General features: G+C 63.0%; 46 protein-coding genes, 2 tRNA genes and 2 rRNA genes (2 of these 50 running past the window's edge). 30 read left to right on the forward strand and 20 right to left on the reverse strand.

Annotation, left to right across the window (positions count from 1 at the left end; all coding sequences use genetic code 11):
• From EY713_RS06890 to EY713_RS06935, 10 genes are all read left to right on the forward strand, one after another.
• Nucleotides 1–1,122: the 3' portion of an HlyC/CorC family transporter gene (locus EY713_RS06890; RefSeq protein ID WP_131114162.1), read on the forward strand. The gene continues 186 nt to the left of window position 1, outside the view; the window shows 1,122 of its 1,308 coding nt (coding positions 187–1,308); its start codon lies off the left edge, out of view; its stop codon occupies nt 1,120–1,122.
• Nucleotides 1,123–1,162: 40 nt separating this feature from the next.
• Nucleotides 1,163–1,933 carry a hydroxyacylglutathione hydrolase gene (gloB, locus tag EY713_RS06895; RefSeq protein ID WP_131114163.1) on the forward strand — a complete coding sequence of 257 codons (771 nt, stop codon included), beginning with the start codon at nt 1,163–1,165 and terminating at the stop codon, nt 1,931–1,933.
• Nucleotides 1,934–1,977: 44 nt separating this feature from the next.
• Nucleotides 1,978–2,421 (forward strand): cupin domain-containing protein, encoded by a 444-nt coding sequence (locus EY713_RS06900; RefSeq protein WP_131119378.1) that lies wholly within the window; start codon nt 1,978–1,980, stop codon nt 2,419–2,421.
• A gap of 176 nt (nt 2,422–2,597) precedes the next feature.
• Nucleotides 2,598–3,185, forward strand: a complete 588-nt coding sequence (locus EY713_RS06905; RefSeq protein WP_131114164.1) for a hypothetical protein — start codon at nt 2,598–2,600, stop codon at nt 3,183–3,185.
• A 99-nt stretch (nt 3,186–3,284) separates the two neighbouring features.
• Complete coding sequence (locus EY713_RS06910) at nt 3,285–3,791, forward strand: hypothetical protein (protein WP_131114165.1); 507 nt, start codon at nt 3,285–3,287, stop codon at nt 3,789–3,791.
• A gap of 217 nt (nt 3,792–4,008) precedes the next feature.
• Nucleotides 4,009–5,055 carry a phosphate ABC transporter substrate-binding protein PstS gene (gene pstS / locus EY713_RS06915; RefSeq protein ID WP_131114166.1) on the forward strand — a complete coding sequence of 349 codons (1,047 nt, stop codon included), beginning with the start codon at nt 4,009–4,011 and terminating at the stop codon, nt 5,053–5,055.
• A 216-nt stretch (nt 5,056–5,271) separates the two neighbouring features.
• The gene (gene pstC, locus EY713_RS06920) at nt 5,272–6,162 is read left to right on the forward strand and encodes a phosphate ABC transporter permease subunit PstC (protein WP_245572982.1); all 891 of its coding nucleotides are present in this window, start codon (nt 5,272–5,274) and stop codon (nt 6,160–6,162) included.
• 2 nt (nt 6,163–6,164) lie between these two features.
• The gene (pstA, locus tag EY713_RS06925) at nt 6,165–7,001 is read left to right on the forward strand and encodes a phosphate ABC transporter permease PstA (RefSeq protein WP_131114167.1); all 837 of its coding nucleotides are present in this window, start codon (nt 6,165–6,167) and stop codon (nt 6,999–7,001) included.
• Nucleotides 7,002–7,205: 204 nt separating this feature from the next.
• Nucleotides 7,206–8,477 carry a flavodoxin-dependent (E)-4-hydroxy-3-methylbut-2-enyl-diphosphate synthase gene (gene ispG / locus EY713_RS06930; protein ID WP_131114168.1) on the forward strand — a complete coding sequence of 424 codons (1,272 nt, stop codon included), beginning with the start codon at nt 7,206–7,208 and terminating at the stop codon, nt 8,475–8,477.
• A gap of 201 nt (nt 8,478–8,678) precedes the next feature.
• Nucleotides 8,679–10,211 carry an acyl-CoA carboxylase subunit beta gene (locus tag EY713_RS06935; RefSeq protein ID WP_131114169.1) on the forward strand — a complete coding sequence of 511 codons (1,533 nt, stop codon included), beginning with the start codon at nt 8,679–8,681 and terminating at the stop codon, nt 10,209–10,211.
• 260 nt (nt 10,212–10,471) lie between these two features.
• Here EY713_RS06935 and EY713_RS06940 read toward each other — a convergent pair whose 3' ends face one another.
• From EY713_RS06940 to EY713_RS06950, 3 genes are all read right to left on the reverse strand, one after another.
• Nucleotides 10,472–11,014, reverse strand: a complete 543-nt coding sequence (locus EY713_RS06940; RefSeq protein WP_131114170.1) for a hypothetical protein — start codon at nt 11,012–11,014, stop codon at nt 10,472–10,474.
• A gap of 149 nt (nt 11,015–11,163) precedes the next feature.
• Nucleotides 11,164–12,774 (reverse strand): RNA-directed DNA polymerase, encoded by a 1,611-nt coding sequence (locus tag EY713_RS06945; RefSeq protein ID WP_165491051.1) that lies wholly within the window; start codon nt 12,772–12,774, stop codon nt 11,164–11,166.
• Nucleotides 12,775–13,222: 448 nt separating this feature from the next.
• Nucleotides 13,223–13,915 (reverse strand): NnrU family protein, encoded by a 693-nt coding sequence (locus EY713_RS06950; RefSeq protein WP_131114172.1) that lies wholly within the window; start codon nt 13,913–13,915, stop codon nt 13,223–13,225.
• Between the two features lie 94 nt (nt 13,916–14,009).
• Between EY713_RS06950 and EY713_RS06955 the strand changes: the two genes are divergently transcribed.
• The 4 genes from EY713_RS06955 (at nt 14,010) to EY713_RS06970 (ending at nt 19,186) form a co-directional block, all read left to right on the forward strand.
• Nucleotides 14,010–16,013 carry an acetyl-CoA carboxylase biotin carboxylase subunit gene (locus tag EY713_RS06955; protein WP_131119382.1) on the forward strand — a complete coding sequence of 668 codons (2,004 nt, stop codon included), beginning with the start codon at nt 14,010–14,012 and terminating at the stop codon, nt 16,011–16,013.
• Nucleotides 16,014–16,311: 298 nt separating this feature from the next.
• The gene (sciP, locus tag EY713_RS06960; RefSeq protein ID WP_131114173.1) at nt 16,312–16,587 is read left to right on the forward strand and encodes a CtrA inhibitor SciP; all 276 of its coding nucleotides are present in this window, start codon (nt 16,312–16,314) and stop codon (nt 16,585–16,587) included.
• Nucleotides 16,588–16,688: 101 nt separating this feature from the next.
• On the forward strand, nt 16,689–17,801 hold the full coding sequence (locus EY713_RS06965) for a hypothetical protein (RefSeq protein ID WP_131119384.1): 1,113 nt from the start codon (nt 16,689–16,691) through the stop codon (nt 17,799–17,801).
• Nucleotides 17,802–17,926: 125 nt separating this feature from the next.
• The gene (locus EY713_RS06970) at nt 17,927–19,186 is read left to right on the forward strand and encodes a GGDEF domain-containing protein (protein ID WP_131114174.1); all 1,260 of its coding nucleotides are present in this window, start codon (nt 17,927–17,929) and stop codon (nt 19,184–19,186) included.
• On the opposite strand, the gene hisN is transcribed toward EY713_RS06970, so the two are convergent.
• The 4 genes from hisN to EY713_RS06990 all read right to left on the reverse strand — a co-directional run bounded on the left by hisN (nt 19,125) and on the right by EY713_RS06990 (nt 23,302).
• Nucleotides 19,125–19,925 carry a histidinol-phosphatase gene (gene hisN / locus EY713_RS06975; protein ID WP_131114175.1) on the reverse strand — a complete coding sequence of 267 codons (801 nt, stop codon included), beginning with the start codon at nt 19,923–19,925 and terminating at the stop codon, nt 19,125–19,127. The genes EY713_RS06970 and hisN overlap by 62 nt on opposite strands.
• A gap of 248 nt (nt 19,926–20,173) precedes the next feature.
• Complete coding sequence (locus tag EY713_RS06980) at nt 20,174–21,133, reverse strand: N-formylglutamate amidohydrolase (protein WP_131114176.1); 960 nt, start codon at nt 21,131–21,133, stop codon at nt 20,174–20,176.
• Between the two features lie 133 nt (nt 21,134–21,266).
• Nucleotides 21,267–21,755: a GNAT family N-acetyltransferase gene (locus EY713_RS06985; RefSeq protein WP_245572921.1), complete on the reverse strand. Its 489-nt coding sequence runs from the start codon at nt 21,753–21,755 to the stop codon at nt 21,267–21,269.
• Complete coding sequence (locus EY713_RS06990; RefSeq protein ID WP_131114178.1) at nt 21,740–23,302, reverse strand: OpgD/OpgG family glucan biosynthesis protein; 1,563 nt, start codon at nt 23,300–23,302, stop codon at nt 21,740–21,742. Before EY713_RS06990 ends, EY713_RS06985 begins: the two co-directional genes overlap by 16 nt.
• 208 nt (nt 23,303–23,510) lie before the next feature.
• On the opposite strand from EY713_RS06990, the gene uvrC reads away from it, so the two are divergent.
• Entirely contained in the window at nt 23,511–25,721 is a 2,211-nt protein-coding gene (gene uvrC, locus EY713_RS06995; RefSeq protein WP_131114179.1) for an excinuclease ABC subunit UvrC, read from the forward strand.
• 119 nt (nt 25,722–25,840) lie between these two features.
• On the opposite strand, the gene EY713_RS07000 is transcribed toward uvrC, so the two are convergent.
• A complete protein-coding gene (locus tag EY713_RS07000; RefSeq protein WP_245504326.1) occupies nt 25,841–26,659 on the reverse strand; it encodes an outer membrane protein in 819 nt (272 codons plus the stop codon).
• A gap of 390 nt (nt 26,660–27,049) precedes the next feature.
• On the opposite strand from EY713_RS07000, the gene EY713_RS22690 reads away from it, so the two are divergent.
• Complete coding sequence (locus tag EY713_RS22690; RefSeq protein WP_131196019.1) at nt 27,050–27,391, forward strand: hypothetical protein; 342 nt, start codon at nt 27,050–27,052, stop codon at nt 27,389–27,391.
• 6 nt (nt 27,392–27,397) lie between these two features.
• Here the strand turns inward: EY713_RS22690 and EY713_RS07005 are convergent, their stop codons facing one another.
• A complete protein-coding gene (locus EY713_RS07005; protein ID WP_131114180.1) occupies nt 27,398–27,625 on the reverse strand; it encodes a hypothetical protein in 228 nt (75 codons plus the stop codon).
• Between the two features lie 111 nt (nt 27,626–27,736).
• On the opposite strand from EY713_RS07005, the gene EY713_RS07010 reads away from it, so the two are divergent.
• Nucleotides 27,737–27,970, forward strand: a complete 234-nt coding sequence (locus EY713_RS07010) for a hypothetical protein (protein ID WP_131114181.1) — start codon at nt 27,737–27,739, stop codon at nt 27,968–27,970.
• Between the two features lie 44 nt (nt 27,971–28,014).
• Here EY713_RS07010 and EY713_RS07015 read toward each other — a convergent pair whose 3' ends face one another.
• Complete coding sequence (locus EY713_RS07015; protein WP_131114182.1) at nt 28,015–28,392, reverse strand: response regulator transcription factor; 378 nt, start codon at nt 28,390–28,392, stop codon at nt 28,015–28,017.
• A 96-nt stretch (nt 28,393–28,488) separates the two neighbouring features.
• On the opposite strand from EY713_RS07015, the gene EY713_RS07020 reads away from it, so the two are divergent.
• The 3 genes from EY713_RS07020 (at nt 28,489) to EY713_RS07030 (ending at nt 33,240) form a co-directional block, all read left to right on the forward strand.
• Nucleotides 28,489–30,351: an AI-2E family transporter gene (locus tag EY713_RS07020; RefSeq protein ID WP_165491052.1), complete on the forward strand. Its 1,863-nt coding sequence runs from the start codon at nt 28,489–28,491 to the stop codon at nt 30,349–30,351.
• Nucleotides 30,352–30,443: 92 nt separating this feature from the next.
• Nucleotides 30,444–32,927, forward strand: coding sequence for a hybrid sensor histidine kinase/response regulator (locus tag EY713_RS07025; RefSeq protein WP_131114184.1), 2,484 nt, complete (start codon nt 30,444–30,446; stop codon nt 32,925–32,927).
• Between the two features lie 88 nt (nt 32,928–33,015).
• Nucleotides 33,016–33,240: a BrnA antitoxin family protein gene (locus tag EY713_RS07030; protein WP_131114185.1), complete on the forward strand. Its 225-nt coding sequence runs from the start codon at nt 33,016–33,018 to the stop codon at nt 33,238–33,240.
• A gap of 3 nt (nt 33,241–33,243) precedes the next feature.
• Here EY713_RS07030 and EY713_RS07035 read toward each other — a convergent pair whose 3' ends face one another.
• Both EY713_RS07035 and rsmI read right to left on the reverse strand, forming a co-directional pair.
• On the reverse strand, nt 33,244–33,612 hold the full coding sequence (locus EY713_RS07035) for a YraN family protein (RefSeq protein ID WP_245572922.1): 369 nt from the start codon (nt 33,610–33,612) through the stop codon (nt 33,244–33,246).
• Nucleotides 33,613–33,622: 10 nt separating this feature from the next.
• Nucleotides 33,623–34,513 (reverse strand): 16S rRNA (cytidine(1402)-2'-O)-methyltransferase, encoded by an 891-nt coding sequence (gene rsmI, locus EY713_RS07040; protein ID WP_177525409.1) that lies wholly within the window; start codon nt 34,511–34,513, stop codon nt 33,623–33,625.
• 271 nt (nt 34,514–34,784) lie between these two features.
• On the opposite strand from rsmI, the gene EY713_RS07045 reads away from it, so the two are divergent.
• Nucleotides 34,785–35,990, forward strand: a complete 1,206-nt coding sequence (locus EY713_RS07045) for a penicillin-binding protein activator (RefSeq protein ID WP_227398876.1) — start codon at nt 34,785–34,787, stop codon at nt 35,988–35,990.
• Between the two features lie 76 nt (nt 35,991–36,066).
• Here EY713_RS07045 and hemW read toward each other — a convergent pair whose 3' ends face one another.
• Complete coding sequence (gene hemW, locus EY713_RS07050) at nt 36,067–37,233, reverse strand: radical SAM family heme chaperone HemW (RefSeq protein ID WP_131114188.1); 1,167 nt, start codon at nt 37,231–37,233, stop codon at nt 36,067–36,069.
• A 75-nt stretch (nt 37,234–37,308) separates the two neighbouring features.
• Nucleotides 37,309–37,938 carry a non-canonical purine NTP pyrophosphatase gene (locus EY713_RS07055; RefSeq protein WP_131114189.1) on the reverse strand — a complete coding sequence of 210 codons (630 nt, stop codon included), beginning with the start codon at nt 37,936–37,938 and terminating at the stop codon, nt 37,309–37,311.
• Between the two features lie 162 nt (nt 37,939–38,100).
• On the opposite strand from EY713_RS07055, the gene EY713_RS07060 reads away from it, so the two are divergent.
• Nucleotides 38,101–39,771, forward strand: coding sequence for a thiamine pyrophosphate-binding protein (locus EY713_RS07060; protein ID WP_425374342.1), 1,671 nt, complete (start codon nt 38,101–38,103; stop codon nt 39,769–39,771).
• 22 nt (nt 39,772–39,793) lie between these two features.
• Here EY713_RS07060 and EY713_RS07065 read toward each other — a convergent pair whose 3' ends face one another.
• Entirely contained in the window at nt 39,794–40,432 is a 639-nt protein-coding gene (locus tag EY713_RS07065; RefSeq protein ID WP_342635980.1) for a L,D-transpeptidase, read from the reverse strand.
• A 151-nt stretch (nt 40,433–40,583) separates the two neighbouring features.
• Between EY713_RS07065 and EY713_RS07070 the strand changes: the two genes are divergently transcribed.
• The 3 genes from EY713_RS07070 to EY713_RS07080 all read left to right on the forward strand — a co-directional run bounded on the left by EY713_RS07070 (nt 40,584) and on the right by EY713_RS07080 (nt 42,506).
• Complete coding sequence (locus EY713_RS07070; protein ID WP_131114190.1) at nt 40,584–41,393, forward strand: class I SAM-dependent methyltransferase; 810 nt, start codon at nt 40,584–40,586, stop codon at nt 41,391–41,393.
• 15 nt (nt 41,394–41,408) lie between these two features.
• The gene (locus tag EY713_RS07075) at nt 41,409–42,185 is read left to right on the forward strand and encodes an HpcH/HpaI aldolase family protein (RefSeq protein ID WP_131114191.1); all 777 of its coding nucleotides are present in this window, start codon (nt 41,409–41,411) and stop codon (nt 42,183–42,185) included.
• A 99-nt stretch (nt 42,186–42,284) separates the two neighbouring features.
• Nucleotides 42,285–42,506, forward strand: coding sequence for a DUF3072 domain-containing protein (locus EY713_RS07080; RefSeq protein WP_131114192.1), 222 nt, complete (start codon nt 42,285–42,287; stop codon nt 42,504–42,506).
• Nucleotides 42,507–42,515: 9 nt separating this feature from the next.
• Here the strand turns inward: EY713_RS07080 and EY713_RS07085 are convergent, their stop codons facing one another.
• Nucleotides 42,516–43,202: an alpha/beta hydrolase gene (locus EY713_RS07085; protein WP_131114193.1), complete on the reverse strand. Its 687-nt coding sequence runs from the start codon at nt 43,200–43,202 to the stop codon at nt 42,516–42,518.
• A gap of 25 nt (nt 43,203–43,227) precedes the next feature.
• Nucleotides 43,228–44,004 carry a DNA-3-methyladenine glycosylase family protein gene (locus EY713_RS07090; RefSeq protein ID WP_131114194.1) on the reverse strand — a complete coding sequence of 259 codons (777 nt, stop codon included), beginning with the start codon at nt 44,002–44,004 and terminating at the stop codon, nt 43,228–43,230.
• A 69-nt stretch (nt 44,005–44,073) separates the two neighbouring features.
• Here EY713_RS07090 and gluQRS point away from each other — a divergent pair, with 69 nt between their 5' ends.
• Complete coding sequence (gene gluQRS / locus EY713_RS07095; RefSeq protein WP_342635981.1) at nt 44,074–44,964, forward strand: tRNA glutamyl-Q(34) synthetase GluQRS; 891 nt, start codon at nt 44,074–44,076, stop codon at nt 44,962–44,964.
• A 12-nt stretch (nt 44,965–44,976) separates the two neighbouring features.
• Here the strand turns inward: gluQRS and EY713_RS07100 are convergent, their stop codons facing one another.
• The 3 genes from EY713_RS07100 to EY713_RS07110 all read right to left on the reverse strand — a co-directional run bounded on the left by EY713_RS07100 (nt 44,977) and on the right by EY713_RS07110 (nt 50,041).
• The gene (locus EY713_RS07100; RefSeq protein WP_245572923.1) at nt 44,977–47,154 is read right to left on the reverse strand and encodes a protein-disulfide reductase DsbD family protein; all 2,178 of its coding nucleotides are present in this window, start codon (nt 47,152–47,154) and stop codon (nt 44,977–44,979) included.
• Nucleotides 47,155–47,168: 14 nt separating this feature from the next.
• Nucleotides 47,169–47,861, reverse strand: coding sequence for a DUF1223 domain-containing protein (locus EY713_RS07105; RefSeq protein WP_131114195.1), 693 nt, complete (start codon nt 47,859–47,861; stop codon nt 47,169–47,171).
• A gap of 164 nt (nt 47,862–48,025) precedes the next feature.
• Nucleotides 48,026–50,041 (reverse strand): M23 family metallopeptidase, encoded by a 2,016-nt coding sequence (locus EY713_RS07110; RefSeq protein ID WP_131114196.1) that lies wholly within the window; start codon nt 50,039–50,041, stop codon nt 48,026–48,028.
• Between the two features lie 709 nt (nt 50,042–50,750).
• Between EY713_RS07110 and EY713_RS07115 the strand changes: the two genes are divergently transcribed.
• The 4 genes from EY713_RS07115 to EY713_RS07130 form a co-directional block, all read left to right on the forward strand.
• Nucleotides 50,751–52,235: ribosomal RNA gene (locus EY713_RS07115) — 16S ribosomal RNA — on the forward strand.
• A gap of 209 nt (nt 52,236–52,444) precedes the next feature.
• A tRNA-Ile gene (locus tag EY713_RS07120) sits at nt 52,445–52,521 on the forward strand.
• A 52-nt stretch (nt 52,522–52,573) separates the two neighbouring features.
• A tRNA-Ala gene (locus tag EY713_RS07125) sits at nt 52,574–52,649 on the forward strand.
• Between the two features lie 473 nt (nt 52,650–53,122).
• Nucleotides 53,123–53,224: ribosomal RNA gene (locus EY713_RS07130) — 23S ribosomal RNA — on the forward strand (it continues 2,716 nt past the right edge of the window).
• Together the 16S and 23S rRNA genes with 2 tRNA genes alongside form the textbook arrangement of a ribosomal RNA operon.

A 53,224-nucleotide genomic window follows, 5' to 3' on the forward strand; every position in this document is an offset into this window, starting at 1 on the left:
TTGGAAAGCCGCGCCCGTCTGATCGGCGCCATGCTGCTGGGCAACAATATCGCCAACATCGGCTCATCCGCGCTGATGACCAGTGTTCTGGTGGGCGTGTTCGGCGATCGGGGCGTGCTCTACGCGACCGGCATCATGACGTTCCTGCTGTTGGTCTTCGCCGAAGTCATGCCGAAGACGATCGCGATCAATCATCCCGAGCGCGTCTCCTTTTTCTTCGGGCCGGCCGCATCGGTGATCGTGGCGGTCTTCGGGCCGTTGCTGAAGGGCGTCGAGGTAATCGTCCAAGGCATCCTCATGGTATTCGGCGTCTCGCTTAGCGAGGGGCGCTCTATTCTGTCGGGCCATGACGAATTGAAGAGCACCGTCGATCTCCTGCACCGGGAGGGCGGTGTCGAGCGCGGCGACCGCGACATGTTCGGCGGTTTGCTCGATCTCGGCAATCTGACGGTCGAAGACGTGATGATCCACCGGACCAAGATGCGGACCATCAACGCGGATCTGCCGCCGCAGGAGATCGTGCGTGAGGCGCTGGCGTCTCCCCATACGCGCCTGCCGCTGTGGCGCGGCCAACCCGACGATATCGTTGGGGTGTTGCACGCCAAGGAGTTGTTGCGGGCCCTGAACGAGGCGCATGGCGATGCCGCCAGCTTGACCATCGAGGACCTCGCTTTCGAGACTTGGTTCGTGCCGGCGACGACAACCTTGCGCGACCAATTGCAGGCGTTCCTGAAGCGCAAGCTGCATTTTGCGCTGGTGGTCGACGAATACGGAGAAGTCATGGGTCTCGTGACGCTCGAAGATATTCTCGAGGAGATTGTCGGCGATATCATCGACGAGCACGACGTTGCGGCCCAGGGCGTGCGTCTGCAGCCTGACGGCGGCGTGATCGTGGAAGGGTCCGTGCCAATCCGCGACCTGAACCGCGTCATGAATTGGAGCCTGCCCGACGACGAGGCCACCACCATCGCGGGCCTTGTGATCCACGAGGCTCAAGCCATTCCCGAAACCGGGCAGATCTTTAAATTCCACGGTTTTCGGTTTGAAGTGCTGCGGAAGACCCGCAATCTTCTCGCGCAGTTGCGCGTTTCGCCCATGATTCCCGAGGACGATGCCGGCTGAACGGCACGTCTCGCCATAGACGCCACTCTTGAGGCCGCCCATGACCGCTCATTTTGTCCAATTCCCCTGCCTCGTCGACAATTATGGGGTGCTGGTTCATGACTCCGCGACCGGCGCGACGGCGAGTATCGATGCCCCCGACGCCGAGGCGGTCCTTGCGGCCCTCGATGCCCAGGGCTGGACCCTCACCGATATCTTGGTGACCCATCACCACGCCGACCACGTGCAAGGCATTCGGGGCCTTAAGGCACGGTTTCCCGACGTCCGCGTCGTCGCGCCCGCCAAGGAAGCAGCCAAGATCGGCGGCGTCGACCTGACCGTGAACGAACTCGATACCGTCAGAGTCGGCGAACTAGCCGCGAAGGTGATCGAAACGCCCGGCCACACGGCGGGCCACATCGTTTATTGGTTCGAGGCGCAGGACACATTATTTGCCGGCGACACACTGTTCGCGCTCGGTTGCGGCCGGGTGCTCGAGACCCCGCTCGACACGATGTATGATTCGCTGATGAAGCTGACGCATCTGCCGCTCGAAACCAACATTTATGCCGGCCACGAATATACGGTCTCGAATGCGCGGTTCGCTCTCACGGTCGATCCGACCAACGTCGTTCTGAAAGAGCGTGCCGCCCAAGTCGAGGCTCTTCGGGCGGAGGGCAAGCCGACGTTGCCGACCACCCTCGCGATCGAACTCGCCACCAACCCGTTCCTGCGCGCCGACAATCCCGACGTGCAGACAGCGGTTGGCATGGCCGGTGCCGACCCGGCCGCCGTCTTCGCGGACTTGCGGGAACGCAAGAACAAGGCCTGATCGCGATGAGCGCCTTCTCGTCCGGCGGCGGCCCAACCGGGGCCATGAAGGCCCGCGAGGTCATCCGTCTGCTCGGCTTGCTGCCCCATCCCGAAGGTGGCCATTATCGCGAGACCTTTCGCGATCCGCGTGTCGATCAGAACAGGCGGTCGATCTCGACCGCTATTCTGTTTCTCCTCGACATTGGGGAGGTTTCGGCCTGGCACCGCATCGACTCCACTGAAATCTGGCATTATCACGCCGGAGCACCGCTGGTTCTGACCCTGTCGCACAATGGTCACGACGCGGCGGCCCAGCATCTTGGCCCCGCTCTCGATCTCGGGCACACGCCCCAGATCGTGGTGCCAGCCGGAACCTGGCAGACCGCCGTCAGCCTCGGATCGTGGACGCTGGTCGGCTGCACGGTCGCGCCCGGCTTTCGCTTCGAGGCCTTCGAACTCGCCCCCGACGATTGGCGCCCGACACCGCGCCCCTACTCCCGGCCCTAGTCTGTCTGACGGCGCAAGACGCGCGTTAACCAAGACTTTCAATCTTAACGTTTTATTTACCTTAACGCTCGTCTCTCGAGCGCCTTCGTGTTTGGATGCTTCGTCTACCAAGCGTTCTTCTGCACTTACGTTCGAGATAATTAACGGGCGCAGTGCTGTCGAGATGGAGTTAATCCGTGCGTATCACTGTACAACTACTTGATCGTCGATGCCTCTTTCCCGTTTTGGCTGCCGTTTCGCTCGCCATCATGCCCAGCCTCGCATGGGCCGAGGTGGCCGGCACACCTGCGGCGACACCGCCAGCGTCGGTCGCGACCCCCGCGCCTGCCTCGCCTGCCCTTGCCTCGCCTGCCCCTGCCGCAACCGCAAATGCGTTCGATCAAGCACGCATCATCGTGGTGGAATGGAAAATCAAGAAAGGCCACGAGCAGGAGTTTCTAGACTATTGGGCGAAAAAATCCGTCGTGTCCGATCGGACGGGCCTCGTCGCCGAATTCATGACCACGCCTGAAAGCAAAGACAAATATCCGTGGATCAGCTGGGCCTCGATCGACGCTAACTCGCCCGATTACTCGGCGTTTTACAATATCGGCATTTGGAAGCAGGCCGGAGATTACGTGGGGCAGATCGGAAAATATATCGATCTCAACCGTCCCTCTTTGCCGTTCGAGGCCGACAAGCGCCATCGCGTGCTTTTGGCGCCGGCGGAATGGCGGATCGGCATGAGCAGCCTGCCGACGAAGGATGCCGAAGGCGTCAAATAGGACGATTCTTCCGAACACGCATGGGACGGTTAATATCTTATTGATTAATTCTCGCTAACGTGTCCGATGGTGCTCAGCGCCTTTGGAGACTTGGCCCCCATGCAGTTCATTCCGGTTTTCGCCGCATCGCTCATCCTGTCTGGGTGGAGCGGAGCCTCCTCCGTCGTGCCGGTCGCAGAACCGTCGGATGGAACCGAGGTCTATGTCGCCCAGATGGATCAAGACTGGAATGTGACGCGCGAGACGCGCGTCCCTTGCCCGATCGATAGCGGATGCGTCGTCACGTTCGGGCTCAGCCGACCGGATGGCGCTCGGGTCAAGCTGCTCCTCACCGGCATCGCGTCGGGACGGATTGCCGTCAAAACCCTCGTCGAGGATCGTGACGGCCGTTCCGTGCCGCAGGCCGATCGCTCGATCACGCTCGATCGTACGGGGTTCGGAGCCGACCATTTCCAGCCTGGCTTGACCGGATTGGCCGACGCACCCGCCGCACCCGCCGCAGTCGCACCCGTCGCGGACCAGCCGTTGATCCTCCTAGCCGTGAAGGTTCCGGGCTGGACCGCACCTCTCACCGCAGCCATGTCTGGCCTCGGCGATCGGACCTGAACCGCGCGTCAAGCCGAGTTGCACAAACCGCCTGATCGTTCGGAATCAAACATTTCGCATGGGGTCGTTGCCGTCATTGTCGCCCAACTGTCATATCTCCGTCGTAAACCCATCTCAGAGACCGACTAGAAGCCGTCGTGACCGCGTGTCCGGCGTGTGTGCCTGCCTTTTGGCATCGCCGTGGCGCTTAGCGGTCTGACGACATGAGAGGCGACGAATGAAACTCGATAAATTGCTCTGTGCGGCCGTGATTACCGCAGCAGTCTCGATGGGCAGCGCGAACGCGGCCAGCATCACGGGCGCGGGCTCCACGTTCGCTTACCCGATCCTTGCCAAGTGGGCCGACGCCTACCGCAAGGAAACCGGCAACAGCCTGAACTATCAGTCGATCGGTTCCGGCGGCGGCATCAAGCAGATCGAGGCCAACACGGTCACGTTCGGCGCCACCGACGCTCCGCTGACCGTCAAGGATCTCGATGCTAACGGTCTGGCTCAGTGGCCGCAGATCATGGGCGGCATCGTTCCCGTCGTGAATCTCGACGGCGTCAAGCCGGGCGAACTGGTTCTCGATGGCCCGGTGCTCGCACAGATCTACCTCGGCAAAATCACCAAGTGGGACGATGCCGCCATCGTCAAGCTGAACCCCAAGGTCAAGCTGCCCAGCCAAGCGATCGCCGTCGTGCATCGTTCGGACGGGTCGGGCACGACCTTCAACTACACCAACTATCTTTCCAAGGTTTCGCCTGACTGGAAGTCGACCGTCGGCGAGAACGCTTCGGTTCAGTGGCCGGTCGGTCTCGGTTCGAAGGGTAACGAGGGCGTCGCAGCTGGCGTCGGCCAGACCAAGGGCGCAATCGGCTACGTCGAATACGCCTATTCCAAGCAGAACAAGATGACCTACGCGAACATGATCAATGCCGATGGCAAGACCGTGTCGCCGACCTCGGAAAGCTTCCAGGCCGCTGCTGCCAATGCCGACTGGGCTCATGCTCCCGGTTTCTACCAGATCCTGACGAACGAGCCCGGCGCGACGTCTTGGCCGATCACGGCGTCGACCTTCATGCTGATCCACAAGAAGCCCTCCGACACGGCTGCTGTCGGCGAAGCTCTGAAGTTCTTCGATTGGTCCTTCGAGAAGGGCACCAAGATGGCCGAAGAGCTGGACTACATCCCGATGCCGGCTTCGGTCGTCACGCTCATCAAGAAGACCTGGACTGCCGACATCGTCGACGCTCAAGGCAAGCCGATCTACGCCGCCAAGTAAGGCGCCGTTCGGACGGAGGGAGGCTGAACGCCTCCCTCTTTTTTAAGACGTGGCATCGACGCCGGGCCAAAGAGCCGTGTGCTCGGGCCGAGGCTGTCGCGGAGAAGATCAGTGGCCGATGTGACAATGGATCGGGCAAGTCCCGCTCAATCGAGCGTAGGACGACGGGCCCAGGCTCTGGCCTCGCTCAAGACCGGCGACGTCGTTTTCAAATATATGACTCAAATCGCCGCGATCGCGGTGCTGATCATCCTCGGTGGCGTCATCGCCTCGCTGGTCAGCGGCTCGATCCCCGCCTTCAAGGCGTTCGGCTTCGACTTCATCACGACCGAGACCTGGAACCCGGTCACTGACAAATTCGGCGCCCTCGCCTCGATCTCCGGCACCATCACGACCTCGATCATCGCCATGGTGATCGCCGTGCCGATCGGCATCGGCGTCGCGATCTTCCTGACTGAGCTTTGCCCGCCCGTGCTGCGTCGCCCTCTCGGCATCGCGATCGAGCTTCTGGCCGGCATTCCGTCGATCATCTACGGCATCTGGGGCCTGTTTGTTCTGGCGCCCTTCCTGCAGCAATATATCGAGCCGGCTTTGATCGGCACCTTTGCAAATATCCCGGGCCTGTCATCGGTCTTCGCCGGCCCGCCCTACGGCATCGGCACGTTTACGGCCGGCTTCGTGCTCGCCATCATGGTGCTGCCCTTCATCACCTCGATCTCGCGCGACGTGTTCGAAACCGTTCCGCCCGTCTTGAAAGAGGCGGCCTACGGCGTCGGCAGTACGACCTGGGAGGTCGTCTGGAACGTTGTGATCCCCTATACACGGGTCGGCGTCATCGGCGGCGTTATGCTGGGGCTCGGCCGCGCCTTGGGCGAAACCATGGCGGTCACCTTCGTGATCGGCAACGCGCACCGCATCTCCGCATCGATCCTGGCGCCCGGCACCACCATCTCGGCCACGATCGCCAATGAATTCACGGAAGCGGTCGGCGACCTCTACACCTCGTCGCTCATCGCCCTCGGTCTCATCCTGTTCGTCATCACCTTCGTGGTGCTCGCCTTCGCGCGCCTGATGCTGATGCGGATCGAAAGCAAGAAGGGGGTCTGACCATGAGCCTTTACGCAGGACGTCGTCGCTCCAACTCCATCGCTATGACGCTGTGTTTCGCGGCCGCGATCTTCGGTCTGGGCTTCCTGGCCCTGATCCTCGGCACGCTCGTTTGGCGCGGTGTCGCAGGCCTCAACCTGGCGGTCTTCACCGAAATGACGCCGCCGCCCGGCAACGAGGGTGGCTTGCTCAACGCCATCGCAGGTTCGCTGGTCATGACCATCATCGGCGTCGCCATCGGAACACCGCTCGGCATGCTGGCCGGCACCTATATGGCCGAATATGGCCGCTTCTCGAAGCTCGCCATGGTGATCCGCTTCATCAACGACATCCTGCTGAGCGCGCCCTCGATCGTCATCGGCCTGTTCATCTACGAATTGTTGGTCGTCCGCATGGGACATTTCTCGGCCATCGCCGGCATCGTGGCGCTCGCCGTCATCGTGGTGCCGGTCGTGGTCCGCACCACCGAGGACATGCTGAATCTGGTGCCGACGCCGCTGCGGGAGGCGGCCTCCGCGCTCGGCATGCCGCGCTCGCACGTCATTCGGCGGGTGTGCTACAAAGCCGCTCGCGCCGGCTTGATCACCGGCGTGCTGCTCGCCATCGCCCGCGTCAGCGGCGAAACGGCCCCGCTGCTGTTCACCTCGCTCAACAATCAGTTCTGGAGCAGCGACCTCAACGCCCCGATGGCCAGCCTTCCGGTCGTCATCTTCCAGTTCGCGCTCAGCCCCTATCAGGATTGGCAGCAACTGGCCTGGACCGGCGCTTTGCTGATCACCTTTGCGGTGCTGACCCTGTCGATCGGCGCGCGCTGGCTGGCCGGCAAGACCGTCCGATAAGCATTATCCCGCCTCTATCCCGCGTCAGGCCCGATGTCCCACACGGACGTCCGGCATGGCGCGGTTTTGCGTTTTGGGCGCGCCTCGCGCCCGTCGGCCGAGGCCGTGGCAGCCTCATTTCCTTGACCCCGCCGCTTTTCTCCAACAAGACATGGGTCAAAGTCTAGGACATGGGTCAACGTTGAAACCGGAGCAGGCAAAGCCATGATCGACGCAGGCGTAATCGCCGACGATAGGGTGGGGCCCTTGGCCCGCAAGCAAACCGTTGCGGTGCGGGTCGGCAATGTGACGGTCGGCGGCGGTGCGCCTGTCGTGGTCCAATCGATGACCAATACGGATACGGCCGACATCGAGGGCACGGTGCGGCAGGTCGCGGCACTGGCGCGCGCCGGGTCGGAACTCGTTCGCATCACGGTCGATCGGGACGAGGCCGCCGCCGCTGTGCCGCATATCCGCGACAAGCTCGCGGCCATGAATGTCAGCGTCCCGCTGGTGGGGGACTTCCACTATATCGGCCATAAGCTGCTGGCCGATCATCCGGCCTGCGCCGAGGCGCTCGACAAATATCGCATCAATCCGGGCAATGTCGGCTTCAAGGACAAGAAGGACCGGCAGTTCTCGGCCATTGTCGAAATGGCGATCAAATACGGCAAGGCGGTCCGCATCGGCGCCAACTGGGGTTCGCTCGATCAGGATCTGCTGACCACGCTGATGGACGAGAATGCCCGCTCGTCGGCGCCCGTCGATGCCCGCGCGGTCACGCGTGAGGCGCTGGTCCGCTCGGCCCTCTATTCGGCCGAACGCGCCGAGGAGATCGGCCTCCCGCGCGACAAGATCATCCTGTCGGCCAAAGTGTCGGCCGTGCAGGATCTCATCGCGGTCTATCGCACCCTGGCGTCGCGCTGCAACTACGCCATCCATCTCGGCCTGACCGAGGCCGGCATGGGCTCGAAAGGCATCGTCTGCTCCTCGGCCGCCCTCGGCGTGCTGCTGCAGGACGGCATCGGCGACACCATCCGCGTGTCGCTGACGCCGGAGCCGAACGGCGACCGCACCATCGAGGTCAAGGTCGCGCAGGAAATCCTGCAGACCATGGGGTTCCGCACCTTCGTGCCGCTCGTCGCCGCTTGCCCCGGCTGCGGCCGCACCACCTCCACGGTGTTCCAGGAGCTGGCGCGCGACATCCAGAATTACATCCATACCGAGATGCCGAACTGGAAAACCAAGTTCCCCGGCGTCGAAACCCTCAACGTCGCGGTCATGGGCTGCATCGTCAACGGACCCGGCGAGTCGAAACATGCCGATATCGGCATTTCGCTCCCCGGCACCGGCGAAACCCCGACCGCGCCTGTCTTCATCGACGGCCAAAAGGCCATGACGTTGCGCGGCCCGAATATCGCGGGCGAGTTCAAGCAGCTCGTCGACGACTATATCGTGCGCCGCTTCGGCGTGCAGACGCAGAACGCCGCCGAATAAGGCCCTGCCGCGCCGGGACGACGCCGGGAACGTCTTCGCGCCCCAGTGATTTGCGTCTAGGGTAGCGGCGTGAGGTCCGTCGGCCGCGCGTTGCCGCGCGCCTGCGGGCTCTCCGACGGCAGGGAGATGGCGCGCGATGGTGGATTTCGGCAAGGTGGCGCGACCCCGTCGCTCAAGCCTCGTGTGTGATCGGCCGCAGCGTTGAGAACCGTCGTCGAACAACTCGAAAGCCGCCGCGCCTCCGCTCATGCGGGGGGCGGGGAGAAGCGCGTCGCGGCCCAGCATGCGCGCGGCAAGTTGACGGCGCGCGAGCGGATCGACCTGCTGCTCGATCGCGGCTCGTTCGAGGAATTCGGCATGTTTGTCGAACATCGCTCGACCGATTTCGGCATGGCCGACACGAAGTTTCCCGGCGATGGCGTCGTGACCGGCTGGGGTACGATCAACGGCCGCACCGTCTTCGTCTTCTCGAAGGATTTCACCGTCTTCGGCGGCTCGCTTAGCGAGACCCATGCGGCGAAAATCAACAAGGTGCAGGATATGGCGCTGCGGATGCGCGCCCCCATCATCGGCCTGTTCGATGCGGGCGGCGCGCGCATCCAGGAGGGCGTCGCGGCGCTCGGCGGCTATGGCGAGGTGTTCCGCCGCAACGTCGTCGCGTCCGGCGTCATCCCACAAATCTCGGTCATCATGGGCCCTTGCGCGGGTGGCGACGTCTATTCTCCGGCCATGACCGACTTTATCTTCATGGTGCGCGACACGAGCTACATGTTCGTGACCGGGCCGGACGTGGTCAAAACCGTCACCAACGAAACCGTCACGGCCGAACAGCTCGGCGGCGCCTCGATCCACACGACCCGCTCGTCGGTGTCGGACGGCGCGTGGGACAATGATGTCGAGGCGCTGCTGCAGGTGCGCCGGTTTCTCGATTTCCTGCCCGCCAACAACCGCGACGGCGTGCCCGAGGTGGCGACCTTCGACGATCCCGAGCGGGAGGATGCCTCGCTCGAAACCCTGGTGCCGGAAAACCCCAACAAGCCCTATGACGTCCACGAACTCATCGCCAAGACGGTGGACGAGGGCGACTTCTTCGAGATCCAGGCCAAATTCGCCGCCAATGTGGTGATCGGCTTCGCCCGCGTCGAAGGCCGCACGGTCGGCATCGTGGCGAACCAGCCGCTGGTGCTGGCCGGGGTGCTGGATAGCGACGCCTCGCGCAAGGCGGCCCGCTTCGTGCGCTTCTGCGACGCCTTCGAGATCCCGATCGTCACGTTCGTGGACGTGCCCGGCTTCCTGCCCGGCACCGCGCAGGAATATGGCGGCCTCATCAAACATGGGGCCAAGCTGCTGTTCGCCTATGCGCAGGCGACCGTGCCGCTCGTCACCATCATCACGCGCAAAGCCTTCGGCGGCGCCTATGATGTGATGGCGTCCAAACACATCGGCGGCGATGTGAACTATGCCTGGCCGACGGCGCAGATCGCCGTGATGGGCGCCAAGGGCGCGGTCGAGATCATCTTCCGGGCCGATCTCGGCGATGCCGACAAGATCGCGGCCCGCACGGCCGAATATGAGGAGCGGTTTCTGTCACCCTTCGTGGCGGCCGAGCGCGGCTATATCGACGAGGTCATCAGCCCCCGTTCGACCCGCCCCCGTATCGCCCGCGCGCTGGCCATGCTGCGGCACAAGAAGGCCGAGATCCCGGCCAAGAAGCACGACAATATCCCGTTGTGAGGGTAGGTGATAGACTGCGCTTCAGGCGCAGACAGGAACGCCGCCTGGTTGACCGCGAACTTCGAGCCTTTAGCCGCTTCGTGCAGTATTGTTAGACCACGCGCAAACTGCCGCCGGATGTCATTTTTACTAGTTTAAAATTTACTAGCGATCTAATTAACGATTTAAGTAAAATAATAAAACTTATTTATACTGCGTAGCACTGAAGGCGAATTTGGAAATCACAATAAACGCCAATTTGATTTACTAACTAAGGTCAATCACTGCGAAATTGTGTCATCAGATATCACTCGTATGACCTCTCGCAGATAATCATAGCTTGATTGACCTGCTACTTCTCCAGCAAATTCGCCAATCGGCATATCTATGCTTACGCCTCTTCGGGAATTGATAACAGATATAGAGGGAGGCATACGTCCGGTTTTATTCAAGTGAAGCGCACTATAAATCGTAATTTGACGAAATTCATGAGACCGGAATGGTCGATCCCCGTCCTTCAATTCAATTACGTGCTCAAGATCACTTATCGCATCGCCGAAGCAGGTGTTAATAATTCCACAGCCGTCGTATCGAGGTGCGAGGATGACGCGATCCTGCCTCTTATAGAACAGGTGTGAGCACATACGTGTCGCAAGCGCAGATGCCTCGTCCAAGTCTGCGATAGATAAAAAACGTAACCCCGTCAAATTGGCCTCTGCTGCTGCAACGTTGTCCCTATCTGCGACAAACGAGGCTCTTGAAGCGTAGGATTGGAAGACTTCGACTGCGTCGACAAGCGAGCGATAGGCAACACGATTGATCAATGACCTTGCCCCTGGCTCGGAATCTGATCTGAGATGAGTCCAATTCCTAGTATAAAGATCTAGATTTACCTTCTTGACAAAAAGTTCCATTGTAGGGGCAAGGCTACGCCACATTGAATTATACGATTTCACGAATCTAAGTTCTGAAATCATAGAGGAATGTTCCATGTTTTTGATTGATGCTTATCGTTAGCCCAATGGCGCGTAAGTTCTTCCATCGGTGAGAGCTCTCGGCGTACGTGCTTTCGCCAGTGGTCTCCTTCATCACCAAGTTCAAAACTGGCGATCATAAACCCTCGCCTTTCGACGGCACTTAACTGCCTAAAGCGAGTCTTTAAGTCAGAGAGCCAGTGCCAATCGCTCCATCTTGCAAGGGCCAGAATTATGTCTCGTTTGATGCCTACGTTACGGTCTAAGCGAAACAATTTTCCTAGAAGTAGTCGGCTATCCTCTTCATTTCTCAAAGCGAGAACGCGAACTGCATATTGCAGATTTAGTTCGACGACCATGACGCGTGATTGATCATCGATTAGTTTTCTGATGTATGCGGTAATTTCGACTTGGACTTGATCGCTCAGTCTGTCGAAAACCTCTTTCGCCGTGATAAGTACGTTATGGTAAACCGGATATAAAATATCGTGGTTCATCACTAAAGTTAGAATCGCATCTTCTAGTATCGCTCCCTCTAAATGTTTTGATAAAGACACCAGCCTGCGGGACAGTGCGACATCAACTCGTGATTTCTTTATCTCAGCCCGAATTAGCTCGATAACAGGATAGCGATGAATTTCCTGGCGGAGCTCCTCGTAGTCTTCAGAGGCATTTGGTGAATATGGATCATAATGCAGATTAATTGCCATAATCGCTTGGCGAGAGATGCCGAGGGGGGTGCCAACACCCCCCACTGCTTCTTCATCATGCACGAGTGGATTACTCGCGATAAATTCGGTCGATGACATGATTCTGGTTTTAGATTTTTGCAGCTGAAGACCTTGATTGTCAAACAATAGCCTTGTTAAAGTCACTAGCGACTTAAAGCACTCATCAGGGCTATTTGCGAAAATATAATAGTCATCCGCGTATCGTAGAAAATCTACGTTATTTGTAAGGAGTAAACTATCGATCTGAGATAAAACAAGTTCAGCTATTAAGCGAGACGCAGGTCCACCGACGGGTATACCAAACGAATATGTCCCTGAAAGGTTGGATAGGAATGCCTTTATTCGTTTGCCGGCGTAAGCGGCGTCCGGAAGGTGTTGAATTGCATTCTCGATCCTATGGTGATTTATTCTAGGATAGAACTCGGAAATATCGCAGCTTACGACAAAGTTGCTAGAAGCTGCTTTTTGGACGGCGCAATCAATAAAAGATCGCCATGTGATGTCCCTATTGAAACACGTTGCTTGCTCTTCATTCCAGCTATATCGATATGAAAATATCTTTTGGCGATCCAGTGCGAGCCGAGCGGCTTCAATCTGATCAGCGATCGACAAAACCCAACTCAGATAAGCGATGTTCCAAATCGGGTCGATTTGGAGCGCCCATCTAAAGCCGGTGTAACCCACAGGCGCTAGCGCGCTTACGTTTGTTGGCGGAAATTCGCCGAGGCTCACGACAACATCTGCATCGAGTTTTGTGAGTATTTCGACCGTTTTTTCAGGGAGGTCGTGGAACACGTGATTTTCAATTGGAAATGGGAAGATATCCGTATCACCGTGTCGCACGATGTTTTTGATTGCCCTACGGTAAAATTGCTCCACCAGCCTTCCTCCCAGGCCGGTATCGCTAGCAGGAGCAGGTTTCCATTTCTAGTGGATGTACTCGGCAGACTGTGGTCCTCGTGTCGATCAATGGACGAGTTGCGCTCTCCGTAATTAATCTGCGCTGAGATGCGGCGCCCCTTGCGGCACCCCATCCCGCGCCATACAGCCCGAATGACGTTCGGCACCCCGAGACCGCCCTGTTCGCCGAAATCCTGATTGCTGATCGCGGAGCAATCGCCCGCCGCATCATCAAAGGCCCTTCGCTTGGGGATCGCCACCGTAGCGGTCTAGTCGGAGGCCAACCGGGAAAACGGCGGATCGAGCTGGATAGGACGTGTCCGTCGAGCTTTGCGGCTTTCTCACATCAACTGAGTCGTGGCTCTGATCCTGCGGACATCCGCCAAGCGAAACGCGCTCGCGTTATCCTCTCAGGATCACAACCCCCTCACCCCACCCAGCGCCAGATCCCGGCCGCCCATCCGGCCAGCGGGATATGGGCCCAGGTGGCGGCGAGCCACACGACGACCCCGCCGGCCAGTGCATGCAGGCCGAAACCGCTGATCCGGGCGCGGCCGCGCGCGAGGGCCGCGAAGGGGAGATAGCTCGTCTTGGCTTCCCAGGCCCGCCAGGTGTCGGGCTGCAGGCGTTGCTTCTTGCGGTCCTGCAAGGCGGCGCCGACCAGCGCCAACACCAGAACGGCGAGCGACAGCACGATATTGGCGGCGAGCGGATAAACCAAAATGTGGCAGGCGGCCCAGAGCGCGAAGGCCCACATCATCGGATGCCGCGTGACGGCATAGACGCCGCGCGCCTCGCCCACCACGGGTGCGCCGCCCGGATTAGGCAGGGCCGGGTTCTTGACCAGCGAGCCCATGAGCAGGATCGCGGCCACCAGCATCACCAGCGTGGCGACGGCCCAAAGGCCATTGCCGACATCCCAGAGTGGCGCGCTCGCGGGCGCGGCGCGGTAGGCGAAGGCCAGCCAGCCGAGCGTGAGGGCGGCAATGACCGAATAGAGGCCGATGAAGCCGGCTTCACCGAGCCGCGCGACGAGGGGCTGGCGTAGCGGATGCGACAGCAGAAAATGCGTGCCCACGAAGGCGATCGCCGCGACCGCAACCCATTCGGCGCCGTCCATGTCCGTCTCCCGCTGGTTCGCACACGCCGACTTTGTCGATCTCATCCTCTGCTATAGAAAGTGGAGCAGGTCCACCGGTCCGACGAGGCTCCCCCTGTTCGCCAAGATCCTGATTGCCAATCGCGGCGAGATCGCCTGCCGCATCATCAAAACGGCTCGCCGCCTGGGGATCGCCACCGTGGCGGTCTATTCGGAGGCGGACCGGGATGCGCTGCATGTCGAGATGGCCGACGAGGCTGTGGCGATCGGCCCTGCGGCGGCGGCGCAATCCTATCTGCTGATCGACAACATCGTGGAGGCCTGCCGGCAGACCGGGGCCGAGGCGGTGCATCCGGGCTATGGGTTCCTGTCGGAACGCGCGGCCTTTCCCGAGGCTTTGGCGGCGGCCGGCCTTACCTTCATCGGGCCGAACCCCGGCGCCATCCGGGCCATGGGCGACAAGATCGAGTCGAAAAAATTCGCCAATGCGGCGAATGTCACGACCGTGCCGGGCCATCTCGGCATCATCGAGGATGCCGAAAGCGCCGTGATGATCGCGGCCGATATCGGCTATCCGGTGATGATCAAGGCCTCGGCGGGCGGCGGCGGCAAGGGCATGCGGATCGCCTTCGATGCGGCGCAGGTGCGCGAGGGTTTTGCGCGCGCTCGCTCGGAAGCCGCGACTGCGTTCGGCGACGACCGGGTGTTCGTCGAAAAATTCATCACCGATCCGCGCCACATCGAAATCCAGGTGCTGGGCGATAAACACGGCAACGTGGTCTATCTCGGCGAGCGGGAATGCTCGATCCAGCGCCGCAACCAAAAGGTGCTGGAGGAAGCGCCCTCGCCGTTGCTCGACGAGGCGACGCGGCGCCTGATGGGCGAGCAGGCGGTGGCGCTGGCCAAGGCCGTGCATTACGATTCGGCCGGTACGGTCGAATTCGTGGCCGGGCAGGACAAATCCTTCTTCTTCCTCGAGATGAACACGCGGCTGCAGGTCGAGCATCCGGTGACCGAACTCGTGACCGGGCTCGATCTCGTCGAGGAGATGATCCGCATCGCGGCCGGGGAGCCGCTTCGCATCCGGCAGGAGGATGTGGTGATGCGCGGCTGGGCGGTCGAAAGCCGCATCTATGCCGAGGATCCGACGCGCGGCTTCATGCCCTCGACCGGGCGGGTCCGCACCTATCGGCCGCCGCAGGAGGGCACCGACGCCGGCATTACGGTGCGGGTGGATTCGGGCCTCGTCGAAGGCGGCGAGGTGTCGATCTATTATGATCCGATGATCGCCAAGCTGATCACGCATGCGCCGACCCGATCCTTGGCCGTGGCGGCGCAGGCACGGGCGCTGGATGCCTTTGCGATCGACGGCATCCGCCACAACATCCCGTTTCTGTCGACACTGATGACCCATCCGCGCTGGAAAGAGGCGCGGCTGTCGACGGCCTTCATCGCGGACGAGTTTCCGGACGGCTTCGCCAACCATGTGCCGACGGGCGTTGCGGCGCGGCGGTTCGCGGCGGTGGCGGGCGCGATCGACCATCTGCTTAACCAGCGCAAGCGCGGCATTTCGGGGCAGCTGCATGCGGCCCGGCCGGTGGCGTTCGATACGGCGCGCGTCGCTCGCGTGGGGGAGCAGCATTTCCGCTTCACCATCGTGACGACGGGCGGCGGGGCGCTGCTGCGCTTCGAGGATGGCGGCCTCAGCGAGGTGCGCTCGACCTGGCGGCCGGGCGCGCCGGTGTGGACCGGCACGATCGATGGGGCTTCGGTGGCGTTCCAGGTGCGGCCGCATCTCAACGGCGTGCTGCTGATGCATGGTGGCGCGGTGGCCGAGGTGCAGGTGTTGACGACGCGCGAGGCGGAGTTGGCGGCGCTGATGCCCGTGAAGGTGCTGGGCGACAGCGGCAAGGTCGTGCTCTGCCCGATGCCGGGTCTGGTGACCGCGATCCGGGTCACGATCGGGCAGGATGTAAAGGCCGGTGAGCCGCTGGCGGTGGTCGAGGCCATGAAGATGGAGAATGTGCTGCTGGCCGAGCGGGACGGCACCATCGCGTCGATCGCGGCCAAGCCGGGCGACAGCATCGCGGTGGATGCGGTGCTGATGGAATTCGCCTGACGCTCGCGGTTTCGGGCCGGATCGAGCGTCGGCAAGCCTGTCATCGGCCATCCGTCGATAAAGCTTTGGAATGTGTCTTTTTTGCAGAGTCGTTGTTTTCGGCAAGATGCTGGTTAATCAAGCCTAAAACTGTGTATCGAAGAGAAGCAACTTTGCTGCTGAAACCATGTCGGCGTGGGTAATCTTAACGAAATGGTAACAACTTGGCTCCATCGCGTGATTTGGGCTTATCCAAACTTTAAGTCGCTGGTCCTACATTGTGATCGAGCGCGTAGAGTTTGTGTTTGCGAGTTGACCAATGGTGGAAATGCTTCGGCCCCGAGTCAAATATGTCATCGGGCCAGATGGAAGTCCTTTGACGATCGCGGATTTGCCACCGCCCTCCACCAAGCGCTGGGTCATCCGGCGCAAGGCCGAGGTTGTGGCGGCGGTTCGCGGCGGCCTTCTGTCGCTCGAGGAAGCCTGCAGTCGCTATACGCTGACCGTCGACGAATTCCTGAGCTGGCAAATGTCGATCGACCAGCATGGCCTCGCCGGCCTGCGGACCACACGGATTCAGCACTACCGTCAGTGACGGCGTCGTCATGGGCGTCGCGCCAGGGCGTCCTGCCGCTCGGGGCGGCGCGTCGCGCAGTGTTGGCGGTCGTGGTGCTGCTGCTGCCGGTTCTGGCCAATATGGCTCTGGCGCAGCCCGGCAACCCTCCTGCTCCCCCCGTCGTTCATCTCACCGGTTCTCCCGAGATCGTTTTTGCGGCTCCGCGTGATGCCTGCGATGGCGATGACGTTCCCGATGCCCCGGCCCGCGCATTTCGCGAGGCCCATGGCGGTGTAAGGCTGTTCGGGCTGCATACGAAGAACCGCAACCTCACCGGCCCCGATCTTGGCACCCTCACGATCGATTGCCGGCCCACACTCGTCTCGCATGGCAATGCGGACCCGGCGGCTTACGACGACCAGAGTTGGATCACCGCGACCTGGACGCGCGACGGCACGATCGTCGATGCCCTGATCCACCACGAATATCAGGCCAACCAACACCCCGGCCGATGCCGCTTCGCGGATTATATGCAATGTTGGTTCAATACCGTGCTGGCCGCACGCTCGACCGATGGTGGCGCGACCTTCGTCAAGGAGCAGCACCCCGTCGTCGCCTCGGCCCCCTTCGGCCAGGAGGTCGGGCAGGGGAGGCATCGTGGCTTCTTCAATCCCTCGAACATCGTCTCGGACGGGCCTTGGCTTTATGTCATGGCCTCGACGACGGGGTGGGACGGGCAGCCGAACGGCGTTTGCCTGTTCCGCACCGCGACGCCCGGCGATCCGCAATCCTGGCGCGCCTTCGATGGTCACGGCTTTTCGGTCGCCTTTGCGGATCCGTATAAGCGCCGCATGGAGCGTCAACCGGCTTGTGCTCCGATCGGTCCGTTCCCGGCCCCGGTCGGGTCACTGGTGCGGCGGCGGTCCGGCGGTGACTGGCTCGCCGTATTCCAAGCCAAGGCGGACCAGACGCTGTTTCCGGTGTCTGGCTTTTATGTCGCCAGCTCGCGTGATCTGTTGACCTGGAGCGACCCGCGTCTGCTGCTGCCGGGGCCGACGCTCTATGACGATCCGTGCCGATCGGGCGGTCAATTGCTCGCCTATCCTGCGATCCTCGACCGTCATGACGCCTCGCGCAACTTCGATCAAAGCGGCGATGATCCGGACCTTTACTATGTGACGCTCGCGGTGGAGGGATGCACGGTCACGAGCCGCAGAACCCTCCTGCGCCGGACGCTTGCGCTCGGTCGTTAGTCACCACCTCCACGTGTACAAACGACTTCTACAAAGGAGGACGACCGACTATGGTCATAACGCGACGCGTCGACACCCTTGTGCCGGAAGCCGTCGCGTCAACATTCCCGTGACCGACGCGCCCTATGGTTCTGGATCTCCCGACACTCTTCGTCGCCTGTATGCTCGTGGCCGGTCTGTCGGTGGCGATCTGCGTGGCGACATGGCTGCAGGATCGACAGCAGGATGCCATGCTGTGGATGGCGGGATGCTGCTTCCTCGGCGGGGCCGGCACGCTGCTGCGCTTCGAATTGCCGGAGCGCTTGGGCATTTTATCGGGCAACCTCGCGTTTTTCCTCGCCTTTGCATCGCTTTGGGCGGCCAGCAGAGTTGTCGATGGGCGGCGGCCGAGCGCTTTGCCCTTTCTCCTTCCTTGCGCGATTTGGATCCTGGCGTTCTGGATCCCCGGTTTCGCCGAGAGTTTGAGGGCGCGGATCGTGCTCGCCTCGATCCTCGATCTGATGCTGGTCGCGATGACGATGTTTCAGTTCTGGTCGAAGCGGCGGAGCGGGCCACCGGCCCGATGGATGATCGTCGGATTGCTGGCGTTTCAAAGCCTGTTGCTGGTGGGCCGGATCATCCGCACCGGGATTGCCAGTGGCGCGGGTTTATCGACCCAGGCCCTGCACAGCCTTGGCCTCGTGGCTCTGACCACCATCGGATTCTCGCTGATGGTGACCTTTGCGATGATCCTTCTGGTGAAAGAGAGGGCGGAGCGCCAGCACCGGTCCGACGCCGAGACCGATGGGCTCACTGGTTTGCCGAACAGGCGGCTGTTCGATAAGGCGATGCCGCTCGCTTATGCCAAGGCGAGGCAAACCGGGAACTCCCTCGCGCTGCTGATGATCGACGTCGATGCGTTCAAGCGGTTCAACGATCATCACGGGCATCCCGCCGGCGACGCATGCCTTCGCACGGTCGCGACCACCCTGGCGGCCGGCGTGCGACCGGGCGACATCACCTGTCGCTATGGTGGCGAGGAATTTGCGGTCATCCTTCCGCAGACCGATCAGGTTGGCGCGGTGGCAATCGCCGAGCGGCTTCGGCTCGCGATCCGGGCTCTGGCCTTGCCGCATGGGGATGCGGATGACAAGTCGATCGTCACGATTAGCCTCGGCTGTGCCGCTGCCGCTCCATGCGACGCGCCCGATGTCGGCAGCGCCTCCCTGATCGCCGAATTGCTGCGTGCGGCGGATCAGGCTTTGTATATCGCCAAGACGAGCGGCCGCGATGCCACCCGCGCGATCGAGGTTGTGTTAGCGGAGCCGGTGATGCCTCAGCCGCTCACCTGTCTGTCAGCAGCGTCAGCGCCGCTTCATGCACCTGAGGGTCCCCGGCTGCAATAATCCGGCCGCCCTTGGCCGCATTCCCGCCGTCCCAAGTCGTCACGACGCCACCGGCGCCTTCGATGATCGGGATGAGTGGCGCAATATCATACGGCTTCAGCCCCGCCTCGATCACGAGATCGACATGCCCCGCCGCGAGCATGCAATAGGCGTAGCAGTCGCCGCCGAAGCGGGGGAGCCGCACCTCGCGCTCGACGCGTTGATAGAGGGCATGCTCCTCCTCGCTCATCAGCAACGGACTGGTGGTCAAGAGAGTAGCGTCGCCCAGGCTCGCGCAAGTCCGCGTGGTAAGGTGCTGGGTGATCGGCGTGTCGTGGCTGTTGTGACCCGACCAGGTTGCGCGCCCGCCATCCCCGAAGAAGCGTTCGCGCGTGAACGGCTGGCTCATCATCCCGTAGGCAGGCTGGCCGTGGTGTTCGAGCCCGATGAGCGTGCCCCAGAGCGGAAGTCCGGAGATGAAGCTCTTGGTTCCGTCGATCGGATCCAGCACCCAAACGTAATCCGCATCGGATTGATGATCGGGGAATTCCTCACCGACGATGCCATGGGCCGGGAACGTATCGAGGATCATCCGGCGCATGACCGTCTCGGCGGCGCGGTCCGCCTCCGTGACCGGATCGAAGGCCGCACCGATGGCTTTATCCTGCGTCGCAACCCGCGTGCGGAAGAACGGCAGGATTATGTCGCCGGCGGCTTTCGCCAGATCGGACACGAAGGCTTCGAAGTCGACTGTGGTCATGCTGGCTCCGGGTCACCGTGAAAGCGTGAGAGTATTCGCTCGGTCGGCGGGAATTATTGCAAGGGGCTTGCATTTGTTGCAGTGCGATGGCATATTGCGGCGGTGCGGCAATGATCTTGCTGCATATGCCCTCCTTGGGCGTTTCCTCCCTAGACTTGGGCCGCTTGTGGTAACGCGAGCGGCCTCTTTCGTTTTGGTGGCAGGTTTTTCGGCCGAGGTCCATCCGAGCGCTGATGCCTCGGCACCGTTTACTCCGCTGCAGCGCGTTCGGTCGCGCTCATGCCGTCCATCAGTGCCGCCAGAGCCGCCATGACGTCCGAGAGATGAGACGCGACCGTCTCGAAAGCCGGACCATGCTGCATCAGCCTTTCGTTCATATAAAGGGCGCGATTGACCTCGATTTGAAGGGCATGCCGCCCTCCAGCCGGATGGCCGTAATTTTCGGTGATGAAGCCGCCCGCGTAAGGTTTGTTGCGTTCGACCGCGTAGCCAAGACCGCTGAGGACGGCATCGGCGGTTTCGGTGATGGCCCGTCCGCAACTCGTGCCATAGCGGTCACCGATGACGAAATCGGCTTTAAGCCGATCATCCCGGTTCATCGGTCCATGGGCCGAACCCAAGGCACACGAGGGCATCGAATGGCAATCGATCAGCAGCGTCTGACCGAACTGCATCATGGCCCTGTCGACGAGGCCCTGCAGGGTCGCATGATAGGGTTTGTAGAGATATTCGATCCGGCGGATCGCTTCGTCGACGCTCAGCCGCTTCAGGTAGATTTCCTGCGCCTCGCCGACGACGCGCGCGATCGTGCCGAGCCCGCCGGCAACGCGCATGGAGCGTGAGTTGACGAAAGGTGGCAAGCGCCCGTCGAACATGCGCGGATCGAGCTCATACGGTTCGCGGTTGACGTCGAGATAGGCGCGAGGAAATCGCGCGCGCAGCAGCGGTGCCCCGAACGCCCGGGCGCCCATGAACAATTGGTCGACGAATGCATCCTCCGATCGGCGCAGGCTGATCGGATCGAGACGGGCGCTAGCGAGGAAACGCGCCGGATAGGCACTGCCCGAATGCGGTGACGACAGAACGAGGCAGGAGCCGAGCACATCCGGCTCGAGCACGTCGAAAGGTGGATCGAGTTCGGGCTCGACGATATGCCCGGCCTCGAGGGCACGATCGATCCAGCTTCCCCCCTCGACACCTTTGCTCATGACAGTCCTTTTTGACGATCTGGTTTCGCCTTTGCCGTAACGAACCCGGATCGGCCGCCGCACCAGGGCGCCTGATCGACCGATTTGGCTCCCCCGACCGGCTCGGCGTCAAGGCCGCATCGGTCCGGTCTGGTCACGTCGCGAGCGACTTTTCGAAGCGTAGCGCCGTCGCCCCGTCCTCGTAATAGCCGGGCTCGCTGCCGAACCGTCGATAAGCCGAAGCCTCATAGAGCGCGATGGCGGCAGAATTGTCGGCACGAACCTCGAGACGGACCGCACGACTGCCCCGCTTGCGGGCGCGTTCCTCGCAGGCGATGAGAAGCGCGCGTCCGATGCCGAGCCGGCCAAAGCCGGGGTCGACCGCCAACGAAAAGATGCGTCCGAGCGCCGAGCCGGCCCGAAAGCCGATCATCGCATAGCCCGCCACCACGGCCTCGTGTTCCGCCACCGGAACGTAAGTGGTCGGCGCTGCGATGAAGTAGCGCAGACTGCGGCGCGAGAGCCGATCCGACTGGAAGGCCGCCAATTCCAAGCGTTCCAGCGCGTCGAGGTCGTCCGGTCGCGCCTCGCGCAGCAGCGGTTCGGTGCGGAACGCGGGCCGCGCGCCTAAACGGCTTTCCACGGAAAGGTCCATGTCTCGGTGAGGGCGCGATCGCCCGCTTTAAGAAAAGCGCGCAGATCCGTGCTCTGGTTCGGGTCGAGCGCCACGTCGATCGCCGCGCGGAACCCGCCGATATGCGGGTTGGGGACCAGGAACGAGCGCGTGATCTTGCCGCTGGTGGAGGTCGGCACGACACTGACGAGCGAGGGGTCTGCGCTGAAATAGGAAAGATCGCCGCCCGAGAAGTCGATCAGGAAGCGGCGTGATCCGGGTGCCACGACCTCGTTGGACCCGAGCGAGCGCGCCTGGGTCTGGAAAGTCTTGCTAACCCGCCCACCCGGCGACAGGCGGGTGAGGTTGAGGCTCGACGTGATGCTGTAGGCGTAGGAAACCGACTTGCCTTGCTCGATCGGGTCATGCGCCGTCCAGGCCGCGACGATATTGTCGTTGGTCTCGTCGGAGGTCGGTAGTTCCACCAGTTCGACACGGCCCTCGCCCCAGGTGCCCCGTGGCTCGACCCAGTAGCTCGGCCGCAATTCGTAATTCAGATCGAGGTCTTGATAGTCCTCGAAGCTGCGATCGCGTTGCAGCAGGCCGAAGCCGGCGGTGTTGCTGTCGAGGAAGGCCGAGACCTCCGTCATGGCGGGGTTCCGCAGCGGACGCCAAATCCATTCGCCGGTGCCGGAATGGAGCAGCAGACCGTCGGAATCGTGCAGTTCTGGGCGGAAGTCGCCTGAAAAGCGGCGGTCGTTCTGGCTCGTGAAAAACATCGACGTCAGCGCTGCGATGCCGATCTTGGCACCCGACCGGCGCGGAAAGAGCGTCATATCGACATCCACGACGGTTTCGTTGCCGGGATAAAGATCGAACCGGAACGCGCCAGTGACGGCGTCGCCGTCGAGCAGCGCATAAATCGTCACGCGCGTCGCCCCCGGTGCCGGCGCCTCGATCCAGAATTCGCGGAAGAACGGGAATGCCTCGTTGTCGGTGCCTGCATTCACGGTCAGGCCGCGGGCCGACATGCCGTAATGCTGATTGCGGCCGAGAAAGCGGAAGTAGCTCGCACCCAAAAACGCAATGACCTCGTCCATGACGTCGGGACGGTTCAGCGGATAATGAAGCCTGAAGCCGGCGAAGCCGAGGTTGACCGGCAGCGGCTTGTCGATCTTGTTGCGGCCGTAGTCGAACAGCCCGGTCGAATAGGGGACGGGTGTCGCGATCCCTTCATGCACGATGTTGACCGTGACGGGGCGGGGATAGAGATGGCCGAGATGGAACATCTCCAACCGGAACGGACTGCCGTCCTGGCCGAGCAGCGCCCTGTCGGGCCTGAACCGGATGTCGCGCCAAGCATCGAAGTCGAGCCTGGCGATCGAATCCGGGAGGGCCGGGGGCGTCGCCTCGAACGGCGCGGTGCCGAGTTCACGGGCACGTTTCAGAACATCTTCAAAGCCAAATTTCGGCACGGGCTGCCCCGGAGCGGTTTGGGCGAAGGCGCGCGGCGCGAGGCCGAGGGCTGCTCCGGCCGCGAGGCCCGAAACGACACGACGACGGTTGAGGTCCTGCATGATCACACTTCGGCGCAAACGTAACACAAGGACGAGCATCGACCGAAGCCCACGCCCGCAGCGGAGGTAGCGGGCTTACGGGGCCGGGGCAACCCACCGGGCCGGGATCCGACGGCTTTTGCTGGCAGAACTTGCATTATGGGGACTGAGGCGCGATGGGTGCGTCCGTCGTCTTCCCGCGCCGCCGGCCGGTGCTTATGTTGTGCCGATGAATCGGTCCGCCCCCCTTTCGACCCACGACGCCTCGGATACCGGGCAAGAGCAACCAGAGCTGCGGCAGCAGGAGATGATGAGCCAAGAGGTCAGCGACGATCGTCTGAGCGAGGACGACGCCGACGGGTTTGACGAGGCCGCCTCGGGGATCGATCTCGGGTTGGATGACGAGAGCGCCGCTCCGGCCTCGGTCCGCAGCGGCGCGGCCGTGATCCGCCGCTATTGGAGCGCGCTCCCGCTCGGGCCGGGTGTCTATCGCATGCTGAACGACGCCGGCGAGGTGCTCTACGTCGGCAAGGCCAAGAGCCTGAAGAAGCGGGTCGCGAGCTATACGCGGGCGACGGGCCATTCGCGTCGCATCGCGCAAATGATTGCCGCCACCGCCTCGATGATGTTCGTATCGACCGCGACCGAAACCGAAGCGCTGCTCCTCGAAGCCAACTATATCAAGCAGATGCGGCCGCGGTTCAACGTGCTGCTCCGCGACGACAAGTCTTTCCCCTATATTCTGGTCACGGGGGACCATCGCGCGCCGCAACTCACCAAACATCGCGGCGCACGCAACCGGACAGGCGACTATTTCGGTCCGTTTGCGAGCGTCATGGCGGTGAACCGCACGCTGGCGGCGCTGCAGCGCGCTTTTCTGCTCCGCTCCTGCTCGGACAGCTATTTCGAGAACCGCACACGGCCGTGCCTGCTGCATCAGATCAAGCGCTGCGCCGGGCCGTGCACCGACGAGGTCAGTCGCGAGGATTATGCCGAACTGGTCGAGGAGACGCGCGGCTTTTTAACCGGCAAGAGCCGCGCTGTGCGGGAGCGTCTCGCGCTCGATATGGTGTCGGCCAGCGACGCGATGGAGTTCGAGCGGGCGGCGCGGTTGCGCGACCGCATCGCCGCCATGTCGGCCATCCAGGGCACGCAGGGCATCAACCCGAAGAGCGTGGAGGAAGCGGATGTTTTCACAATCCTCGAAGAAGCCGGACAATATGCGGTGGAGGTCTTCTTCTTCCGCACGTATCAGAACTGGGGCAATCGCGCCTATTATCCGCGCGCCGATCGGAGCCTCGGGCCAGCCGAGGTGCTGGGTGCGTTTCTGGCGCAATTCTACCTCGACAAGCCGCCGGCGCGTCTCATTCTGCTGTCGCATTCTGTCGATGACCAGGGCCTGCTCGAGGCCGCCTTGTGCGAGCGCGCGGGCTATCGCGTCGAGATCGCCGTGCCGCAGAGGGGCGAGAAGAAAGATCTGGTCGATCATGCGGCCCAAAATGGGCGGGAGGCGCTGTCACGCAAATTATCCGACACCGCCAGCCAGGAAAAGCTTCTGACCGCGCTCGGGGCCGCCTTCGGTGTGACCCGGACACTCAATAGAGTCGAGGTCTACGACAACTCGCACATCATGGGCACCAACGCGGTGGGCGCCATGATCGTGGCCGGACCTTCGGGCTTCTTGAAGCCGCATTACCGAACCTTCAACATGAACGACAAGCTGTTCACGCCCGGCGATGATTTCGGCATGATGCGGGACATGCTGCGTCGCCGCTTTGCGAGGCTCATGAAGGATGCGCCGCCGGCCGCAACGGTCGGTCAGGCCGATGGTGCGCGCGGATCGGCGACGGATCTTCCGCCCGAGGCGGCCGACGTGCTGGCCCATCAGACCGGAATCGCCGAGGACCGATCAGAGGATCGGGAGGCGACCCCGCTGTCGGAAGTCGGCGACACGCCGCAATGGCCGGACTTGATCCTGATCGACGGCGGCAAAGGGCAGCTTGAGGTCGTGCGCGAGACCCTGGTCGAGCTTGGCGTGCCCGTGATGTTCGGCGAGGGCGGCGCGCCGCATGGCGTGGCGGTGGTGGGTATCGCCAAGGGGCCGGAGCGCAATGCCGGGCGCGAAACCTTCTTTGCGGCCGGGCGTGAGCCGTTCAAGCTGCACGAACGCGATCCCGCGCTCTACTTTGTTCAGCGACTGCGGGACGAGGCGCATCGATTTGCGATCGGGACGCATCGGGCGCGCCGCAAGAAAGATTTCACCAAAAGCCCGCTGGAGGAGATCGGCGGCATCGGGCCGGCCCGCAAGCGGGCGCTTCTCCACGCGTTCGGCACCGCCAAGGCGATCGGGCGGGCGACGCTGGCCGATCTCGAAAAGGTGCCGGGCCTGAATGCCGCGACCGCGAAGCGGATCTACGATCATTTTCACGAGGGCGGCTGACGCGCGACGGCGCACCGTGATCGCGTAGACGCGCTCCGGCCCAAAACATAGATCTGTTTTGGGCCGGAGCGTTAGATGACTACGAACCGTGCGACCGACGACGTCGGACGGCTGCTCGATCAGAACTTGTAGTTCAGACCGACGCGGGCGATGTCGCCATCGGCGCGCACACGAGAATTGTACTGGCCAATGCCGGTGTTGATCGCGTTCACAGCAAGGGTCCGGCTGCCGAGATCGTAATGCAGGTATTCGGCCTTGATGGTGACGGCGCTCGAGTGGAAGAAGTTGAGGAACGATCCTGTGGGCAGCGCATATTCGACGCCGCCGCCGTAAGCGTAACCCGTTTCGGTCGAGCTTCGGCTGCCGGTGAAGATTCCGGTGCCATCGGCGGCGAAGAGCGTCTGACGGCTGTTCACGCCGCCGTAGGCGAAGCCGCCCGTGCCGTAGATCAGGAACTGGTTATAGGCATAGCCGATGCGGCCGCGAACTGTGCCGAGATAGTCGAGACCCGAGCGATACTGGGTCAGGTAGGTGGCGCCGCCGATCAAGGCGAAGTTGTTGGCGGTCTTCGACAGATCCGTATAGGCGGCATCAGCCTCGATACCGATCACGAGGCCGTTGCCGACGCCGAACTGGTAATTGTAACCAATCGTGCCGCCTGCCGTGAAGCCGCTGTCTTGGGTGCGGTATTGGCCCGGACGGAAATTGCCGGTGATCGCGGCCTGGTTGCCAGCCGTCGCACCGGTGGTGCGGTAGCGGGTGTCGGCGTCGAACACTGCACCCGCATTGATGCCGAAGTAAGCGCCGGTCCAGGTGAAGATCGGGAGTGGAGCCACGAAGGCAGGCGGTGCGCTCCGCAGCGGCAGATCAGCGGCGAAAGCGGCTCCCGACGTCAACCCGGCGATTGCGGTGGCGATCATCGCTAGTCTGGTATGCATCGTCGAATCCTCTTAAACAAATGTCTCCCTTCATAAATCGAGATAAGCTTGCACAGGCAAAGCGTTTGTTCGGCGTCGCCCTGCTTTGGTCCAGTCTGTTGCAGTTCAGTCACAAACGTGGCCAGTGTCGTAAGTAGATCCTTTTTGAGATTTGCTTGAGCGTAGCAACGTCGGATGAAAACGAGAACGATGTGTCGTTTGGGTTCCGCGACTGAGTTGAACGTCTTGGGGCTGACGTTCAGCAAGTGTTTTCATGCACATCATCCGTCTATTGCGGGTCAGAATGCGGAGCATGTTTGTTCGCGAATTGATGGCGGGTGTGTGGCCGTTACAGTTCGTTAACCATCATGGTCGAGGCTCTTCAACGTTGCGAAGGCTTGGAGCTTGGTGATGCAAAATACGTCGACAGCGAACCACGGCCGCCCGTCCGAGGATGTTTGCCCCATCTCGGATGCTTTGTTCGCTCAGATTTGCCGGTCGACGCCAAGCCAGTCACGCGAGTTGTCGCTGGGCTTTTCGGCGCAGGAGCGCGCACGGCTAGCGCTCTTTTGCAATTCGCGAGCGCATCTTCGCGAAAGCGGCCGCGAGATCGCCGGAACCTGCACGGAGGCGAGTCTGACGCGGGAAGGGGGGCAGGCCGGGCTGGTGCTGTTCCAGCAAGCGAGATCCGGTCCCGAAACCTGGGGTCTCGCGCCTCGGCAGAACTCCCGGCGAGTCAGCCTCGCCGGGTAGTGTGTTTTAAGAGACGGAGGGCGTGACCGCGTCTGACATGTCGTCATCCGCCATGTCCTCGTCGCCGAATGCCACATGGATCTGTTCCGCCACGACGGCCGGCTCCAAAACCAGAAAGAATTTCGATCCATTGTTCATGGTCACGACCGAGCCTGTGTGAACATGCTCGATCGACGTGACGTCGAGCGGATTCAGCCAGACCTGGCTTTTCTGTGTCGTTTCGAAAAGGATCATGCGAGGCGGCTCCCGTAGCAGTTCGAAGCCCTCTAGCATGTGCCGCTGCGACGTGACCATTCACAAATCGCCCGCCGTTCTGGCGGGTTCATCACAAGGACCTTTGCGATCATGTTGACCCGAATGGTTTGCGGCGCGCTGCTGCTCCTGACACTCTCGACCGCCGCCCTGGCCGGGGCGCAAGGTCAGAGCCGGCGCGAGCAGCAATTGGCGGCCTGCGCGGGCGACATGGAGAGGCTTTGCGATCACCGGTTGTCGGCGTCCAAACAGCTTAAGACCTGCATTCGTCCCAACCGGGCCAAGGTGAGCCGCACCTGCCGGGCCTGGCTCGACATGCCGTCCTGACAGCCGAGGCGAGCCAGGTGTTCGGGGCCTCGCGCATGAGACGCTTAGGCCTCCTTCTCTTCCCGGCGCAGCAGCACCTCGTCGACCTGGGTCAGCAAAAGGTCGAAATCGACCGGTTTCGAATGATATTCGTCGCAGCCTGCGGCCAGTGCCTTGGTTCGATCGCCGCTCATCGCATGCGCCGTCAAAGCAATGATCGGGATCGCGTTTGATTGTGTCCGCAGCGTTTTGGCCACGGTCCAACCATCCATGATCGGGAGATCCATATCGAGCAACATTAAATCCGGCTCGTCGCTCGCCACCTTTTCGAGCGCTTGCTGGCCGTTATGCGCCAGGACAACGTCGAACCCGCGGCGCCTGAGCCGTCTCGACAGAAAGTCCCAGAGTTCCTCGTGGTCTTCGACAAGGAGTAGTTTGGTCATCGTGGCTCCTTGTGCATCTACTGGCGTTCCATGTGTGTTAGTCGAATGGTCGTTCATCCACCAGCGTCGACCATCCCGCTTGGACAGGAATCGCCAGTGAGCCAGTCATCGACAGACGATACCGTGATCCTGCCGCCGTCGGATAGCCGGTCCATTCTGCCGGTCATGTATGCGGGTACCATCACGGTCGCGGCGCTCTACTTTGGCCAGGAACTCATGGTGCCGCTGGTGTTGGCCGCCTTACTGGCCTTCGTTCTCGCACCGGCCTGTAACCTTCTTCAACGCCTCAGACTGCCGCGGGTTCTGTCGGTTCTGATCGTGGTGGCGCTGGCCTTCGGAGCGATCGGGAGCCTTGGCGTCGTGGTCGGGGGGCAGGCCACATCGCTGGCCACCAGTCTGCCGGCCTATCGCACCACCATCACGGAGAAATGGAACGCGCTTTCCAAAGGCGTCGGCTTCATCGAGCAATATACCAAAGGCATGACCGCGAAACCGGACGCGGGCAGCGCTCCAGCCGCAGACAAGAAGCCGGCCGATAATCCGGCCGCGACGCTCGGACTGCAGGACGTGTCGGGCCTGTCGCTCGCCAAGACGCTCGCGCAGCCGCTGCTCGGTCCGCTGGCGACCGGCGGCATCGTGCTGGTCTTCACCTTGTTCATTCTGATGTCGAGCGAGGATCTGCGTGATCGGCTGGTTCGGCTTGTCGGACGTCACGATCTGCATCGGACGATCTTGGCCATGAACGACGCGGCCAGCAGGCTCTCGCGGTATTTTTTATTCCAACTCGCGCTCAATGCCTCGTTCGGTGTGCTGATCGGCGTCAGCTTGTGGTTCGTCGGCCTGCCCAACCCCCTCCTGTGGGGGATTCTCGCGGCGACGATGCGGTTCGTTCCCTTCGTCGGCGTCGTGGTTGCGGTGGTCCCGCCGCTTCTCCTGGCCATCGCGGTCTCGCCGGGCTGGTCGCTCGCTCTCTTGGTGCTGGCCCTGTTCGTCGGGTCCGAGATGATCATGGGTCAAGTGATCGAGCCGCTGATCTATGGGCATAGCACCGGGCTTTCGCCTTTGGCCGTCATCGTCGCAACGGCTTTCTGGGCGCTCCTCTGGGGGCCGGTCGGCCTTCTGATCGCGACGCCGTTGACCGTGTGTCTGGTGGTGATCGGCCGCCACGTCGAGGCGCTGGCGTTTCTCGACGTGATCCTCGGCGATCGACCGCCACTCACGCCCGCCGAAACCTTCTATCAGCGCGCGCTCGAGGGCCAGGCTTTGGCCTTGGCCCCGGCGGCCGCCAAGCAGATCGCGACAACATCGCTGACCGACTATTACGACAAAGTCGCCTTGTCCGGCTTGGCTCTGGCACAGGGCGATCTGGCCCGCGACACGCTGGCGTTCGAGCGCCTCGAAGCGATCCACGCCCAGATCGAAGCTCTGCTGGCTCGCCTCAGTGCCGATACCGTGCGGCCTCATGCCGGGGCCGTCGAAACAGCATCGCTCCCGGACCATTGGCGGCGCGAGGGTGCCGTGATCTGCATTCCGGGGCGTGGACAGCTCGATGATCTCGCCGCCACGATGGCGGTGCAATCCTTAGTCGCTGACGGTTTCGGCGCCCGGATGGAGCCCAATCTCGTGCTCGGATCGGCGCGCGCGATGCCGGCCAACATGGACCGGACCGTCCTGTGCTGCCTGTCCATGCTGGAGGAGGGAAGTACCGTCTCGGGCATCCGCTACTTCATCAAGCGCATTCAGAAGCAAATGCCGCAGGCCGTCATTGTCGTCGGGCTTTGGCACGCGGGCCGCGATAGCCCGCTTTTGTCAGAGCTGCGTGCCGAGGGTGGCGACGAACATCTCGTGCTGTCTCTGGGTGAACTACTCGCCTTCTGTCGAGCTACGGCGGCTCGCGTGCCGGCCGCAGATCCCTCACCGGCCGTGGCCGAGGCCGAAAGCCTCCCGCTCCCAGCGTAAGACGCCTCTTTGGATCGATCCTGAGGTTTGGCGATTGACGTCCGTTGAGCTCGGCGCAGAAAACGCTCGGGTTGCGGATAGCCGGAGCCGAGATGTCACAATCGTCGCAGGAATTTTTGGCCGAGCCGGTCGACCGCACCGCCCTGGAACTGGGCGGCCAGGTGGTCTCAAAGTGGTTCGGCTTCGCCGATGCGGTCAGCGACGGCGTTTACGGCGTCGATCGGGCGGGGCTGTGCATCTTCGTCAATCCGGCTGCCATCGCGCTTCTTGGTTACGAGACAGCCGACGAGCTTCTCGGGCGCAACATGCATCAGACCATCCACCACACGCGACCGGACGGCTCGCCGTTTCCGATCGAGGCTTGTCCGCTGATCCATACGTTGACGAGCGGCCGATCCGTGCGGCTCGACACTGAGTTGCTGTGGCGCAAAGACGGGTCGTCCTTCGTGGCTCGCTACTCGTCCTATCCGATGACGGCGGAGGACGGCGCGATACTCGGCAGCGCCATCGTGTTCACGGATTGCACGCCGGACGTGGTGCTGGATCTCGAGCCGGCCCGAGCGATCGAGCAACTCTGGGGCAGCACGGAGCGGCGTCGCGCCGAAGAAGCCTTGCGATCGAGCGAGGCCAAATTCCGCACCCTGGCCGATTCCATCTCGCAACTCGCCTGGATGACCGATCCCGAGGGTGCGATCGTGTGGTACAATCGCCGCTGGTATGACTACACCGGCACGACGCCCGAGAAGATGCAGGGCTGGGGCTGGCAGGACGTGCATCACCCCGACCACATGGAGCGTGTGGTGGCCCATATCGCCAAGGCGTTCAGCGACGGCGCCGAATGGGAGGATACGTTTCCGCTCCGCGGCAAAGATGGCGAGTATCGCTGGTTTCTATCGCGTGCCATGCCGATCCACGATCGTCCGGACGAGTCTCACCCCAACGGTCGCATTCTCGGTTGGTTCGGGACCAACACCGACGTCACCGACATGCGCGACGCGGAGGACCGGCTCAGCGCCGCGAAGGATGCGGCCGAAGAAGCCAATCGCACCAAGAGTGATTTCATCGCCAACATGAGCCACGAGCTGCGGACCCCGCTGTCGGCCATCATCGGCTACAGCGAGATGATGCAGGAGGAAATCGCCGACGGCGCCGATCCGACCGAACTCTCGCCCGATCTTCGCAAGGTGGAAGCTAACGCGCGCCATTTGCTCGGCCTCATCAACGACGTGCTCGATCTGTCGAAGATCGAGAGCGGCAAGATGGAGGTTTTCTCGGAGACATTCGACACGGCGACCACGCTCCAGGAGGTGGCCTCGACCGTGCAAGGCCTGATCGACAAGAAGGGTAATCGGTTGGTCCTGGATCTCGGTCACGATCTCGGCGTCATGCAATCGGATGTCACCAAGCTTCGGCAGATCCTGCTCAACCTTCTGAGCAACGCCGCGAAATTTACCGAAGGCGGGACCATCACGCTGGGGGCGACCCGCATCGTGGGGGCAGGCCCGGCGCAGTGGCTGTCGTTTCGGGTCAGCGACACGGGCATCGGCATGTCGGCGGAGCAATTGGAAAAACTCTTCCTGCGGTTCAGTCAGGCGGATGCGTCGACAACCCGGAAGTTCGGCGGAACGGGGCTCGGCCTATCGATCTCGAAGGCGTTTAGCGTCATGTTGGGCGGCGACATCGCGGTCGAGAGCGGGCTTGGTCAGGGCAGCGTCTTCACCGTGATGGTGCCGGCCGTCTGGTCGCCCTCGCCGAGCGAGCTTCACGATCAGGACGAAACAGCGGCCGACGCGACGACGACGCGCCCGGGCGGAAGCGCCGACATCGAAAAAGACTGGGTGCTGGTCATCGACGACGATCCGGCCCAGCGGGAGTTGATGTCCCGCTTTCTCGCGCGCGAGGGATTTGGTGCGCGCACGGCGGCCGATGGCCGGACCGGCATCGAGATGGCGCGGGCCATGAAACCGCGTGCGATTCTGCTTGATGTGATGATGCCCGGCATGGATGGGTGGTCTGTGCTCAGCGTGCTCAAATCCGATCCGGCGCTCGAGGCCATTCCGGTCGTCATGATCACCTTTGTGAGCGAACGCGGCTTGGCTTTGTCGCTGGGGGCCTCCGAATATGTCTTGAAGCCGGTTCAATGGGACAGGTTCAAGCAGGTGATGGACCGGTTCCGCGAGGCGGGCGGCACGGTCCTCGTGGTCGATGATGAGGCAGATACCCGCGAGCGGATGCGGGTGGTGCTCGAGCGCGATGGCTGGACGGTCGTCGAAGCCGCCAACGGTCAGGAGGCGCTCGATCGGGTGGCCGAGGGCGTGCCGCAGGTCGTGGTTCTCGACGTCAACATGCCGATCATGGATGGCTTTGCGTTCCTGCCGAAGTTTCGGGAGATAGCCGGTTGCGCCGAAACACCCGTGATCGTCTTAACGGCCGCCGACTTGACCCTGGCTGATCGCAAGCGCCTGCGGGGCGCCAGTCAGGTGTTGAACAAGGGCGACACAACGTTCGGCGCGCTTGCCAAACAGTTGCGCGCCTTGGCCGAAACCGACCCCAGCGCCGAAGGGCTTGTCGCCTAAGGCTTGCGCTTCTCGGGGCCGGCACGGTGGCCTATACAAAAACGCGCCGCGCGATACCCGCTCCGGCCGAAGCTGATGGACCCATGCGATGAAACCGCCGCGCCGCTCGAAGGACCCGTGGGACGCTGCCGAGGCGGTGTTCCGGCCGGCGGCCCCGACCATTCCTGAGGCTGTCAAAAAACCCGCGATCCCCAACGCAAAGGAAACCGTGTCGTTGCGGCTCGATCAAGATGTGCTCGAAGCCTTCCAGGCCGATGGGCCAGGGTGGCAGGATCGCATCAATGCCGCCTTGCGCGCCGCCGCAGGGCTTTAACCCTCACATCAGGTTCAACCGAAACGCGTCCTCGACATGGCTGGGCCATGCCCTCGGCGCCACGAAGACGCCGTCGCCCCGCAGGACGCAATGAGCCGCCCAAGGGTTGCTCGACAGCCAAACCCTGGCGGCGCGCTCGATGCGCTGGCGCTTGGTGGCCGAGATCGCCACCATGGCGTCAGCGAGGCGCGGTCGCGCCTTGACCTCGGCGAAAATCACGGTTCCGCCGCGCCGCGCGATGATGTCGATCTCGCCGCCACGCACTTTATAGTTGCGGGCGAGCGGCCAATAGCCTTTGCAGACCAGCAAAAGCGTCGCGACCATTTCGGCCCGCAGGCCGAACGCGTTGGCGATCGCTCGATCGCGGGTCATATCCGGTCGATCATGGTTGGCGCGGGTTGCGGGCCGCAAGTTCGATGGCGCGGGCATAAACCTGTCGGCGCGGTAGGCCGGTGTCGGCCGCCACCACGGTTGCCGCATCCTTGACGGACAGGCGCTGCATGGCCTCGCCGATCTTCGCATCGAGATCGGTCTCCGCGAAGACGGGTTTGCCCTCGATCGGCGGCGCGACCAGCACCACGATCTCACCCCGTGGCGGACCTTCTGCAAGAAACTCCGCCGCGAGCCGATCGAGCGGGCCACGTCGCACCGTTTCGTAATGTTTGGTGAGTTCGCGCGCCACGGCGGCATCGCGCGGCCCCAGCACGGCCGCGAGATCGGCGAGCATCTCGGTGACGCGGCGTGCCGATTCAAAAAACACCAGCGTTCCCGGAATAGCGCCGAGCTCGGCGATCCGCTGCCGTCGCGCGGCGGTGCGGGACGGTAGAAACCCTTCAAAGAAAAAGCGATCCGTCGGCAGGCCCGCGACCGTGAGGGCGGCCAGCACGGCGGATGCGCCCGGAACGGCGGTGACCGGGAGCCCCTCGGCCGCGACCTCCGCCACCAGCTTGAAGCCGGGATCGGAGATCAGCGGCGTTCCGGCGTCGGACACGAGCGCTAGCGCCGCCCCGCCCCGCAGGCGCTCGAGCAACTGGGGCCGCATCGCCGCGGCGTTATGCTCGTGATAGGCGACAAGCGGCGTCGAGATGCCGTAGTGGGCCAACAGCGTCTTGGTCACGCGCGTGTCCTCGGCCAGAACCGCATCGGCGGCCGCCAGCGTTCGGACGCCGCGAAACGAGATGTCGCCGAGATTGCCGATCGGCGTCGCGACGATATGGAGACCGGGCTCGATCCGTTGTGCCTCTGCGCGCAGGCCGAGCGCCGTAAAGCTCATATCCTGCGCGCGCCCCGCGTCATGCGACCGCCCGAAGGCCGCCGCGTCGGGTGCGTCTTGCTTGTGGTCGATCATGGCGCGCGTCCCTCAAGCCACTGTCCTGCAGAAAACGCGGAGACAGATTGAATCGCCATGCTTTGCCCTAGTTTACCTGTCGTTGTCCAAGCGGTACTAACTTTCGCTGTCACGGTCCGATCTCACCAAGGGTGGTTCGGGTTTGGTTTATGCGGCCCGATCGCGCGTCATCGGTCGTCAGAGTCGGAGTATTCAGTTGACGACCTTTCGTGCGATCTTCTCGGCCGCAACCGTCGTGAGCCTCGCGGCTTTGCTGGCAGCCTGTGGGCAATCACCGGGTGGCGGCCCCTTGGCGGATGCGCCTCTCTCGGCCCCTACGTCGCCGGTCCAATCGAAGCCGCTCGGCGGCATCTCCTCGAGCCAGATCGGCAACGGGCCCGATAAGGTTGCGCTGATCCTCCCGCTGACGCAGAACGGCAACCCGAGCTCGATTGGCACGTCGCTCCGCAATGCGGCCGAACTGGCCTATGCCGAATCGGGCTCCAACGATCTCACGATTCTGGTGAAGGACGACCGATCGACCCCCGACGGCGCGCGGGACGCGACGCAGGCGGCCATCAATGAAGGTGCCGAACTGGTGCTCGGTCCGCTGTTCGCCGGGGATGTGCGCGAAGCCGCGCGGGTCGCCAAGGCGGCCAATCGCCCGGTGATCGGCTTTTCGACCGATACGGGTGCCGCATCGCACGGCGTCTATCTTCTCTCGTTCCTGATCGAGAGCTACGTCGACCGGATCGTCGATTATGCCGCCGCGCAGGGCAAGAAGTCCTTCGCGGCCCTCGTGCCGGAGAACGATTACGGCAATGTGGCGCTCGCCGAATTCCAGCAGGCCGCCGCTCGCCGCAATATCCGGGTGCAGGCGATCGAGCGCTATCAGCCCAGCACGCTGAATGCGGCCGTCGCCCGCATCGGCGCCAATCTCTCGCAGGTCGACGCGCTGTTCATTCCGGATCAGGCGGAGGCGATGCCGGCCGTAGCCCAGGCCTTGACCGCGAATGGCATCGATAGCCACAAGGTGCAGATCCTCGGCACCGGCATCTGGAACGACGCTCGCGTGTTGAAGCTGCCGGCGCTGCAGGGCGCCTGGTTCGCGACGCCGGAAAACACCGGCTTCAATGCTTTTGCGGCCCGCTATCGTGCCAAATTCGGCAGCGATCCCGCGCGTATCGCCACGCTGTCCTACGATTCCGTGTCGCTCGTCTCGGCCCTGGCCCGCACGCAAGGCTCGCAGCGCTTCGCCGAATCGACCCTGACCAATCCATCCGGCTTCAACGGGGCCGATGGCGTCTTCCGGTTCCGGGCCGAGGGTCCGAACGAGCGTGGCCTCGCGGTGCTGCAGATCAACAATGGCGCCGCCACCACGGTCAGCCCGGCGCCGCGTAGCTTCTCGGGTAACAACACGTAAAGTCAGAACGCATGGGCATCGACGTCGTCGCTGCCCTTTAGGCTGAACATGATCGCCTTCGTTGGGCCGCCGACCTCTACGCCGCGAGATCGGCCACGACGGCGTCGAGCACCGGAAACCCGTCCTTGGTGACGCGGATGCGGCCGGTCGCTGTCTTCTCGACCATGCCTTCCTCGACCAGCGACGACACGCGCGAGCGATCGAGCGGCCGACCGGCGAGCGTCTCATAGCGCGCCGGGTCGATGCCCTCGACGAGGCGCAGCCCCATCAGCAGAAATTCGTCGGCCTGTTCCTCCGGTGAGAGCGGCTCGTCCGAGATGATGCCGTGGCCTTCGCCCTCGACGACGGTGAGCCACATTTCGGGATGCCGCTCCGTCGAATGGGCGCGCCGGCCGTTCGGGGTCAACACACGCCCATGTGCGCCGGGACCGACCCCGGCATATTCGCCGTAGCGCCAATAAACGAGGTTGTGCCGCGACTCGGCGCCCGGCCGCGCATGATTGGAAATTTCATAGGCCGGGAGGCCGCGCTTTTCCGTCGTCTCCTGCGTCACGTCCCATAGCGCACGCGAGACGTCCTGATCGGGCATCTGCAACTTGCCGGCCCGGTAGAGCTTCTCGAACATCGTGTCGGGCTCGATCGTCAATTGATAGAGCGAGAGATGTTCGGCGGCGCGATCGATGGCGACGTCGAGTTCGGCTGCCCAGGCGGCAGGCGTCTGGCCCGGTCGCGCATAGATCAAATCGAAGGAGAAGCGCGAAAAGATGGACGCCGCGATGCCGACCGCCGCCATGGCTTCGTCGACGCTGTGAAGACGGCCGAGGGCCTTCAGGTCGGGATCGTTCATGGCTTGGACGCCGAGCGACACGCGATTGATCCCCGCAGCCCGATAGCCGCGAAATCGTGTGGCCTCGACGCTGGTCGGATTGGCCTCCAGCGTCACTTCGGTGTTCGGGTCAATGGTCCAATGGACCGCGATGGCGTCGAGGATGCCGGCCACGGTCTCGGGCCGCATCAGCGAGGGGGTGCCGCCGCCGAAGAAGATCGATTCCACAACGCGGCCGGGGGTCAACCGGGCGCGATGCGCGAGTTCAGTCTTGAACGCGCTGAGGAACCGCGTTTCGTCGACCGGCACTTGGCGGACATGGCTGTTGAAGTCGCAATAGGGGCATTTCGAGAGGCAGAACGGCCAATGGACGTAGATGCCGAAACCCGATTCGCCGTTTGATGGAAGAACGCTCATGCGCCCTTATGCCATGGAGCCGCCGCTATCGTCACGTCTCGACACGCAATCGTGAATGCGGCGTAAAACATGGCATCACCGGGCGGTAAACAGCTGTGCGGCGAGCAGCTGGAACGCCCGCGCCCGATGCGACAGCGCCTGCGAGCCGTCGATCGGAATGCCGTGTTTCTGCATTGCCGTCATCTCACCAAAGGTTTTGTCATGGCCGTCGGGTCGGAACATCGGATCGTAGCCAAAGCCCAAGATCCCGCGCGGTGGCACCGCCGTGCCGAAGACCTTGCCTTCGACGGTCAGGCGTTGACGATCCGGCCAAACCACCGACAAGGCCGCCACGAAATGAGCGCGGCGTTGCGCGTCACTCATCAAGCCGCGTTCGGTCAGCATGGCATCGATCCGCGCCATGACGGCCGGGAAATCGGCAGGCTTGCCCGCCCATCGCGCCGAATAGATGCCGGGATCGCCGCCGAGACCATCGACGCAAAGGCCCGAATCGTCGGCTAGAGCCGGCAAGCCCGAAGCGAGAGCGGCCGCCTCCGCTTTGAGTTCGGCATTGGCCACGAAGGTGGTGCCGGTCTCGTCGGGCTCGGGGAGGCCGAGGTCGCCCGCCGAAACGATCTCGATCGCATGCGGCGCGAAAAGATCGCGAAATTCGGCCACCTTGGCGGCATTGTGGGTTGCGAGGACGAGGCGTGTGATCGGGGGCATGAGCGGTCCAAAACAGGCGATGTCGATCACACGGTCTGGCACGAACCGGGCGGTTCAGGAAGCGCTGCCAACACGGAGAACCGCGGTGTGATCGCGATTGGCCGGGGTGCCGGCTTGCCCTAAGAACGACCGGCAAGGATCATCCGAGGAGCGACGAACGATATGGTGCGTGAACCGAACTCCCGGACGGGTGGCCAGATCCTCGTGGACCAATTGCTGGCGCAGGGCGTCGAGCACGTGTTCTGCGTGCCGGGCGAAAGCTATCTCGCGGTGCTCGACGCGTTGCACGACACCTCCATCGCCGTGACCGTGTGCCGCCAGGAGGCGGGTGCCGCCATGATGGCGGATGCGGCGGCCCGCCAGACCGGAAGGCCCGGTGTCGCCATGGTGACGCGTGGACCGGGAGCCACCAATGCGGCCCATGGTGTTCATATCGCCGAGCATGACTCGGTGCCGATGATCCTCTTCATCGGTCAGATCGAGCGCAGCATGCGCGGGCGAGGCGCGTTCCAGGAAATGGATTATCGCGCGTTCTTCGGTTCGACCGCCAAATGGGTGGTCGAGATCGATGATCCGGCCCGCATTCCCGAACTCGTGTCGCGTGCCTTCCACGTCGCCATGCAGGGTCGACCCGGCCCGGTCGTGATCGCCTTGCCGGAGGATATGCTGACCGAGGCCGCCGAGGTCGCCGATGCGCCCCGTGTCGAGCCGGTCTTGTCCTGGCCTGGGCCAACCCAGATGGCGGCGCTGCAACAGATGCTGTGGGCGGCCGAGCGGCCGATGCTCGTTCTCGGCGGCAGCGGCTGGAGCCGCAAGGCCTGCGCGTCGGTGGCGCGTTTCGTCGAGCGCTTCGATCTGCCGGTCGCGACGTCGTTTCGGCGTGCCGGATTGTTCGATGCCGATCACGCCAATTATGCCGGCGAGATCGGCATCGGGCCGAACCCGGCGCTGAAAGCGCGGATCGCCGCCGCCGACCTCGTGATCCTGACGGGACGCATGGCCGAAATGCCGTCGCAATCCTACACGCTGTTCGACGTTCCCGTCCCGGCGCAGCGGCTGGTTCATGTCCATCCCGGGGATGCGGAACTCGGCCGCGTCTATCATCCGACGCTGGGCATTCAGGCTTCGCCGCAAACCTTCGCGGCGGCTCTCGAGGGATTACAGCCACCGACCACAATCGGATGGCGCGAGACAGCCAAGCAGGCGCGCGCCGATTATCTGGCTTGGAGCGGCCCGGTCCCGCCACAGGGTTCGGGCGTCGACATGGGCGCGATCGTGCGGTCCTTGCGTGAGGTGCTGCCCGACGATGCGATCGTGACCAATGGGGCCGGCAATTACGCCATCTGGGTCGGGCGATTCTTTCGGTTCCGCCGGTTCGGCACGCAATTGGCACCGACGTCGGGCTCGATGGGCTATGGCGTGCCGGCCGCGGTCGCAGCCAAACGGCTGCATCCCGATCGGGTCGTCGTGGCTTTTTCAGGCGACGGCTGCTTCCTGATGAACGGTCAGGAATTCGCGACCGCCGTACAATATGCGGCCGCCATCATCGTGGTGGTGGTCGATAACGGCATGTATGGCACGATCCGCATGCATCAGGAGCGGGACTATCCCGCCCGCGTCACCGCTACGGCGCTGACCAACCCCGATTTCGCGGCTTACGCGCGAGCCTTCGGCGGCCATGGCGAAACCGTCGAGGCCACGGACGACTTTCAGCCGGCCTTCGCGCGGGCGCAGCAATCGGGTCTGCCATCCATCATCCACGTCAAGGTCGATCCCGAGGTCATCACCCCGGCCACGACCCTGTCGGCGATCCGCGACCGTGCCAGGCCATAAAGCCCGTGCGGTCCGTTTTGGATCAATCGGCGCTCGGGTCGTAGTCCATCGCGCCCGGGTGCGCGAAGGCGCTGGGTTGATGCACCCAATCGTCGAACGAGGGCGCATAGCGGGGCGCGTAGCCGAGCGCGGCCCCGGCCTGCATCCGTCGCGCAGCGATTTGCGCCGCGCGGTTGTGGTGACGCTGTTCGGCCCGCGCGTAACGGGTGTTCGAAACCGGTGAACCGGTTATCGAGATGCGGGCGCCCTCTGACCGGACGATCTGGTAGAGCAGCGCCGCATTGGCGGGCGCGAGACGAATGCAGCCGTGCGACGCCGGTGCGCCAAGCGACCCGGTCGCGTAGCTCCCATGGATTGCATAGCCGCCGCGGAAGAAGATCGAGTGGGGCATCGGCGAGTTATGATATTTATGCGAATAGTGCATGGCTTCGAGCCGCTGCACGCCATAGCTGCCGCGCGGTGTCACAAAGCCGCGCCGCGCCGAGGAAATCGGCCAATCGAAGTCGCCGGCCTCCGAGGAGACGTGCATGGTCTGCGTGGAAAGATCCACCTGGATCCGCGCGGCCTCGGCCTGGCTCGCGACCAAAAAGCCGAACATCACTGTCAAAAGTATCGCCACTATACGCACGGGGGAGCCCTCGCCGGTCGCCGGAACTGTCAAGTCCCGGCCATATTCGAGGTCGCGACCGCACTGTAAATGTCCGAATTTAAGTAAGGTTGACGGGGGTAAAATCGGCCCTCAGCCGCGGGTCCCACGCTGACGGTACGGCCGCGACGCCTCGACATTTACAGAGAACGTGCGACAAAGCCGCATGTCGCTTGATGTCGTCGATTTGCGCAGCTTCTATGCCGCGCCGCTGGGCCGGATCGCCCATCGGTATGTGGCCCGGACGTTGCGCGAGTGGTGGCCCAATACGACCGGCATGGCCGTGATCGGTCTCGGTTACGCGGTCCCGTATCTCGGTCAGTTCCGGGACGAGGCTGTGCGGGTCATCGGGTTGATGCCGGCCGAACAAGGCGTGCTGCATTGGCCCGGCACTGACGTCACCTCCACGGCCCTGGTCGAGCCCGCCTCCCTGCCGCTGCCGGATGGATGCATCGATCGGCTGGTCGTCGTCCACCTTCTCGAAGTGGCTGAACATCCGCGCGAGGTTCTCGACGAGATCTGGCGGGTGCTGGCTCCGGGTGGCCGGATGATCGTGGTGGCGCCGAACCGGCGCGGGTGGTGGGCGCGGGTCGATACGACGCCTTTCGGCTTTGGCCAACCCTTTTCAAAAAGCCAGTTGAACACGTTGCTGCGCGACACCCTCTTTTCGCCGGAACGGTTCGGCGAGGCGCTCTATGTGCCGCCGCTGCGGTTCCGCAGCGTGTGGCGTCTCGCCGCGATGTTCGAAGCCTGCGGCTGCTGGCTCGGCCTGCCCGGCGCGGGGCTGCATGTGGTCGAGGCCTCGAAGCAATTATATCGCCCGATCCCGTTGCGGAAAACGGCGAAACGCGGCATCCCCAAACTCGATCCCGTACTGGCGCCGGTCGCCGGTCGTCTCGCGCGTCGTTCACAGCCGTCCGGTCGCGACGGCAGCATTGCGCGTCGCACCGGATCGATCGAGCGGCAGCAGCGATAAGGCAGGAGAGCGGATATGGCCGAGGGTGGATTGATCGGGGTTCTGGCCCAGAGGCTTCGGGCTGGCGATCGGCTCGTCGCGGCCTGGTGCACAGCCGGTGACCCGAGCCTCGCCGAGGCGTTGATTCGTGCGGGCTACGACACCGCCGTGCTCGACATGCAGCATGGGGCTTTTACGGTGGAGACCGCGATCCGTGGCATCGCACAGGTGGCGCTCGCGGGCGCACCGGCGATCGTGCGGGTGCCGGTTGGCGATTTTGCGACGGCGTCCCGCATGCTGGACGCCGGCGCTGCGGGCGTGATCGCCCCGATGATCAATTCCGTGGCGGATGCCGAGACCTTCGTGTCATTCGCGAAATATCCGCCCGCCGGTGGTCGGAGTTGGGGACCGCACCGTGCCGTGCCGATGACGGGCCTCGATCCGGCCGGCTATTTCAAGGCCGCCAACGCCATCCATCTCGCGATCCCGATGATCGAGACCCGTGCGGCGCTCGACGCGCTGGACGGCATTTTGGCGGTCCCGGGTGTCGACGGAGTGTTTGTTGGCCCGGCAGACCTTTCGGTTGCGTTGAGTAACGGCGGCGGCGTCGATCCGACCAGCCGGGAGGTCGATGCGGCGCTCCGCCACATCGTGGCGCGAGCGGAAGCGGCGGGCAAATTCGCGTCGCTCTTCTGTGCCGATGGAGCCCTCGCGAAAGCCATGCTGGCGCGCGGCTTCCGGCTTTGCTCCGCGTCGACCGACATGATGCTGCTGCGTCAGGCGGCCGGCCAGGAACTCGGCGCAGCCCGCTAGTCGGACCAAAAGGTCGCGCCTCAGCCGAGAGCGGAGGCCGGAACCAAGCTCTCGTATCCGCATTGTCGATCGGAACAAGACGTGAACGAAGAGGATGTTATGACCGATCACAACCCGAAGCTCGACGAGCACCCCGGCTCGAACACGGTCAAGAACCCCGACGAGTGGACTTCGGGGGAAGATCCGATGACCGGGGCTCAAGCCTCTTACCTCAAGACCTTGTCGGAGGAGGCCAAGGATGGCGAAGGCTATGAAGACGGATTGAGCAAGGCCGAAGCTTCCAAGCGGATCGATGCGCTGAAATCCAAGCTCGGCCGGTAGGGGCGACGCTTAGGGGCGTTTTGGGGTCGGAAGCCCAAAGTTCCGCGCCAGAAACAAACCGCCATGCTCGAGCCCGGCGCCATCGATGCCGTGGCCGACCCCCAGCGATAAATGCCATTCTGCGGGAATGTTGGCTTTGCCGAGATGATCGGCCGAGTCGAACAACGCCTCAAGCGGGATCACTTGGTCGGCGTCGCCATGAACCAAGAGGATAGGCGGCGTTGCGCCTTTGGCCGTGCGCGCCGTGGCTTCGTCGAGATGCTCCGGGCCGACCAACAAGCCCGAATAGCCGATGATCGAGGCTGGAGCCCGTCGGCGCCGGAGTCCGGTATGCAGCGCCATCATGGTGCCTTGGCTGAACCCGACCAGCGCGAGCTTACTGTCGTCGAGGTTGTGTGTTGCAAGTTCGGCGTCGAGAAAGGCGTCAAGACCGGGCCTAGCCTTCACGACGCCGCGCCAGCGCTCGCCCGGGTCGCGGGACGTCAGATCGAACCATTGTCGCCCGGTTGGCGACTGGACGCAGCGCTCGGGCGCGTTCGGGGCCACGAAGGCGGCATCGGGCAGCCAGTGCTGCCACTGCCGCCCAATCTCGATGAGGTCGCGCCCATCGGCGCCATACCCGTGCAGGAAAACCACGAGCTGCCGGGCAAGGCCGGATTTGGGGTTGAGGCGGGGGCCGTCGATCGGAAGCGTCATACTGATCCAGTCGCGTGAGAAACCATTAGAGAGGCGCGAGGCTCATGCCGTCGCGTCCCTCTTTGATGATGCGATAATAGGCCCAAAGCACGCGGGCCGCGACGCCGCGATGGGGCCGCCAGCGATCACCGATCCGGTCGAGTTCCGCCGTGGTCGGACGCGTCTCGAGGGTCAGGGCGACTTTTGCGGCCTCTTGCAACGCAATATCCCCGGCCGGCCAAGCATCGGGATGACCCAGGCAGAAGAGTAGGAAAATATTGGCGCTCCAGGGCCCGATCCCTTTGACGGCGACGAGCGCCCGGTGCGCCTCCTCGGCCGGCATGCAGCCGAGTGTTGCCAACGGCAATCTGCCGGATGCCACAGCCTCGGCGGCGGCGCGCAGAGCGCGGATCTTGGCGCCGGACAAGCCAACGTTGCGCAGATCCTCGTCGCTGGCGGCGAGCAGCTGTGGCGCTTCGAGGGGCACGATTGCGCTCTGGAGCCGCCTGAAGATCGCTTGCGCGCTTGTGGTCGACACCTGCTGCGACACGATGATGAAGGCGAGGCCGACAAAACCCGGTTCACGCAGGCGGAGTGGCGGATGCGCCCCAGCCGCGATCAGCGGGTCGATCACAAGCGGATCGATCGCCCGGAGAGCCGCAAGCCCGCGATCCAAAGCCTCCTGGCCGTCGATGACGGGACCGATCCCGTAGGTTGGTGTCGCATCCTTCGCAGGAGACCGCGCGCGTCGACCCGTCCGCTGCGATTCGGTCGCCTGATCTCGTGATTCGGCAGCAGGAGGAGCGTGATCTTTAGAGGGCATGGCGACATCACTGAGGGGTGGTGGGCGCCGCACCATAGCTTGCGGAGCCCGACGAGGCACGCCATCATCATGCCCAGGATGACGATCCCGTCCCGCCCTCTCGTTCGCTTCGCGCCGTCCCCGAATGGCTTCCTTCATCTGGGGCATGCCTATTCGGCCTTGCTGAACGCCCGCCTCGTGGCCGCGTCGAGCGGCGATATTATGCTGCGGATAGAGGATCTCGACACGGAGCGCTGTACGCCCGCTTTCGCGACCGCGATCGAAACCGACCTCGCGTGGCTTGGACTTGTTTGGACCAAGCCGGTCCGGCACCAGTCGCGACACTTGCCGATTTATGAAGCGGCGCTGGATCGGCTTGCGGCCCGCAACCTCCTCTATCCTTGTTTCTGCAGCCGGGGCGATATCGCAAGCGCGATCGAGGGGCGAACCGATTGGCCGCTCGATCCCGATGGTTCACCGCTCTATCCGGGCACCTGCCGCCATCTTGATGCGGCCAAAGTGGCGCGCCGTCTCGCCGACCACGCCGACCAGCAGCCCTTCTGCCTCCGGATCGATGGAGCAGCGGCTCGAGAGGCGGTGCGCGACGATCTCGGCTGGACGGAATATCGCGAGGGCGATGTTCCGTTTGTCCACGTCGCCGCGCCTGAACTTTGGGGCGATGCGGTGCTGCGCCGGAAGGCCATCCCGGCGAGTTATCATCTCGCGGTCGTGGTCGACGACGCTCTGCAAGGCATCACCGACGTGATACGCGGGGAGGATCTGCTGGAGGCCACCAGCCTGCACCGGCTGCTGCAAGAGTTGCTCGGTTTGCCGGCGCCATCCTACCGCCATCACGCTCTGGTGCGCGACGCCGAGGGTCACAAGCTCTCGAAAAGCCGTGGGTCGCCGAGCCTGCGGGATCTGCGCCAGAGGGGTGCTTCGCCAACCGATCTCATCGAGACACTCGGCCTTTCGGTCTGACGTCCGCGGCGCTCAACCCGGCGGAAGGGCGGCTTGTGGTCCAGCCCCGGCGGCGGCGCGATCGAGCGCATCGAGGACGAGCGTGGGGCTCAGCAATTCCGGCAGCGGCTCGCCGGTGGGTCGGGCCGGCCCGTAGACCACATCCATTGGAATGCCGTAGCGCCCGAAGCCGCGCAGATAGGCCGCGATGGCGGGATCGGGTCGGCTCCAATCGGCGCGCATGCGGACAACATTCCGCTGGTCGATCCTGGTCGCGACCTCGGTGCGATCGAGGGCCGTCAGATCGTTGATCTTGCAGGTGAGGCACCACGTTGCCGTGACGTCGACCAAGACAGTGCGGCCTTCTGCGACGAGACCCGGCAAGGCAGCGGGATCGAAGGCTTGCCACTGCTGCCGCTCCGGCGCCTGACGCGGCGCCGCCGTGGACCATGCGGCTGCCGCGAGCGGGGCCAGCACAAGAACGGTCGTGACGGCCGTGATCCAGCTCCGATTGAGACCCGGCCGACGGGCCACGACGGCTCGAAAGAGCAGCAAGGCGATCATCAGGCCCAGGACCGCACCGGCAACTCGCCCACCCGCCGTGCTCCAGAGCACGACCAGCAGCCAAGCCGCCGTTCCGAGCAGGAGAAAGCCAAGTGCCGTGCGAAGGCCGACCATCCAAGGCCCCGGTCGCGGAACCCAACGGACCAAGCGAGGGAACGCGGCGATCGCGCCATAGGGGAGCGCCATCCCGACCCCGAGGCAAAGAAAGACGGCAACGATCTCGATCGGCCCCTGCGCGAGCGCGAAGCCGACAGCGGTGCCCACAAACGGGGCGGAGCATGGCGTTGCCAACAGGGTCGCGAAGGCTCCGGTCAGGAATGCTTCGACCAGTGGCTGACCGGATCGCCGGGATCCGGCGGATGTCATCAGAGCGCTGGGAAGTCCGATCGCCACCCAGTCGAAGAGGCTTGCGGCAAACAGCACCGTCAAGCTCGCCATTCCGGCCAGAAACCAGGGTTGTTGGAACTGGATCCCCCAGCCCAGCGACGCGCCGGACCATTGCAGCCCGATGAGAACGGCCGCAAGCGCGAGGAATGATGCGATGACGCCCGATGCCGTCGCCAGAAGGCTCATTCGCATGGCGCGCCGCCCGACTCCGGCGTGACGGACGAGGCCCATCAGCTTGATCGAGAGCACCGGCAGCACGCAGGGCATCAGGTTGAGGATGAGCCCGCCGAACAGGGCTGATAGCAACGCGGCCCCCCACGAGAGTGTGCGGTTTGGCGTCGACGCTATGACGTGAGGCTGAGCAGCGTCCTGAGCGGTAGCGAGGGTGGGGGGCTGAGACGGGACAAGCCCGACGGGCGCGCCGAAACTCGTCGCTCGGGAGCCATCCGTCAGCGTGAGGGTGAGCGCCTCGATCGGGGGAGACGTGGGCCCGAGCGCGACGGTCAGGCGTGCGGTCCGGCCGTCGTCGGTCAGGCTGACCTCCGGCGCTGCGGGAAGGCCCCCACCCGCGCCTTCGACGAAAAGATCGGGACGTCGAAACGGTTCTGCGTTGCTTTTGAGAGTGACGACCAGCGATGCGGCGCCCCCGCTCGCCACGATGCCGGTATTCACAACCTCGATGCCGGCCGATCCCGGCGCTCCCGGGACCTTGGCGCGGGCCGCGACAAGCAGCGGCGCTTCTGCTGCGGCGCGAGTCTCCGGCCCAGCCGGAAGCGGAAGGCTCAGTTCGGCCTGGAACGGAACACAGACGTTGGAACAGGCCGTGTAACCCACGGAAGCGTGAAGGGTGGCCGCCTCGCCCGGTCGCTCGAGCACAAGCGAGACGGGGAGGATGACATCGCCCTCGTAGACGCTGTTCTGCAACCCCTCCACGACGAGGCGGATCGGCGCCGGCCAGGCGATCTCGCCACGCCTGACATTGTCGGAGGTCGACCAGTCGACGACCGGAGGAAGGCCGGCATCGCCCGGTGTCCGCCAATAGCCATGCCAGCCCGGCGCGAAGCGGAACTCCAGCCCTGCCTCGACAGTCGCGCTTTGGCCCACTCGGTCGTCGCGCGTGATCAGCCGGACGGCCGCATGAGCGTCGCCGACCCATGGGGTCGAGGCCGCACGGGCGGCCGTTGCCGCAAGCTGGAGCGTCATCACGGCGAGACCAACGCTTAGCATGGCGGCCGATGGGCGAAGCCGGGTCGTGATCACGGTTGCGCCGCCGCTTACGAAGCGTCGCCGAGCCGCGTCGCTCCAACGATCCGACCATCGGGCGCTTCCAAAATCACCGCGACGTCCTGGCCGACCGGCAACGCCGCGTTTAAGGTCACCGGTGCGCCGGACCATTGGCCGACGGGGCGGATCGACCGGACGATGTTGGATTCCGTGAGGGTCCGCCCGGTGTTTTCGCCGCGCCCGACTGCGGTGCGATGCTCGGTATCAAAGCCGATCAGCAGGAGGCGACCCGTTCCGCTGCCGGCGCCGACCGCGATCGATATCTGTCCATCCTGGCGACTGACGCTGACCGACGCCGCCGTTCGGTTCTGCCGCGCCTCGCGAATGGCCGCTCCAACGGCGCCGCGCTCCGAGCCGACGAAACCATGTGCACCATCGACGACCATTTCAGGCGTGTAGGAGCCGTCTCCGAACCGGCTTCCATACCGGGCTTGGCGCTGCGTGGCGGCATCCAGCGAAAAGGGATCGCGCCATCCGAGGCCGTTCCAGTAGGTCACGTGGAACGCGAGGGGGAGAACGTCTCGACCGGCATGCGACAGGTCGGTCAAATAGGCATCAGCCGGAGGGCAGGAGGAGCATCCCTCCGAGGTGAATAATTCGACCACGACGGGTCGTTCGGCCGCCAAGGCGGCGGCGGGCAGCAGAAGGAGAGCGAAACCGGAGGCGAAGAGACGCGACAGCATGGCGATACTCCAAGGTTCGGCGACATGGGGTTGAGAGCGACTCGAGGGGGCCGGCGATCGCGGGTTATCGTCGCCGGCAATCATCATTCGCTCGGCCACGGCGCCCGGTTACTCACCACCAAAGCCGCAACGCTCATCTCGCAAGCGCCGCCTAATCGGCCGCTTCAGTTCGAGGCGCGCTTCTGGCTGGTCTGGATGGCGGTCGGGGCGCTGGCGATCAACGCATCGATCCGATCATGCTCGCGCTTGAAGTCCGGAAGCAGGCGAGCCGACACCGACTGGGTCCGGTCGAGTTTCACCCGCATCGGATCGACGAAGTGACCATTGACGATCACCTCGTAGTGAAGATGCGGACCTGTCGCGAGCCCGGTCTGCCCAAGGTAGCCGATCACCTGACCCTGGCGGACCTTGACGCCGTCGGTAATGCCCCGGGCGAAGCCCACCATATGCGAATAGGTCGTGATGTAGCCGTTGGCGTGCTGAATCTCGACATGGTTGCCATAGCTCGACGAGCGCTCGGCTTTCAGCACTGTGCCGCTGCCGGCTGCCAGGATTGGCGTTCCAACCGGCGCGGCCCAGTCGACGCCGGTATGGGGTCGCGTATAGCCCAGCACCGGATGGAACCGCACGCCGAACCCGGACGTGAAGATGCCGGTCGGCACCGGCTTGCGGATCAGGAATTTCCGGACCGACCGGCCGGCATCGTCGTAATAATCCGGCGTCGGATCGTCAGGCGATTGATACCGATAATAGCGGAAGATGTCGTCGCGAACCGTCAGCGAGGCAAAGAGCAGATCTTGGCGTCCGTCGCCGTCGTCGCCGTTCGAATAGAAGGCGTCGAAGCTATCGCCTCCCTCGACGGCCTGCTGAAAGTCGACATCGTTGGAGAAGATACGGATCATCTGCTCGATGATCGGCAGGGGAATCTGCTGTTTGAGCGCCGTTTGATAGATGCTGTCGTAGAGCCGCATCCCGCCGCTGTCGCCCGGTTCGTCATTGCTGGCCTGCGCCGCTGCCGGTTGGCGCGGGGCGGCAGCCTCGACTTTGACGTAATGTCCGGCATCGTCGAGCGCGATCGTGGTCTCGAGCGTCTCGTCGAGATAGACCGAGACACGCGCGATTTGTTTGGACGCCTGTTGTCCATCGACGCTCGCCAGCAGCAACCGCACCCGGCGTCCCTCGCCGACCGGCGGCTCGCCGCGCTTGGCCCCGAACGCATCAACGATGGCGCGGACCTGCTCGCGGGTGGCTCCATTGGCTCTCAGAACGTCGTCGATTGTATCGCCATGATGCAGCACGACGAGCCGCTCCTCGGACTGAAAGGCATCATGCGGCGTTTCGGATCGATGCATCACGGTGACGTTTTCGGGCACCATCCTGACCTCGATCGACGAGAAGGGGCTGCCCAGCGTGTTGGCATTCGCATAAGCCAATCCGCCGGTCGGGTCACTTCCGGCGCGGCTGGTCCGCATCAGCAGCAATTGCGGCGGGAGCGGGATCGGCGGACGATTGCCGGAGGCCAACGCGGCCTTCGCTTGCTGGTCGACCTGGGAGACGACCTCGGCGAGCGACAACGCACCGGAAAAGAGGCTCGGGTCGGCATCGGTGATGTCGTGGGTCACGAACGAGACCTCGGCCGCATCGAGGACGGGACCAGGATCGGCGGGCGCATCCGGGGCGTTCGGCGCATCGACGGAGAGCAGCTTCAGCGGGTTGAACGGCGGGACCTCATCGGCCAGATCGGTCGGGGTCGTCGTCAGGGTCGTGGCCACGTGGGTGTAGCCACGCAGCTTGATGATCTGTTTGTCGCCGATATTGACGGTGGTGGGCGCTCTAAACGTCTGCTTCTCGGCCACGATATCGACCGTCTTCAGCAGGCGATCGCCACGCCGAAGTCCCGTCGTCGCGTCGTCGGCTGAAGCTTTGGCCGTCAACGAGGCGAATTCCGGCGGTCGCGCGAAGGTGGCTTGCCGGTCGAGCGCGGCATAGATGGCGGTTCCGATCAGCAACGACCCTGCGAGCCCGGTCAGGATCGTGGCCGCGAGCCAGCGCTTGGAAATGGACCGCCGCTCGTGTCGCAGCGTCCGGCGGCCGAGGGCCTCGATGGGCGGGTCGACGCCGAGATCGAGGGCCGGATAAGCAAAGGAGTTACGATACGATGTGCCGGCGTCCTCCCCCACGTCGTGTTCCTTGATTAAACGCAACCGATCGTCCGACGTTCACGAGCGCGACGATGGCGGTCGCGTGACGTTTGGAGCCATCATGTCCTATGCGGTCCGCGCGGCGTGGTAAACCTCGACGGCCTGCGTGGTGCTCGGTGCGTCCTGACACCCGCGTAAGAATGCAGCTCAGAAGCCAGCGCAAGATGGCCCAAATGTGATGCGACGAGGCGAGACGCCGAGGGGCGTCCCGGGTCCTCCTGTCTGTCATTTTTATGTGATTTAGGGAGTTGACAGGCTCGGCGGCTTTCCCTAGAAGACGGTCATCGACGGCGGGGCCAACGAGGTTTGGTTCTGCGGCGGCGATGATCCATCTTCTGCATTATTTTGTAGGGGTAGCGACCGGGTAGGGCCCTGGGGTGCTGGATTTTGTCGTTTGGGTATTTTGGTCTTTGGGCTGGGGTGCTTTTCGTCTTGAGTTTCGCTGTTTGACATTTGAATCGGAAGAAAGAGAAACGTAGGCGGCGTCTGATATCCTTGCGGATCGAGCAATCGATCGAATGGGATAATCTGGCGGTCTACGTTACATCTGGGTTTCTTGGGATTTGGCTTAGTTTTGCTAGGTTGGGTTTTGAGAGATCTGGGTTACTCGTCAAGAGAGACCTCTGTGAAGGGGTGTAATGATGACTTAGCCGGAGCAAATTCTCTGTGGTTTCTTTATTGAAGCCTACAACTTGAGAGTTTGATCCTGGCTCAGAACGAACGCTGGCGGCAGGCTTAACACATGCAAGTCGAACGCACCGCAAGGTGAGTGGCAGACGGGTGAGTAACACGTGGGAACATACCCTTCGGTTCGGAATAACTTGGGGAAACTTAAGCTAATACCGAATACGGCCTGAGGGCGAATGATTTATCGCCGAAGGAATGGCCCGCGTCCGATTAGCTAGTTGGTGTTGGTAACGGCTCACCAAGGCGACGATCGGTAGCTGGTCTGAGAGGATGACCAGCCACATTGGGACTGAGACACGGCCCAAACTCCTACGGGAGGCAGCAGTGGGGAATATTGGACAATGGGCGCAAGCCTGATCCAGCCATGCCGCGTGAGTGATGAAGGCCTTAGGGTTGTAAAGCTCTTTCGCACGCGACGATAATGACGGTAGCGTGAGAAGAAGCCCCGGCTAACTTCGTGCCAGCAGCCGCGGTAATACGAAGGGGGCTAGCGTTGTTCGGATTAACTGGGCGTAAAGGGCGCGTAGGCGGGTTTTTAAGTCAGAGGTGAAATCCCAAGGCTCAACCTTGGAACTGCCTTTGATACTGGAAGTCTTGAGTCCGGGAGAGGTGAGTGGAACTGCGAGTGTAGAGGTGAAATTCGTAGATATTCGCAAGAACACCAGTGGCGAAGGCGGCTCACTGGCCCGGTACTGACGCTGAGGCGCGAAAGCGTGGGGAGCAAACAGGATTAGATACCCTGGTAGTCCACGCCTTAAACGATGGGTGCTAGCCGTTAGGCTGCTTGCAGCTTAGTGGCGCAGTTAACACTTTAAGCACCCCGCCTGGGGAGTACGGTCGCAAGATTAAAACTCAAAGGAATTGACGGGGGCCCGCACAAGCGGTGGAGCATGTGGTTTAATTCGAAGCAACGCGCAGAACCTTACCAGCTTTTGACATGTCCAGTATGGTTTTCAGAGATGAGATCCTTCCCGCAAGGGGCTGGAACACAGGTGCTGCATGGCTGTCGTCAGCTCGTGTCGTGAGATGTTGGGTTAAGTCCCGCAACGAGCGCAACCCACGTCCTTAGTTGCCATCATTCAGTTGGGCACTCTAGGGAGACTGCCGGTGATAAGCCGAGAGGAAGGTGTGGATGACGTCAAGTCCTCATGGCCCTTACAGGCTGGGCTACACACGTGCTACAATGGCGGTGACAATGGGATGCTACGGGGCGACCCCGCGCAAATCTCAAAAAGCCGTCTCAGTTCGGATTGCACTCTGCAACTCGAGTGCATGAAGTTGGAATCGCTAGTAATCGTGGATCAGCACGCCACGGTGAATACGTTCCCGGGCCTTGTACACACCGCCCGTCACACCATGGGAGTTGGTTTTACCCGAAGGCGTTTCGCTAACCGCAAGGGGGCAGGCGACCACGGTAGGGTCAGCGACTGGGGTGAAGTCGTAACAAGGTAGCCGTAGGGGAACCTGCGGCTGGATCACCTCCTTTCTAAGGATGGCTGTTCAGACGATCCTGGTTTTCGGACCGGGTGGCGCTCTTCGGCTGTTTTAGAATCAACGACCAGTCATGGTCGGCAATGCGGGATGTCGGCGCCGTCTAACGTTTCTCTTTCTTCCATTGATATGCGGGACCGCTGGTCCGGTTTGAGGCCTCTGTCGCAAGATGGGTTGTCTCGCTGGGCGGCGGGGATCAGGTTCGGGCTTGTAGCTCAGTTGGTTAGAGCGCGCGCTTGATAAGCGTGAGGTCGGAAGTTCAAGTCTTCCCAGGCCCACCATGTTGACGTTGAGGCCGGGGCGGTTTGGCTGTTGGCTTTGATGGAACGGAACGGGGCCTTAGCTCAGCTGGGAGAGCGCCTGCTTTGCAAGCAGGATGTCGTCGGTTCGATCCCGTCAGGCTCCACCATTCGCTTTGGCCGACGTTGGGTTGGCCGAGGCTGAGCGATCCGCATATCGGAAAAAGTTTTGCTTGGGGCTTGATCCTTTGGGGTCTGCTGCAGGCGGGTTGTTTAACATTGTGAAGAGGGAATGCATCCGAACGTTTGGGGCGCATGCTGATCGTGGTGGGGTTTTGACCCTGGGCGAGCGGCGGATATGCGTGTCGAACCGACGGCCTTTGGGCCGTGTCCTATCAGCTTGACCGCAGGTGGGGATGTTGGATGTGTTTGAAGCAAAAAATGGTCTTTAAAGACGGATCGATGCTTTGACTGGGTTGGTGGATCGTCCGCAAGGATGGATTGGCCGATCTGGTGACGCATGCGTGTTGTGAGGGGTCTGCCGAGGCTCTGTTCGTGACGGCTCTTGAGTGAGCGACGCTGTAACCCACGCGATAAACAGCTGTGCTTTGGCGCAGGCGGGGTGAGCATTGATAATGAGAGCGATCAAGTGCCTTAAGGGTATCTGGTGGATGCCTTGGCGCTGAGAGGCGATGAAGGACGTGGTACGCTGCGATAAGGTTTGGGGAGCCGCGAACGGGCTTTG

The sequence above is a fragment of the Lichenihabitans psoromatis genome (assembly GCF_004323635.1).
In the GTDB taxonomy this organism is placed as follows: domain Bacteria; phylum Pseudomonadota; class Alphaproteobacteria; order Rhizobiales; family Beijerinckiaceae; genus Lichenihabitans; species Lichenihabitans psoromatis.

What these genes read in the sequence shown, in the direction of transcription:
- gloB (WP_131114163.1), top strand. Translation starts at nt 1,163, where the DNA reads ATGACCGCTCATTTTGTCCAATTCCCCTGCCTCGTCGACAATTATGGG.
- EY713_RS06900 (WP_131119378.1), top strand. Translation starts at nt 1,978, where the DNA reads ATGAAGGCCCGCGAGGTCATCCGTCTGCTCGGCTTGCTGCCCCATCCC.
- EY713_RS06910 (WP_131114165.1), top strand. Translation starts at nt 3,285, where the DNA reads ATGCAGTTCATTCCGGTTTTCGCCGCATCGCTCATCCTGTCTGGGTGG.
- pstS (WP_131114166.1), top strand. Translation starts at nt 4,009, where the DNA reads ATGAAACTCGATAAATTGCTCTGTGCGGCCGTGATTACCGCAGCAGTC.
- pstC (WP_245572982.1), top strand. Translation starts at nt 5,272, where the DNA reads ATGACTCAAATCGCCGCGATCGCGGTGCTGATCATCCTCGGTGGCGTC.
- pstA (WP_131114167.1), top strand. Translation starts at nt 6,165, where the DNA reads ATGAGCCTTTACGCAGGACGTCGTCGCTCCAACTCCATCGCTATGACG.
- ispG (WP_131114168.1), top strand. Translation starts at nt 7,206, where the DNA reads ATGATCGACGCAGGCGTAATCGCCGACGATAGGGTGGGGCCCTTGGCC.
- EY713_RS06950 (WP_131114172.1), bottom strand. Translation starts at nt 13,915, where the DNA reads ATGGACGGCGCCGAATGGGTTGCGGTCGCGGCGATCGCCTTCGTGGGC.
- sciP (WP_131114173.1), top strand. Translation starts at nt 16,312, where the DNA reads ATGGTGGAAATGCTTCGGCCCCGAGTCAAATATGTCATCGGGCCAGAT.
- EY713_RS06965 (WP_131119384.1), top strand. Translation starts at nt 16,689, where the DNA reads ATGGCTCTGGCGCAGCCCGGCAACCCTCCTGCTCCCCCCGTCGTTCAT.
- EY713_RS06970 (WP_131114174.1), top strand. Translation starts at nt 17,927, where the DNA reads ATGGTTCTGGATCTCCCGACACTCTTCGTCGCCTGTATGCTCGTGGCC.
- hisN (WP_131114175.1), bottom strand. Translation starts at nt 19,925, where the DNA reads ATGACCACAGTCGACTTCGAAGCCTTCGTGTCCGATCTGGCGAAAGCC.
- EY713_RS06980 (WP_131114176.1), bottom strand. Translation starts at nt 21,133, where the DNA reads ATGAGCAAAGGTGTCGAGGGGGGAAGCTGGATCGATCGTGCCCTCGAG.
- EY713_RS06990 (WP_131114178.1), bottom strand. Translation starts at nt 23,302, where the DNA reads ATGCAGGACCTCAACCGTCGTCGTGTCGTTTCGGGCCTCGCGGCCGGA.
- uvrC (WP_131114179.1), top strand. Translation starts at nt 23,511, where the DNA reads ATGAATCGGTCCGCCCCCCTTTCGACCCACGACGCCTCGGATACCGGG.
- EY713_RS07000 (WP_245504326.1), bottom strand. Translation starts at nt 26,659, where the DNA reads ATGCATACCAGACTAGCGATGATCGCCACCGCAATCGCCGGGTTGACG.
- EY713_RS22690 (WP_131196019.1), top strand. Translation starts at nt 27,050, where the DNA reads ATGCAAAATACGTCGACAGCGAACCACGGCCGCCCGTCCGAGGATGTT.
- EY713_RS07005 (WP_131114180.1), bottom strand. Translation starts at nt 27,625, where the DNA reads ATGATCCTTTTCGAAACGACACAGAAAAGCCAGGTCTGGCTGAATCCG.
- EY713_RS07010 (WP_131114181.1), top strand. Translation starts at nt 27,737, where the DNA reads ATGTTGACCCGAATGGTTTGCGGCGCGCTGCTGCTCCTGACACTCTCG.
- EY713_RS07015 (WP_131114182.1), bottom strand. Translation starts at nt 28,392, where the DNA reads ATGACCAAACTACTCCTTGTCGAAGACCACGAGGAACTCTGGGACTTT.
- EY713_RS07025 (WP_131114184.1), top strand. Translation starts at nt 30,444, where the DNA reads ATGTCACAATCGTCGCAGGAATTTTTGGCCGAGCCGGTCGACCGCACC.
- EY713_RS07030 (WP_131114185.1), top strand. Translation starts at nt 33,016, where the DNA reads ATGAAACCGCCGCGCCGCTCGAAGGACCCGTGGGACGCTGCCGAGGCG.
- EY713_RS07035 (WP_245572922.1), bottom strand. Translation starts at nt 33,612, where the DNA reads ATGACCCGCGATCGAGCGATCGCCAACGCGTTCGGCCTGCGGGCCGAA.
- rsmI (WP_177525409.1), bottom strand. Translation starts at nt 34,513, where the DNA reads ATGAGCTTTACGGCGCTCGGCCTGCGCGCAGAGGCACAACGGATCGAG.
- hemW (WP_131114188.1), bottom strand. Translation starts at nt 37,233, where the DNA reads ATGAGCGTTCTTCCATCAAACGGCGAATCGGGTTTCGGCATCTACGTC.
- EY713_RS07055 (WP_131114189.1), bottom strand. Translation starts at nt 37,938, where the DNA reads ATGCCCCCGATCACACGCCTCGTCCTCGCAACCCACAATGCCGCCAAG.
- EY713_RS07060 (WP_425374342.1), top strand. Translation starts at nt 38,101, where the DNA reads ATGGTGCGTGAACCGAACTCCCGGACGGGTGGCCAGATCCTCGTGGAC.
- EY713_RS07070 (WP_131114190.1), top strand. Translation starts at nt 40,584, where the DNA reads ATGTCGCTTGATGTCGTCGATTTGCGCAGCTTCTATGCCGCGCCGCTG.
- EY713_RS07075 (WP_131114191.1), top strand. Translation starts at nt 41,409, where the DNA reads ATGGCCGAGGGTGGATTGATCGGGGTTCTGGCCCAGAGGCTTCGGGCT.
- EY713_RS07080 (WP_131114192.1), top strand. Translation starts at nt 42,285, where the DNA reads ATGACCGATCACAACCCGAAGCTCGACGAGCACCCCGGCTCGAACACG.
- EY713_RS07085 (WP_131114193.1), bottom strand. Translation starts at nt 43,202, where the DNA reads ATGACGCTTCCGATCGACGGCCCCCGCCTCAACCCCAAATCCGGCCTT.
- EY713_RS07090 (WP_131114194.1), bottom strand. Translation starts at nt 44,004, where the DNA reads ATGCCCTCTAAAGATCACGCTCCTCCTGCTGCCGAATCACGAGATCAG.
- gluQRS (WP_342635981.1), top strand. Translation starts at nt 44,074, where the DNA reads ATGCCCAGGATGACGATCCCGTCCCGCCCTCTCGTTCGCTTCGCGCCG.
- EY713_RS07105 (WP_131114195.1), bottom strand. Translation starts at nt 47,861, where the DNA reads ATGCTGTCGCGTCTCTTCGCCTCCGGTTTCGCTCTCCTTCTGCTGCCC.